The organism is Megasphaera sp. UBA4233 (assembly GCF_002395615.1).
Classification (GTDB): Bacteria; Bacillota; Negativicutes; order Veillonellales; family Megasphaeraceae; genus Megasphaera; species Megasphaera hexanoica.
Genome location: NZ_DGXL01000004.1, coordinates 1 through 43,418, shown reverse-complemented (window position 1 = coordinate 43,418; position 43,418 = coordinate 1). Strand labels below are relative to the sequence as shown.

Genomic DNA, 43,418 nt, shown 5'->3' with positions numbered 1-43,418 from the left:
GTTGGTGATGAGCTGGCAGATACCCCCGCAGAGGACGGCCTGTTCGCCGAAGAGGTCCGTTTCCGTTTCTTCCTGGAACGTCGTCTGGATGACGCCGGCCCGGGTGCCGCCGATGCCGCGGGCATAGGCCAGGGCGATGTCAAAAGCCTGACCGGAAGCGTCCTGTCCGACGGCAAAAACGTCGGGGACGCCGCTGCCTTCAACGAACTGGCGGCGTACGATATGGCCCGGGCCTTTGGGGGCTACCATGAAGACATCGACGTCGTCGGGCGGGATGATCTGCTTGAAGTGGATATTGAAGCCGTGGGCAAAGGCCAGGGCACTGCCCGGTCTGAGGTTATCCCGGATTTCGTTTTTATATACGTCGGCCTGTTTTTCATCGGGAATGAGGACCATGGTGATGTCCGCACCGGCGACGGCTTCGGCGACGGTCTGGACGGTAAGACCGGCTTTACGGGCTTTTTCTGCCGATTTGCTCCCTTTATAGAGGCCGATGGTGACATCGATCCCGCTGTCGCGGAGGTTGAGCGCATGGGCGTGGCCCTGGCTGCCGTAGCCGATGATAGCGACTTTCTTTCCTTCCATAGCTTCCCAATTGACATCCTGATCATAAAACACTTTTGCCATATTAATTTCCCCCTTAATGCTTTTTCTGATAAAGAATAAAAAAAATCCGTCCCTTATAAGGGACGGATTGTATATCCGCGTTACCACCCAAATTCTTCACTACGGCGAAGCTCCTCACAACGTACCAACATACGCGTTTCCAGTAACGTGGAAATACCGTTGATGCTTAATACATTCAGCATCACTCTTCAGGGAGGATTTTCGTCTGTCTTGTATTACCGGCTTGCACCAAGTGCCGGCTCTCTGTAAATACCAAGGGCAGAGTACTCGTTCCCGTCATCAGATTTAGTCTTTATGTGCTTGCTCCCTGAGGACTCCTGTCCCTTGAGAGAAGTTGTGAACATTGTAACGGAACTATTCCTGTTTGTCAATAGAAAATATAGCCCGGAGGAATAGAACAAAACGGCGGTTTCGAATAATTAAGGGTAAACAAAACATGTTTTATAAAAACGACGTTAAAAATTAGTATATTAATAAAATACATTATAAAAACAAAAACAAATTAATGGGTCTGCTTTTACATCCCCCGGAGTAAAGGGGCGGATATCAGGCAAATACCTTCCAAAGACCGATGAGTACCAGGGCCATGATGATGATGAAACTTATCACGCGGGTTTTGGAAAAGATTTTGGGATCATTGACCGTTCCTGGCGTCGGTTTGGGGGCTTCTACCTGCTGGGTGCCGCAGATCGGGCACATCCGTACGCCATCGCGCAGTTCAGTGCCGCATTTTTTACAAATCATATATGTCATCTCCTGAAATGTTGTTTTATATTTCCACCTGTATCATACCATGAGCGGAAGGGTCTTGCTAGTGTGCATTCCGGCATTTGTGATATAATGGAGCAAAAAGAAAAAGAGGGGGAACTGCTATGGGAATGAATGATACACCTTCTGGTGAACGCGTACATATTGGCTTTTTTGGCCGCCGCAATGCCGGTAAATCCAGTGTTGTCAACGCTGTGACCGGACAGAATCTGGCTATTGTGTCGGATACGAAGGGGACGACGACTGATCCGGTGTATAAGGCCATGGAACTTTTGCCGCTGGGACCGGTACTGATCATTGATACACCGGGGCTTGATGATACAGGGGCTTTGGGGGAACTGCGCGTGGCGCGGACACGGCAGGTGCTCAATAAAACGGATATAGCGGTCCTGGTCATCGATGCAGCAGAAGGAATGCAGCAGAGCGACAAAGAGACGCTGGACCTGATCCGGGAAAAACAACTTCCCTATATTATCGTTTATAATAAGAGTGATTTAACTACTGTACCCAATCAGATTCCCGATGATGTTTTATATGTCAGTGCCAGAAACAATACGGGCATTCATGAATTAAAAGAACGGATGGCCCGGCTGAAACCGCAGGATACGGGAGTTCCTATCGTGCGGGATATGGTACATCGGGGAGATTTTTTTGTACTCGTCGTACCTGTCGATTCGGCGGCTCCGAAAGGGCGGCTGATCCTGCCCCAGCAGCAGACTATACGGGATATACTCGATGCAGACGGGACGGCCATCGTCGTCAAGGAAACGGGGCTGAAAGATACCCTGTATCGTCTGGGCCAGAAGCCACAGATGGTCATTACCGACAGTCAGGCTTTTAAGCGGGTGTCAGCCGATACGCCGGATGACATTACGCTGACTTCTTTTTCCATTCTCATGGCACGCCACAAAGGCTTCCTGGATATTGCCATAGAAGGGGTGAGAGCCCTGAAACAACTCCAGGACGGCGATACGGTGCTTATTTCAGAAGGATGTACCCATCATAGGCAGTGTGACGATATCGGGACTGTCAAAATTCCCCGCTGGCTGCAGCAGTATACGGGGAAAAAGCTGGTCATTGAAACGTCTTCCGGACGGGATTTCCCTATGGATTTGACAAGATATGCCATGGTCATTCACTGCGGTGGATGCATGTTGAATGAACGGGAAGTGGCAGCACGGATGCAGCGGGCACAAAGACAGCATGTACCCATTACAAATTATGGGATTTTTATTGCCTGCATCCATGGGATACTGAAACGCAGCCTGGCACCATTTCCCGATTTACAGAAACGGGTCCCGTAGAGGAGAGAACGATGGAACGCTGGCTTATTTTGAAAATACAATCGGTTTTATTCCATAATCCCGCCGCAAGGGAAATCGCCGTCGGGATGGCCCGCTGGGGATTCTGGGCGTATATCCTCTATGGCCTTGTGCAATGGTTCCGCCCGGGAAATCTGCCGCAGCAGATCCGGCGCCGGCAATCAATGACAGAGGCCCTGTTTTCCGTGGGGATCAGTTCTTTCTTTTCCTTTCTCATATCGCTCATATGGCGGCGTCAGCGTCCCTTTGCCGCCCATGGTTCCGTAAGGCAGGCGGTCATACATAAAAATAACGCGTCCTTTCCCAGTAACCATACGATGAATGCAGCAGCTGCAGCACTGACGGTATTTCGTTATCAAAAGAGGTCAGGGACGGTGCTCCTGATATGGAGTATACTAATTGGCGCATCGCGGATTGCCTGCGGTGTACATTATGTGACAGATATTTTAGGCGGAATGATTCTGGGATATATGAGCAGCCGCATTGCCGGACGGAGCAGACTGGTTCGTCTGGTATCTTTTTTGGTGCCAGTGGTTTTGAAAATAGGCAGAAAAAGATAAAATAATTAGGGATGTATTGACGAATAAATTCGAAAATACGTTCAAATTAAAACGTAATTATTGATATTTAAAATAGCGTACTATAAACACGTAGTGGTATACAGCTGGCACATAATAATGTGCCAGCTTTTTATGAGCCCGAAAATGCGATATATAAGGCATTTGCGGACTTTATTAAAATTAGATTAAAAAATAAATAAAACACAATGATGTTATTTTTCTTGTAAAAATACATTATTTAGCATACAATAAATTTGTCAATAAGAGTACGGCAACGTACTTGAGGATACCGCTTATAAATCACAAGAGAGAGGAGAGTAACACATTATGGCAAAGAAAATTTTTAAAACAATGGACGGTAATGAAGCGGCTGCATACATAGCGTATGCCTTTACAGAAATCGCTTCTATTTTCCCAATCACACCGTCATCCCCTATGGCTGAACACGTAGATGAATGGGCAGCCCATGGTCGGAAGAACTTGTTCGGGACGACGGTCCAGGTACAGGAAATGCAGTCTGAAAAAGGGGCAGCCGGTGCAATGCATGGCGCATTGAATGCCGGTGCGCTGACGACGACCTTTACTTCGTCCCAGGGCATGATGATCATGCTTTCCAACATGTTCAAGATTTCCAGTGAACTTCTGCCTGGCGTATTCCACGTAGCATCCCGTACAGTAGCCACCAACGGGTATACGATTTTTGCCGGTCATGATGATGCCATGGCTATGCGTGGCACGGGCATCAGCATGATGTGTGAATCGAGCGTACAGGAAGTCATGGATCTGGCTGCCGTCGTCCATGCAACGGCTATTTCCTGCCGCATTCCTATCCTGAACTTCTTCGATGGATTCCGTACATCTCACGAAATTCAGAAGATAGAAGTCATCCCTTATGAAGAGCTCCGCCCGATGCTGGATATGGAAGCCGTCAAGGCGTTCCGTGCCCGTGGCATGAACCCGGATGATCCGGAAGCGATTTCTTTCTGCGAACCGGCAGAAACGTATATGCAGCATCGTGAATCGTTGAATAAATTCTATGACCGCGTACCGGATGTAGCCGAAAGCTATATGAAGAAAATCAGCGAAATCACCGGCCGGGAATATCACCTCTTCAACTATACAGGTGCACCGGATGCAGAATTCGTCCTGGTAGCTATGGGGTCTGGCGCACAGACCATTGAAGAAACGGTTAAGATGATGGTTGAAAAAGGCGAAAAAGTAGGCTGCATCAACGTCCACATGTTCCGTCCGTGGTCGGAAAAGCATTTCCTGTCCGTCCTGCCGAATACGGTCAAGAAGATTGCCGTCCTGGACCGCACGAAAGAAACCGGCGCCAACGGGGAACCGTTATACCACAGCGTCGCCGCTACTTTTGCCGCTGCTGACCGGTCGCCGAAGATTTATCATGGCCGTTATGGTATTGCTTCCAAGGAATTCCTGCCGGGCGATGTCGTAGCTGCCTTTGAAAACCTGAAAGCCTTTGAACCGAAGAATGATTTCACACTGAGCATCGTCGATGATGTGACCTATAAATCCCTGCCCCGTGTGGAAGGTGTCCATACAGGCGGTAAAGGCCTCAAAGCATGTAAGTTCTGGGGCTTCGGGTCTGACGGCACGGTCGGTGCCAATAAGAGCGCTATCAAGATTATTGGCGATAATACGGACATGTATGCCCAGGCATATTTTGCCTATGACTCCAAGAAATCAGGCGGTGTCACCGTATCGCATCTGCGCTTTGGTGATACGCCCATCAAGATGCCATATCTGATCAATAACGCCGATTTCATTGCCTGCCACCGCCAGTCGTACGTACATGGTTTTGACCTCCTGAGAGGCATTAAAAAAGGTGGTACGTTCCTGCTCAACACTGTCTGGAAACCAGAAGAACTGAGCGAAAAGCTGCCGGCAAGATTAAAACGGGATATTGCCCGCAATAATGTACAGTTCTACATTATCGATGCTGTAGGTATTGCCCAGAAGATTGGCCTCGGCGGCCGTATCAACATGATTATGCAGTCGGCCTTCTTCAAACTGTCCGAAGTCATTCCTGTAGACCTGGCTATTGATAAACTGAAAGAATCGGTCGTCAAATCTTATGGCAAGAAGGGCCAGAAAGTTGTCGATATGAATAATGCAGCAATCGATGAAGGACTGAAGAATATTGTGAAGATCGACGTACCGGCCGACTGGGCTGATGCACAGGACGAACCGGTTGACCTTTCGAAGCACACGAAATTCTTCCGCGAATTCTCTATTCCGGTCAATGCCCTGGAAGGCGACGACCTGCCAGTCAGTGCATACAACGGCATGGAAGACGGCAGATGGCCGACTGGTACATGCGCAGAAGAAAAACGCGGCGTAGCCATGTTCGTGCCGAGCTGGGATGCAGAAAAATGTATCGGTTGTAACCAGTGTTCCTTCGTCTGCCCGCACGCCGCTATTCGTCCGTTCCTCCTGACGCCGGATGAAGCCGTTAATGCACCGGAAGGTTATCAGGATAAAGAAATCAAAGTAGCTCCGGGATACAAATTCAACATTGTCGTATCGGTCATGGACTGCCTGGGCTGCGGCAGCTGTACTCATGTCTGCCCGAAGGAAGCCCTGACCATGAAACCGTTCGACGACGAAGAATACAAAGCTGCACTGTGGGATTATGTCATTGCCCTGCCGCAGAAGAAGAACCCCATGAAGAAAGATACGGTCATCGGCAGCCAGTTCGAACAGCCGCTGCTTGAATTTACCGGTGCCTGCGCTGGTTGTGCTGAAACGCCGTACTGTAAAGTCGTTACCCAGCTCTTCGGCGATCGCATGATGGTTGCCAATGCTCACGGCTGTTCCTCCGTATGGGGCGGCAGTGCTCCGGACTGCGGTTATACGAAGAATGCCCAGGGTCATGGCCCGGCATGGTCTACGTCCCTGTTCGAAGATAACGCCGAATATGGCTTTGGCATGATGCTGGCAGAACAGGCCGAACGCAAGCTCCTGGAAAAATATATGGACGACGCTATGGACGTTGCCAGCCCGCAGCTGCAGGAAGCATTCAAGGACTGGAAAGAACATAAACTGGAAGGCGAAGGCTCGCGGCAGCGTTCCGATGCTATCATCGCTCTGCTGGAACAGGAAAAAGAAGGCAAGCCGGCTCTGGAACAGGTATATGAAATGAAGAAGTTCCTCGTCAAACGTAGCCAGTGGATCTTCGGCGGCGACGGCTGGGCTTATGATATCGGCTATGGCGGCCTGGATCACGTACTGGCCCAGGGTCAGGATATCAACGTCCTCGTATTCGATACGGAAGTATATTCCAACACGGGCGGCCAGGCTTCCAAAGCAACGCCGACGGCAGCTGTTGCCCAGTTCGCAGCTTCCGGCAAGAAGACGAAGAAGAAAGACCTGGGCATGATGGAAGCCCAGTACGGATATATCTATGTAGCTCAGGTTGCTATGGGTGCTGATAAGAATCAGTTCCTGAAAGCCCTGAAAGAAGCAGAAGCCTATAAAGGTCCGTCTCTGATCATCGGCTATGCACCGTGCATCAACCATGGTCTGAAAGTAGGCCAGGGACAGAGCCAGCTGGAAGAAAAACGGGCTGTCGAAGCCGGATACTGGCATCTGTGGAGATACAATCCGGAACTCAAGAAACAGGGCAAGAATCCGTTCACGCTCGATTCGAAACCGCCGACAGCAAACTTCCGCGATTTCCTCATGGGCGAAACCCGGTTTGCTTCCTTGAAACGTACCTTCCCGGATACGGCAGAAGCTCTGTTTGAAAAGACGGAACAGGATGCCAAAGAACGGTATGAAGGCTATGTCCGCCTGACAAAGGCCTATGATGAAAAATAACACAGATATCATGGCGCCGTAAGGCATGATGATATACACACTCTTGTGTTTATGAGCACAGACACCCCTGGGGATTTCCCCAGGGGTGTTTGCTATCTGTATGGGATTGTTCCTTTCGGTCTATCCCTTGATCCGCTGGCGTTTGTTGCCTACGACGAGGTAGCGGCTGATACTGCGGTAGACCATGAAGGTAAAGAAGAAGAAGCCAAACAGGAATACCAGAGCGTAATCCAGTGTGAGTGGTTCATCCTGTACGTAGTACCAGGCACAGATGAGGGTCAGTATAAGGCTGCCGTACATAGATATGAGGACGCTTACCGTACGTTGTCCCCGGTCGCGCATGGAAAAGAAATCTTTGAAATGGATATAAAAACCGATAGTCGAGAATATAAGCGCTGCCGTGACGATGGCGATGGCAAGGACGCTCAGCTGGAAATAGAGTGAGACGAGAAGCAGTACCATGAGAAAGAGGGTACACAGGAAAATACCTTCCTGACGACGGATATCCTGTTTGTCCTCTTCTTCATAGGTACGGCTATCCCGGTTGCGATGACGTGCCATGGAATCACCTCCTTTGTATACCCTTTATTATAGCATATTTGCCGTGACGGGTTCTGCTTATTCGCGAAAGCGGTATCCTGCACCCCAGACGGTTTCGATATAGATGGGTTTGGCCGGGTCTGGTTCAATTTTTTCGCGGATGCGGTTGATGTGGACCATGACGGTCGCCGTATCGCCTTCGGCATCGAGACCCCAGACTTTTTCAAACAGGCGGTCCCGGCTGAAGACGAGACCTTTATTCTGGGCCAGGAATACGAGTAGCTCAAATTCCTTATTGGTCAGGGTGACTTCCCGGCCGCCGGCGAAGACGCGGTGTTTATCGACGTATATTTCCAGTTCTCCGGACCGGATGACGGCACCGTCGGCAGGAGAAGCTGACCGGGTCAGGCGTTCGTACCGCGTGATATGGGCTTTGACGCGGGCTACGAGCTCCGGCGGGCTGAAAGGCTTGCTGATATAGTCGTCGGCGCCGAGACCCAGTCCGCGGATTTTGTCGATGTCTTCCCGCTTGGCCGATACCATGAGGATAGGGACCTCTTTTTCGGCCCGGATGCGCTTGCAGATGTGGAAGCCGTCCATCCCGGGCAGCATGATGTCCAGCAGAATGAGATCGTATGTGCCGTGGAGGGCCCGGTCCAGGCCTTTTATGCCGTCGGTCTCGATGTCACTTTCGATGGCATTGGCTTCGAGGAAATCCTGTTCCAGTTCGGCGATTTCCTGATTGTCTTCAATGATGAGTATTTTTTTCATATTCTGACTCCTTAGCTGCTGCTGGCAGCGTAATGATGATGGACAGGCCACCGCCGGGCGTTTCCCCGGCAGAGATGGTGCCGTTCATGCCTTCGATGATCTGCCGTACGATAGCCAGCCCGAGGCCGCTGCCTTTTTTGACATCTGTCCGCGCCGCGTCGGTACGGTAGAAACTGTCGAACAGGCGGGGGAGGAATGGCGGTGCCACGCCAGGGCCATGGTCGGCAAAGACGAGGCGGACCTGATCAGGACCGTCTGTTACGGTTATTTCCATCGCTACTTTAGGCTTATCCTTGTATTTGATACTGTTTTCCAGGATATTTTCTACGACCCGTTGGAACTGGGCCCGGTCCAGTTGTACACAGGCTCTTCCAGTCGCCCGGCAGGTCAGGTCCAGTCCCCGTTCAGACAGGCGCTGCCTGTTTTCTCCGGTGTAGTCTTCCATATAGGACGAAAGGGAGACCGGGGTCAGGGAAAAGGACACCTGCCCCAGATCCAGCTTGGAGAACAGGAAGAGCTGTTCTACCAGTTTTTCCATGGTGCAGGCATTCTGGTATATCTGGGTGACGTAGCGTTGTTTCTTTTCTTCGGTCCGGGCAATTCCTTCGAGGATGCCGCTGGCGTATCCTTTGAGCAGGGTCAGAGGGGTCGATAAATCGTGGGAAATACCGGCGATGAGTTCTTTCCTGTTTTTTTCATAGCGCTGCTGGGCTTCACGGGCGCTTTTCAGCTGGCGGCGCATGTGGTCAAAAGCAAGGCAGGTCCGGCCCAGTTCATCGCGGAATGTGGATGTCATGTGATAGTCGAGATTGCCTTTTTCAATTTCTGCCGCTGCCTGACGCAGTGTTTCCAGGGGCTGCAGGATCTGACGGGAGAGCAGATGGGACAGGATGAGGCCGCAGGCGATGATAATCGCGCTGGCCGTGACGATGATGACAATGAGCAGTCCCTGCAGGACGCCTTTGGCCAGTCCGGCGCGGATGCCGCTTTTGGCGATAAATGGCATGGGTCCCGACGCGATGACCGTCGTCCCCGTGTGAAGCGCCGTATAGCGTAAGAAAAATCCGTCGCCATCCCAGATCATGGCCGTGTTCTGACCGCCTGATTTGCTCAGGACCCGTTCGGCCAGGCTGGTGGCATTGCTGCCGGGGGTGACGTACATGGTCCGTCCGTCCCGTATAATGGCCGTGGCGATGCCCAGATCTTCCAGTGTGCGGCAGTCTTCTTTCAGGTCTTTGAGTTTCAGCGGCCCCGGGTGTTCGGCTTTGACGCGCAGGGAGCTGACCGTGTACTGGATGGACAGGGCCGGTCCTTTTTCGGGCCAGAGCGTGGCCAGGTCGCTTTGCTGGGCCGAAAAGCGCAGGCCCTGGAACAGAAGCAGGCCCAGCAGGGTCAGGATGCAGACCGGCACGAGGACCATGGTGACGTTTGCCATGAGCAGTCGCCTTCTCAGGGGGATATCTTGTATATGCAGCATAAGCAGTATCCTTTCTCGTACATATTTTCTCACAGTATATATTGTCATTATATACTGTGTCGGCACAATCTGCCAGAGACCGGATGGGGTATGACAAAAAGGGACCTCCTGTGATGGCCCGGCCATCATAGGAGGTCTCTTTGCAGGTATCAGGCAATGCGGCTGGCCAGGATGTCTCCACTTACGGCATCTATAAGGATGTGGTAGTGGATGTCGCCATCGGAAGCACGGATCTGATAGACAGGATGGAACGCCGTGGCAGCCGGGGTGGCTGGTGCAGCCGGTGCAGTTGCTGCAGGCTGGACATCCGGTGCAGGCCGGGTGTCAGGGGCGGTGCCTTTACCAGTGGCACCGGCTGTGTCATCAGGCCGTGCAGTTCCCGGAGCCGGGGTTCTGTCTTTTTCCCGGTCCTGTTTTTTTTCCCGGTATTTTTTATCTTTCTTGTCCTTTTCTTTATGCCGGTCCTCTCCTTTTTCATGTTTGCTACCTTCAAGGTCTATGAGGGAGATGCGGGAGAAACTAAGGGAGCTTTCGTCTTTCCCGATAGCCTGGGCGGCCAGGGCGCGGGCTTTTTCTTCCGGGATGAGGGTCAGGTTCTGTGCCTGTGCCTGGGCTTCAATCATCTGGGAGATGGCCTGGATCTTCTTTTCTTTATAAGCCTGTTTTTGCTGATGATGATACCAGGCACCTCCACTGCCGGCGACGGTACAGATGACGATGGCGGTTACGGCGATTTTCGCGTTGCGGGCCGTGAAGATTTTCGATTTCCATGTATGCAGGTACGTATTCCATTTTTCTTGTGTCATGATGTATTCCTCCTCTGTTGTTTACTGACAAGGATAGTGTACAGGTAAAAGCTAAAATCCATCTAAACCGGGGCATAAGAGTTTCGAAAATTTCTCTGTACATCGGGCATTGTCTCTTTGTTGACATCGGCCCTTCTATATGGTACGCTGAACGAGGATAACTCATACTGGAAATAACGCCCTGACGGAATCTGTCCCGTGAGGGCATTTTTATTGGGAGGCAGGAATGATAAAAGCTGTAAAGAATTATGATGTCGTTATTATCGGGGCCGGGCCGGCCGGTATTTTTACGGCACTGGAACTGGCCGATAAAGGATATACGATCCTCATGGTAGAAAAAGGACAGGACATCCGCGACCGCATCGCTACGAGCGTCAATCCGCAGGCACTGGCCAAGGACAAGGTACGCAATGTCGTCTGTGGCTGGGGCGGTGCCGGGGCGTTCAGTGATGGGAAACTGACGCTTACCACGGAGTTTGGCGGCAATCTCGACGACTATATGTCCCAGGCAGAGCTGGCGGAAAAAATCAAATACGTCGATTCCGTATACTGCCGCTTCGGCGGTGCTGACCGCAAGGTATACGGTGATGAAAATCCCGAAGAAATCCGCCGCATCCAGCGTCGGGCTGCTGCAGCCGACCTGCGTTTCATCCCGGCCCGGATCCGTCATCTCGGGACGGATGTCAACGCCCAGATCCTGACAAATATGCGCGATTTCCTTGATGGTAAGGCGGATATCCTGTCCGATACGGCGGTGGAACACATCGTCGTTGAAGACGGCACAGTACGGGGCGTCATCATCGACGGCCAGCTCTACGGCTGCCAGTACCTCGTAGCCGCGCCGGGCCGGGAAGGGTCGGAATGGTTCGTCGGCGAAGTAGAACAGATGGGCCTGTCCCTGACATCCAATGCCGTCGATATCGGCGTCCGCGTCGAAATGCCGGCGGAAATCTTTGAACCCATCACGGATATCGTCTACGAATCGAAACTCATATATTTCAGCAAGTCCTTTGATGACCGCATCCGGACGTTCTGCATGAATCCCTATGGCTTTGTCGTCACGGAAAACAACGACGGCCTTTTGACGGTCAATGGCCACAGCTATGCTCACAAGCGCAGTGAAAACACGAATTTCGCCATTCTCGTTTCCAAGAAATTCACTGAACCGTTCCACGAACCGATCCGCTACGGCAAGTACATCGCCCGCCTGGCCAATATCCTTGGCGGCGGCGTCATCGTACAGCGTCTGGGCGATTTCCTCGACGGCCGCCGCTCGACGCCGGAACGGATCCGCCGCGGTCTCGTGCGGCCGACCATGCCCAGCGCGACACCGGGCGATTTGTCGCTGGTCCTGCCGTACCGCCATATGCTGGATATTAAGGAAATGTTCGAAGCCCTGGATAAGGTAGCGCCGGGAGCTAATTCCCGCCACACACTCTTGTACGGCGTGGAAGTGAAATTCTATTCTAACCGCCTGGAACTGAACAATAAACTGGAAACGAAGATTCCTAATTTCTTTGCCATCGGTGACGGGGCCGGTATCACGCGTGGCCTCGTACAGGCATCGGCAGCTGGTGTCACCGTAGGCCAGGAAATCCTGTCGCGCACGCGGCATCATTGACGCGGCGCCAGAGAGACGATACAATGAAAAGATAGAGATTTTGATCTATACCATACGAGGAGGATGTCATTCATGTTAGCATCGAAGTTATATTGCCCGACGCTGCGCGAAATCCCTGCAGAAGCAGAAATCGCCAGCCATCAGTATATGTTAAAAGCCGGTATGATCCGCAAGAACGGCGGCGGTTTGTATTCGTTCCTGCCCTTGGGACGGCGGGTTGAGCTGAAAATCGAAGCCATTGTCCGCGAAGAAATGGACGGAATCGGCGCACAGGAAATCATGATGCCCATCATGCAGCCGGCAGAAATCTGGCATGAATCGGGACGCTGGAACGCTTACGGCCCGGAAATGTTTAAGCTGGAAGACCGTCATGGCAATCATTTCTGTCTGGGACCGACCCACGAAGAACTGATTACGACGCTGGTCCGCAACGAATTGCGCTCGTACAAGCAGCTGCCGGTCACACTCTGGCAGATGCAGAATAAGTACCGCGATGAAATCCGTCCCCGCTTCGGCCTCATGCGCAGCCGTGAATTTGTCATGAAAGACGCCTATTCGTTTGACGTCGATGCCGAAGGACTGCACAAGAGCTATCAGGATGAATACGATGCCTACACGCGTATCTTTACCCGCTGTGGCCTGAACTTCAAGCCTGTCGAAGCCGACAGCGGACAAATCGGCGGCAGCCATACCCACGAATTCATGGCTCTGGCCGAAGCAGGGGAAGCGGAAGTCGTATCGTGCCCGAAGTGCGAATACGCGGCAGATATTGAAAAGGCTGAACCGGCAGCCCTTGCGATGGCAGCAGAAGACGCAAAGGATATGGAACTCATCGAAACGCCGGGCTGCTCTACCATTGAAGAATTGGCAGCCTTTATGAAGATTCCCGTAGAAAAGACTATCAAGGCTGTAGCCTTCACTATCGACGGCGAAAAGACGGTCCTCTGCATGGTCCGCGGCGATCACGAAGTCAACGATGTAGCCGTCCAGAACTTCGTTGGCGGTAATGCCATCGAACCTGCGACGGAAGACGAATTGAAGGCCCATGGCCTGCAGCCGGGCTATATGAGTCCTATCGGCGCTGATACACCCGATAATGAAACGTTCTTCGTCCTCGTCGATCCGACGGCTATGAATGTGCCTAACGGCGTCACCGGTGCCAATAAAGCCGGGTATCATTACCAGAATGTCAATCCGGACCGGGATTTCAAAAACGTCACGGTGGCCACTATCCGCATGATGGTCGAAGGCGATGCCTGCCCGCACTGCGGCGCGCCGGTTCACATCATGCGCGGCATCGAAGTCGGCCAGGTATTTGAATTGGGGACCAAGTATTCCGAATCCCTCCACGCTACCTTCCTCGACCAGGACGGCAAGGCCAAACCGTTCTACATGGGCTGCTACGGCATCGGCGTCACCCGCACCATTGCCGCTGCCATCGAACAGTTCCACGATGATAAAGGCATCATGTGGCCGGTAGCCATTGCTCCGTATGAAGTAGTCATCCTGCCGCTCAACATGAAAGATGAAGAACTGGCCGGTTACGCACAGGATTTGTACCAACAGTTTATGGCCGTTTCCTCTGACGTCGTTCTCGATGACCGCAAGGAACGGGCCGGTGTCAAATTCAACGACGCAGACCTCATCGGCTACCCTGTCCAGGTCGTCATCGGCAAAGATACGAAGAATAACGGCACGGTCGAAATCAAGGTCCGCCGGACAGGCGAAAAAGAAGTCGTAGCCAAGGAACAGGCCCTGACACGGGTACAGGAAATCCTTTCGGATCTGCGCAGCAAAAACATGTAAGAACTGCTGTTCCTGCGCTATTTCCTATGGCTCTGGCGGCAGGGATGGTGTATAATAAAGCGTAAGCTTATTTCCAATATACATCTGTTCAAAGGAGAGATACTCGTGATAGAACGTTATACAAAAGAAGAAATGGGTAAGATCTGGGCTGAATACAATGAATGGAATACTATGAAAGAAGTAGAAATCCTGGCCAGCGAAGCCCAGGCTGAACTGGGGAACGTCCCAAAGGAAGCGGCGAAGGAAATCCGCGAAAAAGCTGCTTTTACGGTAGAACGCATCCATGAAATCGAAGCCGAAACCCATCATGACATTGCCGCTTTTGTATCCACGTTGTCTGAAAATATCGGCGAAGCCGGCAAGTATGTCCATCTCGGCCTGACATCGACCGATGTCAAAGATACGGCACTGGGCTACATGCTCAAACAGGCATCGGATATCCTCATCAAGGACCTGGAAAACTTCCATGCCGTCCTGCGCCGCCGTGCCGTCGAATTCAAATACACTCCCTGTATCGGCCGTACTCATGGAATCCATGCCGAAGCGACTACGTTCGGCCTGAAATTATGCAACTGGATGGCTGAAATCGAACGGGATATCGACCGCATGAAACACGCCAAAAAGACCATCGCCGTCGGCAAGATTTCCGGCGCCGTCGGCACCTATGCCGATATCGACCCGTTCGTTGAAAAATACGTCTGCGAACACCTGGGCATCGAAGCTTCTCCGATTTCTTCCCAGACTTTGCAGCGTGACCGCCATGCTGAATACGTGACGACTCTGGCCGTCATCGCCAGCTCCATCGACAAGATGGCAACGGAAATCCGTCATCTCCAACGGACAGAAGTACGGGAAGCAGAAGAATATTTCAGCCCCAAACAGAAGGGCTCGTCCATCATGCCCCACAAGCGCAATCCCATTACGTGTGAACGCATGTGCGGCCTGGCCCGCGTCATCCGCGGCAATGCCCAGGCAGCCCTGGAAGATGTCGCTCTCTGGCATGAACGGGATATCTCCCATTCGTCCGTCGAACGGGTTATCCTGCCGGACAGCACCATTGCCCTGGACTACATGCTCCAGACCTTTACCCGCGTCATCGACCGTCTCCTCGTATATCCTGACAAGATGATGAAGGACCTCAACCTGACCGGCGGCCTTATCTACAGCCCGATCATCCTCAACACGCTCGTAGAAAAAGGCGCCGTCCGCGAACAGGCGTATCGCTGGGTACAGCGCAATGCCATGAAACGCTGGCTCGAGGGGGAAGATTTCCTGGAAAACCTGAAGAAAGACGAAGACGTAAAGAAATATATGACGGCAGAAGAAATCGAAGGCTGCTTCGACGTCAACAAGATGCTCCGCCATGTCGATACTATCTTCGCCCGCTTCGGCATCTGATCCAGCCGGCTATAGACGATACAATATAAGAAAGAGGGGAGCTGCAGCATGTTACAGATGCCGGCAGCTCCCCGTTTTTGTATAAAAAAGAGAGGCCGCCAGACGAACTGGTTTAACAGCCTGCGAACGGCAGTTTCTTCGTCAAACATCAAACATCAAACATCAAACTATCTATCCCGGAGGTGTACTATGTACTATTTTGACAATGCGGCTACGACGGTACAGAAGCCGCCGGCTGTTGCTGAGGCGGTGTACGAAGTGCTTCATAGCGGCCTGTATGGCAATCCGTCCCGTGGCGCCCACGGGTATTCCCTGCGGGCGTATGAACTGGTGCTGGAGGCCAAAGAGCAGGTAAAAAGCCTGTTTTCTGCCGGGCAGGATTATGAGGTGGCCTTTACGCACAACTCGACGACGGCGCTCAATCTGGTCCTCAAGGGACTGGTGCGTCCGGGAGACCACGTGCTGACGACGATGTGGGAACATAATGCCGTCCTGCGCCCGTTGTACCAGCTGGAGAAAGAAGGTGCCACCGTAGATTTTATCGGCAGTGATGCCCGCACGGGGCAGCTCCGTTATGAGGAACTGGAGCAGAAACTCCGGCTGGAAACGAAGCTGGTCGTATGCAATCATGCGTCCAATGTGACGGGAAATGTGCTGGATATATCCCGCATACGGGCTTTCTGTAAAGCCCATGGCCTGTTTCTCGTCATCGATGCATCCCAGTCGGCTGGCGTCGTTCCCATCGATGTGTCGGACGGGACGATAACGGCTATCTGCTTTACGGGTCATAAATCACTCTACGGACCGGGAGGAACGGGCGGTGTCTGCATCCGCCGCGATGCACCGGTCCGGCCGGTCCTGACCGGTGGCGATGGCGTCCATGCCTTTGACCACGACCAGCCCGGCGGTGTCCCTGCCATACTGGAAGCGGGGACGGCCAATGTCGCCGGCATTGCCGGCCTGAGTGCCGGCGTGTCCTATATACGGGAACACTGGCAGGAGCTGCAGCGGAAGCAGGCGGTTCTGAGTGACTATTTTCTCCAGGGACTACAGCAGATTCCGGATCTAGTACTCTATGGCGATGTTTCCGGTCCGCGCGTCCCCGTCTTTGCCGTCAATTTCCCCGGTGCTGAATCAACCGTCGTCAGTGATATACTCTGGGAGACCTATGGCATCGCTACGCGGCCGGGATTTCACTGTGCTCCCCTCCTGCATGAATCTTTGGGAACAAAAGAGCAGGGAGCCGTGCGCTTTTCCCTTTCATCCTTTACGACACGGGATGACCTGGACGCAGCCCTTGTCGCCCTGAAAAAGATAAGTGCCCTGCAAAGATGAACGAAATGCATAACAAATATGATATGTCTGTTTCGAATGGACGCTTGACTATTTAGAGTGGAAATAGTATCGTATAGTACAGGCGTGTGGTATACGTAACGTCCTCATTTCTTGGGAAAGAAAAGGGGAATATCTGTCCCGGTCCGCCACCGGGACATATTTTATTGGAGGCGTGAGTATCATGAACGAAACGATTGCATCAGCTCTCAGTAATGAGGAAGTAAAAGACATCCTGACCAAATTTGTTCAGACTAATACGGTCAACCCGCCGGGTAATGAAAAAGTTCTGGCTCAGTGGATTGCCGATGATTTCAAAAAAGCCGGCATTGAAGCCGAAGTGCGCGATATGGGCGACGGCCGGGCTAACGTCGTGGCGCGGATCAAAGGCAGCGGTGAACGGAAAGCCCTGCTTTTCGACGGCCATCTCGACACGGTTCCGCCGGGAAACTGGACAGAAGACCCCTGGGGGGCTGTCGTCAAAGACGGCAAACTCTATGGCTTGGGGGCATCGGACATGAAAGGCGGTCTGGCTGCGATGATGCATGTCGTTAAAGCCATCAAGAAATCGGGAGCCGCTCTTAAAGGGGACCTCGTATTTGCCGCTTCCATCGATGAAGAAACGGACAGTCTCGGCGCCTGGGACCTGCTGAAATCAGGTGGACTTGACGGCGTAGGTGCCATCGTCATCGGCGAACCGAATTACAACGAAATCACTATTTGTGAAAAAGGCGCTCTCTGGTTGAAAGTGACGACCCACGGGCAGACCTCCCACGGAGCGATGCCGGAAAAAGGCGTCAACGCCGTAATTCACATGAATAAATTCCTGGATAAACTGCTGCAGTACCAGTTCCAGTATACGGAAAGCCCTATCCTGGGGAAACCGACCATGAATATTGCCACGCTGCACGGTGGTTTTAAGACTAATGTCGTACCCGACCGCTGCGAACTGACCGTCGATATCCGCACGGTCCCCGGCCAGGTGCATAAGGATATCATCGCCGATTTCCAGCGCATGTGCGATGAAGTCAAACAAGAAATACCGGAATTTATGGCCGATATTGAAGTCCTGAGCGACCGGGCTGCCGTAGAAACTAAGGCCGGCGACGACTTCGTCCGCCTCTGCCGTGATGTGCAGCAGGACGTGACGGGCCGCAATCCCGAACCGAACGGCTTTATGTGCTATACAGACGCGGCCGTATTCCTGCCTCACACTCATATTCCTCTCATCGTGTACGGACCGGGGGAACAGCATATGGCACATCAGCCGGATGAATATATCCGCCTCGACCGCCTGTATGAATCGGTGCGGTTCTATGCCGAACTGGCAGAAAAATATCTGATCGACTAACGAATACTAAATCCGTGGGATAGGAGATGCCGTCGAGGGGAGTATGACGGCATCCCGGCAAGGGGGAGAATCATGGCAAACAGCAATGGTGGCTGGAAGCACCGCAATACGGTAGTTATCATTTTGTTTATTATATGGGTTACAGCCTATCTGGACCGCATGGTCATGGCTACGGCTATTCCTTACATTTCTGATGAATTCGGGCTGACACCGGTCGCTATGGGCGGCGTCATGAGTGCCTTTTTCGTAGGCTATGCGCTCTGTCAGATTCCCGGCGGCCTTCTGGCAGACCGCTTCGGCGCTCAGAAGGTAATGTTTTCCGGCATCGCTTGGTGGTCCGTATTTACGGCTATTACGGGCTTTGCCAATAATCTCGTCCACATGCTCCTGGTCCGCGTTGCCTTTGGCGTCGGTGAAGGAATTTTCCCGGCCGCGTCGTACCGGACGATTTCCAACTGGTTCCCGGCCAAAGACCGCGGCACGGCGACGGGGCTCATGATGTCGTCCAATGCCTTCGGGCCGGCACTGGCACCGCTGTTCGTCGTTGCTATCATGGCTGCCTGGGGCTGGCGCATGGTCTTTTATTCGCTGTTCATCCCGGGCATCATTATGTGCCTGCTGATTAAGTTCTTTATTCCCGACAATCCGGCTGACAGCAAGGGCATCAGCCAGGCCGAACTGGATGAACTCAAAGAAGACCATACGGAACAGACGGCACAGGCAAAAATCTCCTTCTGGCAGATTATCAAGGTACCGGCCGTATGGCGGACCTTCGTCAGCTTTTTCTTCTTTGATATCACTCTTTGGGGCTTCTTGTCCTGGCTGCCCAGCTATCTCGTCAAAGCCCGGGGTTTTGAAATGACCAAGATGGGCATCACAGCGTCCATGCCGTTCTTTGCCGGTACGGCTGGCGTCATCCTGTTCTGCTGGCTGTCGGACAAGTGTTTTACGCACAACCGGAAAATGCCGGTTATCATCACCCAGATTCCCGGCGCGATTTTCCTGTATCTGACCTTTGCCGTACCCGATGCGACTATGGCCATCATCTGTGAAACCCTGAGCGGCTTCTTCCTCTATGGGGCCTTTGGCGCCCTGATGGCACTGCCTATGAGTTCCATTTCCAGTGAAATCACCGGCCGGGCTATGGGATTTGTCAATATGGCCGGTCAGATTGCCGGCTTCCTTTCGCCAATCATCATCGGTTATCTCATCCAGCTCGCCGGAGGTAGTTTCGGCACCAGCTTTGCCTGCCTGGTCGGTGCCACCGTCGTGTCCGTTCTGGTGACCATGACTATTAAAGAAAACGCCAATACAAAAGAAACGCATACAGAAACGGCGGCGTAAATACGGGCCGCTTCCTGACAAAAGGGACTGTACATGAAAGCCTATGCTATCATGCACAGTTCCTTTTTTTAATTTCCTCCCAACACTGCATTGTCTCTTTTCTTTGCAGGGAGTATAATGAAAAGAAAGAAAAATAATTAGGGAAGCTAAAAAAAATGGAGGCGATACGATGGATACGAATCAGCTCGTCGTCTGTGGCGGCTGTAATGCCAAGATAGGGGCAGGTAATCTGGGGCCACTGCTCCAGGACCTTCCGCGCCGGGAGAGCCCGGATCTGCTTGTCGGGTTTGATGGGTCTGATGATGCGGCTGTCATCCGTCTGCGGGATGACCTGGCCCTCATCCAGACGGTGGATTTTTTCCCGCCTATGGTAACCGATCCTTACCTTTTTGGCCAGATTGGTGCGGCTAATGCACTGAGTGACGTTTATGCCATGGGCGGCCGGGTCCTTTCGGCTCTCAATATCGTCGCCTTTCCGGAAGAACAGGATTTCGCTATTCTCCGGGAGATTCTGCGTGGTGGGGCGGAAAAGGTTAAGGAAGCTGGCGGACTCCTGTCGGGGGGCCATTCCATTCACGACCGGACGGTGAAATACGGCCTGGCTGTGAATGGTACCGTCCATCCGGACCGCATCCTGCGCAACGATGCCTGTGTGGCCGGCGATCATCTCATTCTCACCAAGCCCCTGGGAGTCAGTATCCTGACCATTGGATACAGTGCCGGTGAAATCAGTAAAGAAGGTTTCCAGCAGGCCGTAGACAGTATGTGTACGCTCAATGCCTATGCCATGGATATCATCCGCGATGCCGCCGGTGTGCACGGCTGTACCGATGTGACGGGATTCGGCCTCTGCGGCCATCTTCATGAAATGCTTCACGGTGCCTGCTCGGCCCGCATCGATACGTCCCGTCTGCCGTACTTTGAGGAAGCCTACTGGGGAGCCGGACACTTCATCTTCACGGCAGGAGGACAGCGGAACCGCGATTTTCTGGAAGACAAGGTGGCCTTTGAACGACAGGACTTCGCCCTGGAAGAAATCGTCTTCGATCCCCAGACATCGGGAGGCCTGCTCGTATCCTGTGAGGCCGGTCAGGCGCCGATGTTGGTAGCGCGCCTTCAGGCCGGTCATATTCCGGCGTCGGATATCGGCGTCGTCACGGAAAAGAAGGAAAAAGAAATCTATATTGGATGAGGAGTGAAGGATATGTTTCAAGTAAATGCTCTGGGCAAAGCCTGCCCGCTGCCGGTCATTGAGACCCGCAAGGCACTGAAGGAACACGATGCCGTACAGACATTGGTCGATAACAGGATAGCTACAGAAAACCTGCAGAAAATGGCCCGTCAGCTGGGCTGTTCGTGCAGCGTAACCGAAGATGGCCCGGCCCATTATACGGTGGTCATCACGAAAGGAGAGGCGGCAGAAGCTGTTCCGGAACCGGTTGCGCAAACTACAGCTGTACGGGACGATTCATACATCGTCGTCATCAATTCTCCGACTATGGGGACGGGTGACGAAACGTTTGGCCGGACGCTGCTCAAAAATTTTATTTACACTCTGAAGGAACAAGATGTACTGCCCGATATGATGTTGTTCTACAACGGTGGTGTACCCCTGGTGACGGATACGTCGGAGTCTCTGGCTGATCTGCAGGAACTGGCTGCGGCCGGTGTGCAGATTTATGCCTGCGGAGCCTGCCTCAATTACTACGGTTTGACGGAGAAAGTGGCCGTTGGGGAGATTACCAATCTCTACCGTATCATTGAAATCCTGCGTACGGCCAACCGCGTCGTACGACCATGACGGAACGGTATGGTCTGATCCTGTTCCCCGAAACGCGGGAGGCCATGACAGCAGAAAAGGAAGGAAGGGCTCACGGCCTTTCCGTTCGCATCGTACCGACGCCGGGAAAACTAGTTGCCTCGTGCGGCTTTTCTCTGCGCTATGACCTGACCGGGGAAGACGAGTTATACCAGTTCCTGCAGCATCTCTCCGTCCGCACCGACGGCTGGTACCACGCCAGCCGTCAGGGGCTCCGCACGGACTACGAGAGATGGAAATGAAAGTAAAAAAATTTTCTTATGGATCTTCCTGTTATGGAATTGATGGATATATCGTTACAAAATAAATATTTATGCAAAAATGAACGGCGTTAAAGGTTTTATTTTAACGCCGTTCTGCATAAACTTTAATCAAATTTTAATGTAATTCTAATTTTATTTTAATGAACTCATTTTTCCGGAGTAAATTTCGTCGTGACAATATGACGGACGAAAATAGCAATTGTCGCAATGAATGCGGCAAATCCAATGCCGTTTGCGATTGTTTCAAAGTCTTTGCCGACCAGTGCCAGCGGATTTTCACTGCCACCAGACGTAACAGATACGACGATGATCAGGGCAATAATGACGCCTACGAGGCTTTCACCGACGATAAGGCCCGATGCAAAGAGGACGCCACGGTGATTGCAGGCTTCCACATCTTCTTCTTCATGACCAGGGCTGCGGAGCGCTGCACGCTGGTGCAGATAACGGTGGATGAACCAGCCCATGACAGAGCCGATGACCAGCGGAATTTCCAAAGTCGGCGGCAGATAAATACCCATGCCGATAGCCAGAGGTGGCAGGGCCAGGGATTTCGTATGACTCTTCAGGAGCATATCGACAATAATGGCAGCGATACCTACGACAATGCCAAACAAAATGTAATTCCAATCGAGGCTGGCGCTGAAAATGCCCTGTGCAATCGTTGTCATCAGCGTTGCCTGGGGAGCGGCGAGGGCCTGGGACGGGTCCATGCCGGCACGGGGAAGGGCTCCCGTGAATCCATAAGCCTGATAGAGCAGATTCAGTACAGGCGCGATGGCGAAGGCACCGATGACAGAACCGAGAATCAGGGCTACCTGCTGTTTCCAAGGCGTGGCGCCGACGATATAACCGGTTTTGAGGTCCTGCAAGTTATCGTTGGAAATAGCGGCGATACTGACGATGACGGCTGTGATAAAGATGGCCAGTGCCGTAGCGAACTGAGTACCTTCTGGCGTGGCAAAGACGCCGAAGGATGAACCGATACCGAGGACAACCAGTGAAGAAACGATGATGCCCAGGATACCTATGCCAGAAATCGGGCTGGCTGATGTACCGATGAGACCTGCCATATAGCCGCAGGCTGCGGCAACAAAGAATCCCATGAGCATGGCGACCAGGATACCAACGACGATGTAAATAATGGTAACTGTCGTCGGGAGACCGGCGGCGCTGACGAACGAGTAGAATGTCACGAACAGTCCGGCCAGGATTACGAGGAATACAATGCCGACCGATTTGGGCGACATGTCGATATCCGTATGATGAAGGATCTGTTTTTCTTCCGTGTCATTGGCCCGGATAGCGTTGATGGACATTTTGATACCGTCAACGACCGGTTTGGCCAGACGAATCAGTGTCCAGATAGCAGCGATACCGATACAGCCGGCGCCGATGAAACGTACTTTCTGGGCCCAGATAGCCTGGGCAAAGGCGGCAGCACTTTGACCTTCTGCCGGAGAGATGACCGATGTCAGGTAGGGGACGAAGATGACCCAGGCCAGCAGTGTCCCCGTCAAAATAGCGATGCCACTGGCGATACCGATAAGGTAGCCGGCGCCGAGAAGCGCCATGGAAAAGCCCATGGGGAGCTGGGTGACCGCCTTGCCAATCTGTATCCAGTGACTGAATTCAGAAGAAGCAATGTGCAGTCCGTTGGCACAGAAACTGAAGATACCGGCCATGCCAGTACCGAGAACGATATCTTTCATCCCTGTTTCTTTTTTGCTCGTATCTTCGCCGGCAGCTTCTTCGCGGCGGATTTCACTGCCTACTTTCAGGATTTCTGCTGCCGCCCGGCCTTCCGGATAGGGAAGGTCACTGTTGACGACCATGGCGCGCCGCAGTGGTATAGTAAATAATACCCCTAATGAACCGCCGCATGCGCAGAGCAATAACGTTTGCCAGAATGGAAATCCCTGCCAGTATCCCAGCATGAGCAGACCAGGAAGAATAAAGATAATAGCTGATAAAGTGCCCGCGGCAGATGCCTGCGTCTGTACCATGTTATTTTCCAGAATATTGGAGTTTTTGAACATGCGCAGGATCGCCATGGAGATGACTGCCGCCGGAATAGATGACGAAAATGTCAGACCGACTTTGAGCCCCAGATAGACATTGGATGCCGTAAAGATAACGGTAATCAGCATGCCCAGGAACATGCCCCGGAATGTTAATTCCGGTAATGTGGGGTACGTGGCAGTCAGATTAGATTGACGTTTCATAATCAGACCTCCCGCATAAAAAATAAATAATTGGCCGTATAACAGCTAGCTTGTTTCACTATAGCATATTTTTTTTGAACTGTCATTCAAATCATAATGATTTAAAATATAACAAGAAACGGTTATATTATCTTTACTTATAGATAATTATGCAAGGAGAGAATGATAGCCGAGGTGTTTCTTTTGTATAAACGTGTTATAATACTCGCGTATGGATATTTCTAGACATAAGGAGGAATTTCCAATGGAAAATGAAAAGATTATTGAAGGCGTTTTGCAGGAATTTGCAGGCCTTGCCCGGCATCCCCGCAAATCAGGTCATGAAAAAGAAGTCAGTGACTATATTGCTGCCCGGCTTCGTCAACTCGGTGCTTCCGTTGTTCAGGATGAAGTCAACAACATCATTGCCGATGTACCGGCGACAAAAGGATATGAAGATGTGCCGCTGACGATTATACAAGGCCATATGGATATGGTCTGTGTGGCTAAACCAGGACGCGCGTATGATCCGCTGAAAGATCCTATTACCATCAAACGGGATGGCAAGACGCTTTCTGCTGATGGGACGAGCCTGGGTGCTGATGACGGTATGGCTATTGCCATTTCTATGTTCCTCATTCAGCAGGATTTTGCCCATGGTCCGCTGCGCCTGATCTTTACAGTAGATGAAGAAGTAGGTATGACCGGTGCCACCCATCTGGATTCCCAATATGTTCAGGATGCCCATTATGTCATTAACTGTGACTCTGAATCTGTCGATGTTATCTGTGTGGCTTCTGCCGGCAGTGTTCATACCTATTTCAGCCGTCCTGTTTCCTGGCAGGAAGCAGAAGGGACAGCTGCTCTGAAGATAACGGCATCGGGCTTTATCGGAGGTCATTCGGGTGAAACAATCAATCAGGGAAAGAGCAATGCTATAAAAGCGCTGGCTCTCGTCCTGCAGCGTCTCCATCAGGCGGGTATTTCCTATACACTGGCTTCCTATGACGGCGGCGATGCGGCTAATGCCATTCCGTCCCTTGCCCAGGCTGTCATTGTTCTTTCTGATGCAGATGCAGATAAGGCATGCCAGCTTACTGCCGAAGGAGAAGCGGCACATAAAGCCGTATATGGGGCTGTAGAAACGACGTTATCCCTGAAAGCAGAAAAAACAGATGTACCGGAAAAAACTATTTCTAAAGCAGACAGCCGTGCTATCGTACAGATCCTTAATCTGCTTCACTTCGGCGTCTTCGCTATGAATCAGCATTTGCCGAAACTGCCGGACCTGTCTTCTAATATTGGTACGATTCATATCGGTGCTGATTCGGTGGACATCCAGTATTTCCCCCGTTCCTCTTCCGATGCCCGCCTGCAGGAAATGCTGTTGTCCCTGCCGGTATTTGCAGAAGTGACGGGATTTACTTTCAAAGCGTCTGCACCGGCTCCGGCCTGGTCAGAAAACACGCACAGTGTCCTGACTCCGGCCATGACTGCCGTTTATGAAAAAGAACTGGGCCGTACACCCCGCATCGAAGCGATGCATGGCGGTCTGGAAACGGGGTATTTCTTTGCCATGAACCCGGATCTGGACATTGTTTCGGTCGGACCGACGACATTTGCTATCCACAGTGCGGACGAATCAGTTGATCTGGAAACCGTTGCGGAAGTTACGCGTGTCATAGCCGGTACGCTGACGGCTCTTAAAAAATAATCTGGCATCAATCTGGCATTTAATTATGTACCAGATGCAGGAACGCCTGTCAGTGCCTTTATTTGGGCATTGACAGGCGTTTTAGTCTGAAATGGGAGTCATGGTTGTTTAAAATGTGATCCCTATGGATTGCTTATACGTTTAACGGGACGTATACTATACATGTAAACACTTATTGCATAACACAATACAAGCGCTGTCCAGTCCGGTAAGGACCGGATATATGTGTTTATGAACTGACGGGAGACAATCGGCTGATTGTCTCCCGTCGGCTGTTAAAAGAGATATTTTGTATCGTAACTCAGGTCCATATACTGGGCCAGCGTTTCATCGTCAAAACCATATTCTTCTGGTTTATTGAACCAGTGTGCGACACGCAGCCGCAGTTTCTTTTCCGGTGGCAGGGGTTCCTTATATTCGATGCGCAGCTGACGGGCAGCTTCAGAGCGGTCTTCTACACGCACGAATAATCCCTGGTCAAAGGTGAGTTCATATACCTTTTTAAAGGCATGGGGAATCTGGAATCCGAAAGGAACGAAATATTTCTGGATAAATCCATTGGCGATGAGAATAGAACCAGAGTAGGGAATGGCCAGCTCCAGGTCGTAGCGCAGATCACCGGCAGGGGAGTGGAACGGTACCGGTTCGATGCCATCTATAGACGGGGCAGGCCGGCCATTATTATTTGTGAATAATTTGTGCAGAGCCAGGTGTTTGTCTTCGGTGAAACCAAAAATGCAGGCATATCCCCGGAGACACGATTCATCGTAAATGACCGGATGCAGACCGTACTTTTCTATGTTAAAGAATTCATCGACGTGTTCTACAGCGACGATACTGAATTTATATTCGGCAAAATCAAATCCGTCAAAAAATTGGGATCTCATAAGGCAGCTCCTGTCTTTGGGGAACGGGATTTTATGTATACATCTAATATGTATTATATTATGTATTATATAAGGGGCGACAAAGGAAATAAAGTACTACTCCTTGAATACGGGCTTATTATCACGAAAAGCAGCAATGCGGGCTAATGATTCTACACGATAGCCGAGTGCTTCCAGCCGGCCGCGTCCGGGCTGGAATGATTTTTCAATGACAATGCCGATGCCTGCAGGGATAGCGCCGGCCTGTCTGACTAATTCGGTCAGGCCGACTGCTGCGGCGCCACTAGCCAGAAAGTCATCGATAATCAGTACGCGTTCGCCGGCATGCAGGTATGATTTGCTGAGGCTGGCTGTATAGGTTTCTTCTTTTGTATACGAATAGATAGACGCTGTGTATACAGCATCCTGCATGAGAAGAGATTTTTTCTTGCGGGCAAAGACGACGGGAATATTTCCCATTGCGACGGCTGTCGCCAGTGCAATTGCGATACCGGATGATTCGATAGTCACGATCCGGTCAATCGGGCAGTCGGCGAACCGGCGGGCAAATTCCTGTCCCATTTTCATTACCAGTGATGGGTCAATCTGCTGATTGAGAAAATTATCCACCTTTAAAATACGGTTGTCGATAATCGTACCATCCTGCAAGATGCGTTTTTTCAATTCTTCCATGAGGGGGCCTCCTAATAGTTATTATAACCAGTCTAATACGATTTGTGAGGGAAGTCAACGCCTGATTTCAGAGGGTCAGGCCTGTCAGAATCACGGATTTGACGCTGTTTTACTGCAATTTTCCGTTTACTTATGAAAGCAAAACGGGTATACTAAAGTTGTGTCACTAATGCTTATATGTCTTTTAAGGAGGTTCATTGAATGCAATCCATTCGACGTTTATATGTTACCAAAAAAGGTCCTTTTGCCCAGGATGCACAGAGGATGCTCAATGATTTGAAGAAAAACTTGCTTATTTCGGGTCTGACCGATGTCAAGATTTTCAATCGTTATGACGTAGGTGGTTTGGATGATGCAGCCTTTGAAGCAGCCAAGAATATGATTTTTTCGGAACCGCCTGTCGATGCAGTATACGATGAATTGCCGGCCGGTAAAGACGATACGGTACTGGCAATCGAATATCTGCCGGGGCAGTATGACCAGCGTGCCGATTCGGCGATGCAATGCCTGCAGATGCTCACTATGAACAGTGACAGTGCTGTCCGCACGGCACAGGTCATTGTTTTATCGGGCACCCTTTCCGCTGATGATATTGCCGCTATTAAGCATTATTGTATCAATCCGGTAGAAGCCAGGGAAGCGTCGCTGGATCAGGTAACGGACCTTTCCATGGCATGGGAAAAACCGGCTGACGTTCCGACTATCGATGGCTTCGATACGATGGATGATGCAGCACTCCGGGAATTATCTGCCCATATGGGTCTGGCTATGAGCTTTGATGATCTGAAATTTGTGCAGACTTATTTCCGCGATGAAGAAAAACGTAACCCGACGATTACAGAAATCCGGGTTATCGATACGTATTGGTCTGACCATTGCCGCCATACGACGTTTATGACGGAATTGACCGACATTTCCTTTGAAGACGGCACATATACAGCTCCTATCCAGAGAGCCTACGAAGCATATAAAACGACGCGTGATGCATTAAAACGCAATAAACCACAGACGCTGATGGATATGGCAACCATTGCCGTAAAGGAATTAAAAGCAGCTGGCAAATTACAGAATCTGGATGCCTCTGAAGAAATCAATGCCTGCACCATCATCATTCCTGTCGATGTGGATGGCAAAGAAGAAGAATGGCTTCTCCTCTTTAAAAATGAAACACATAACCACCCGACGGAAATCGAACCGTTCGGCGGTGCTGCTACCTGCCTGGGCGGCTGTATCCGCGATCCTCTGAGCGGCCGGTCTTATGTATATCAGGCTATGCGTGTTACCGGTGCAGGTGATCCACGGCAATCCATTAAAGATACACTGCCAGGGAAACTTCCGCAGCGTACGCTGACGACAGGCGCTGCTAAAGGATATAGCTCCTATGGCAACCAGATTGGCCTGGCGACAGGGGAAGTAAAAGAATATTATCACCAGGGATTTATTGCAAAACGCATGGAAATCGGTGCTGTTCTGGGGGCGGCTCCGCGGGCCAACGTTATCCGGGAAGAACCGGTTCCCGGAGACATAATCATCCTGCTGGGCGGCAAGACCGGCCGTGATGGCATGGGCGGCGCAACTGGTTCTTCCAAAAAGCATACAGTAGAATCCTTGGAAACGTGTGGCGCCGAAGTCCAGAAAGGGAACGCCCTGACGGAACGGAAAATCCAGCGCCTGTTCCGCCGCCATGAAGTGACAGTCCTCATCAAACGGTGCAATGATTTTGGCGCCGGCGGTGTATCCGTCGCCATTGGCGAACTGACCGATGGCCTGGATATTAATCTCGATAAAGTCCCGAAGAAGTATGAAGGTCTGGATGGAACGGAACTGGCTATTTCTGAATCGCAGGAACGGATGGCCGTCGTAGTGGCTCCGGAACATGTAGAAGAATTCATGAAATACGCGGCGGAAGAAAATCTGGAAGCGACGATTGTTGCCGTCGCTACCGATACGAAACGACTGGTCATGCACTGGCGCGACCAGAATGTCGTCAATATCACCCGGGCATTCCTCGATACTAATGGCGTAACGCAGAAGCGGAATGCCATTGTCACTGCTCCGGAAGAAAAAGATTTCTTTACGGCAGCTCCTGTAAGTGATGTCAAAGATGCATTCCTCAAGACGATGGCAACGCTGAATGTCGCGTCAGAACAGGGACTGGCAGAACGCTTTGACAGCACTATCGGATCGCGGACGGTACTCATGCCCTTTGGCGGAAAGTATCAGAAGACGCCCGTAGAAGGCATGGTCGCCAAGATTCCTGTCCCGGGAAGTAAAACGACGACTGCCAGCATTTTCACGCACGGCTATGATCCGGACCTGGCCGTATGGAGTCCGTTCCACGGCGCATTGTATGCCGTACTCCAATCGGTAGCGAAATTGGTTGCTCTCGGCGGTGACCGTCGTCAGGCTTATCTGACGATGCAGGAATTTTTCCAGAGCCTCGGCACCAATGAAAAAGCCTGGGGCCAGCCGGTCAGCGCGCTCCTCGGGGCATATGTGGCACAGAAAGAGCTGCAGATTGCTGCCATCGGCGGCAAAGACAGCATGAGTGGCACCTTTGAAAATCTGACGGTTCCTCCTACGCTCGTATCCTTTGCTATCGTACCGGAAAAGACCAATCATATTATTTCTCCGGAATTCAAACAGGCTGGCGATATGGTTCTGCTCTTTGATCTGCCAAGGGATGCCGAAGATATGCCTGATTTTGATGTGTTCCGCCGTCATTGTGATTTCCTCCATCAGGCTGTTCTCGATGGCAAGGTCCGGGCTATGCATGCCGTAGGCCAGGGCGGGGCTGCTGCGGCGCTGGTACAAATGGCATTTGGCAATCGCATTGGCTTTACCGTTGATGACCAGTTCCCCGTACAGGAACTCTTCAATCTCCGGTATGGAGCTATTCTTGTTGAAACTGATGAAGCTACTGCGCGCATTTGGGAAAAAGAAGATCACGTGTGCCGCGTTGGCGTAACGAAAGAAGCTGCCGACATTACGGCAGCAGGTACCGCCATAGCCCTGACAGATTTGCAGAAGGCATGGGAAGAACCGCTCAGCAAAGTATTCCCGATTAAGAGTGAAAGTTCTTCCGATGATCCTACACTGCCTCTCTTCACGACCTATGGTCCCAAACGCAGTGAATCTTTTGGCAAACCGCATGTGTTCATCCCGGTCTGCCCTGGAACGAACTGTGAATACGATTCTGCCGCTGCCTTTGAACGGGCTGGCGCGACGGCAGAAATCATGGTACTGCGTAATGAAACGCCACAGGATCTGGCGGAATCGATCGACGAAATGGCAAGACGCATTGCCCATGCGCAGATTATCATGTTCCCCGGTGGCTTCAGTGCTGGCGATGAACCAGAAGGTTCTGGCAAGTTTATTGCTACTTTATTCCGAAGTCCGGCGTTGAAAGAATCACTGAACGATTTGCTCTATAAACGGGATGGCCTGGCATTGGGTGTCTGCAACGGATTCCAGGCGCTGATTAAACTGGGGCTCCTGCCTTATGGCCGGATCCAGCCTCTGCGTCCGGACAGCCCGACGCTGACATACAATACAATTGGCCGCCATCTGTCGCGGATGGTCAATACGAAGGTCGTTTCTGTCATGAGTCCCTGGTTCAGCAACATGAAAGCCGGCGATGTCCATACTATCGCTATTTCCCACGGGGAAGGCCGTTTTGTAGCGACACCCCGGCAGATCAGGGAACTGGCTGCGAAAGGACAGATTGCGACACAGTATGTAGATCTTAGTGGCAATGCATCCAATGACAGCGAATATAATCCTAACCAGTCCATTATGGCTGTCGAAGGGATTACCAGTCCCGATGGCCGCGTGCTCGGTAAGATGGCTCATACTGAACGGTTCAGCGGTCCCGATATTTTTGAAAATATTTCTGGCAATAAGCTGCAGCCTCTCTTTGCAGCCGGTGTTGCATATTTTGAATAATTGAAGAAAAAGGATGTCCCGTGAAAAGATCTTCTTTTGTGGGACATCCTTTTTACTTGCTATGGCGGAAAATCTGTGATACAATAATAAAGCTTGATTACTTCAAGCTACCCTTGCCCTTTTGAAATGAAGGGCCATAGTCCAGAAGAGGAGGTGATTTCGTGAATAAGTACGAAGTCATGTTTATCGCAAAGCCGCTGGAAGACGCAGAAGTAGATCCGATTGCTGAATTTGTTTCCAATCTGATCAAGAAAAATGGCGGCAATGTCGAAAAGGTTGATCGTTGGGGCAAACGCCACCTGGCATATCCTGTCAAAAAACAGGCTGACGGTAACTACGTACTGATTAACTTTGAAGCTGATCCTGAAGTTATCAAAGAAATCGACCGTGTTATGAAGATCCAGGACGACATCCTGAAGCACTTGATCGTCAAGATTGACGAATAACCGGAGGCGCAAAGGTATGAATTCAGTACAGTTGTTAGGCAATTTGGCTCGTGACCCCGAAATCCGTTTTACGAAGACTGGCAAGGCTGTTGCTATGTTTACCGTAGCCTGCACGACCACGTATATTCCATACGGAGCTACGGAACCACGGGAATTCACTGATTTTGTTCCTTGTGTTGCTTGGGGTAATTTGGCAGAAACCTGTGGTAACAACCTGGCTAAAGGCAGTCGTGTCTTTGTGGAAGGCCGTTTTAACACGCGTTCGTACGAAACGCAGGACGGCCAGAAACGGTACAGGACGGAAGTCGTAGCTAATTTTGTGGCACAGACGATGGGAACGGAACGCCAGAATGGTACGGCGTCCTCTTCATATACCGGTGCTGCGCAGCCGAGCGCGCCGCAGCCTAAACCGGCTGCTCCGGGGACCGGCTTTGACAGCATGGGCTCCAGCACATCGGATGAAGAAATCCCATTCTAATAGTCAAACACATCCCTTAATTATGTTTTAAAGGGAGGATATATAATGAGAAGAGATCGCTCGAGAAAACCGAGAAGAAAAGTATGCAGCTTCTGTGTCGATCATGCTGAACAGATTGATTACAAAGACGTTGCAAAGCTCCGCCGTTTTACGACCGAACGTGGCAAAATCCTGCCGCGCCGTATCTCCGGCGTTTGCGCTAAACACCAGCGTAAACTGACGGTTGCTATCAAACGGGCCAGAGCTATCGCTCTGCTTCCGTACACAGCAGACTAATCGGATATCAAAAAGAGGATGCAGCAAAATGTGCTTTACAGCCATTTTGTTACATCCTCTTTTTTGTTTAACCTTTGTGAGGAAGCAGATGGACCAGTGGCAGACTGGAAGGAGGCGCAGATGGGACACAGACATTTAGGAAAGAAGGTAAAATTTCCAGATCCAACGGGAAATCAGGGCCTTTGTCACCATCCATGTTTGTCGTGAGGGTGCCATCGATCAGCGTGATTTTCAGATGAGTCGTCGTAGACAGATTCATGTATTCTGAACTCAGGGGCGAGCCGGCAAGAAATTCCGGTATGGCTTTAATCATATCGAGATAGCTGCAATCCTTGAAGACGCCGACCCAGAGTTTACCATCATCGACCTGAGCAGCCGGTGCGAGATTTCGGAAGCTTCCGACGGAATTAGTCAGCATGATGACGATGAGTGGAGAGCGATGGATATAAACGCCGTTATCGTTTTCTATCTTAAACAGGTATGTTTCATGATTTTGCAGGGCTTTCAGGCCCGTCAGAAAATAGGCAAGAGGGCCAAGCCGTGTTTTTTGCTCAATCGATACGTGACTGACGGCTTCAGGCATAAAACCGGCAGCAATGGTGTTGACGAAATAGCGGTCATTGGCCCGGGCGATATCTACGCGCTGGATATGGGCGTTTTTAAGACCGGCAATGGCTGCTTCCGGATGCAGGGGCATAGAAAGAGCCCGCCCCAGGTCGTTGACCGTGCCCAACGGGATGAAGCCAAACGTTATACTGCTCCGTCCGGCAAGGGCCAGCCCGTTGACGGTTTCGTTCAATGTACCGTCGCCACCCATGCAGAAAACGGCATCAAATCCGGTAAGGGAGGCTTCACGGGCCCAGTCAGTCGCATCTCCCGGACCGGTCGTGATGCGCATTTCTACATCGTCATACATCGTATCCAGCTGGTTTTTTAATGGTTCTTTAAAATACTTGGCCCGTTCACGGCCGGCTGTCGGATTGACAATTAACAAGCACCGACTCACGGTGATTCCTCCTTTTACGGCAGGACAGACAGAGCTGTCGCAGAAAGTTACATATACATTATTATAGACACAAAACAGATTTTCGGGAAGAGCAGGGACTGCTTTTTTTAGAGTGTATTTTATCTGTTCTATACAAAAAGCAGGCTGGTTTTACTGACCCGTGTGAAGGAATGTGATATGATAATCGTATATACAAGGAAAGGGCGTGTTAATATGGCAATGACATGGGACGGACAGATATATCCCTATCCCTCGCGGAGAGAAGTCGTCTATGCCCGCCGCGGAATGGTCTGTACATCGCAGACCTTGGCGGCGCAGGCCGGGCTGGATATGCTGAAGTTGGGAGGCAATGCCGTCGATGCGGCACTGGCTACGGCGATAGCACTGACTGTACTGGAACCAACCAGTAATGGCCTGGGCAGTGATGCCTTTGCACTGATATGGATGAAGGGAAAGTTATACGGTCTCAATGGCAGTGGTTGGTCGCCACGTACACTGACCTGGGAAACGCTGCATGAAAAAGGACTGTCGGAAATTCCCCTTCGCGGCTGGACTCCCGTTATGGTACCGGGGGCGCCGGCAGCATGGGCGGAAATACACAGCCGTTTTGGAAGACTTCCCTTTGAAGAACTATTTAAACCGGCTATTTCTTATGCAGAGGATGGCTATTCTGTCATGCCCAATCTGGCGGTCATGCTGAAAGAAGGTTATGAAAGCTTTGCTCCGTACCGTCATGAACCGGCTTTTAAGGGCTTGTTCGATACCTTTTATGCTGGTGATGTCATTGCCGGTGCGGGAGATATCCTGCGCCTGCCTCAGCAGGCACGGTCCCTGCGCCTCCTGGCCAGGAGCCGGTGCCGGGATCTTTATGAAGGGGAAATCGCTACAGCCATCGATGATTGGTCGAAAAAGACGGGCGGATATCTTCGCAAAGAGGATTTGATGGATTACCGGCCTCAGTGGGTCCAGCCAATCCATACGAATTACAGAGGCTATGATGTCTGGGAAATTCCGCCCAATGGCCATGGACTGGTCGTACTCATGGCTCTGAATATTGCCAGTGGTTTTTCCTTTGCAGAGCGGGATACGGTTGAAACGTTCCACCGCCAGATTGAATCGATGAAACTGGCTTTTGCCGACGGGCGTGAATACATAGCCGATCCCCGTTTTATGAACACGTCTGTAGAAGACTGGCTTTCTGAATCCTATGCAGTCCGGAGGCGGGCAGAAATCGGGGATATGGCACTGATGCCCAGGCCAGTCAGTCCCAATAATGGCGGGACGGTCTATCTCTGTTCGGCTGATGGAGAAGGCAACATGGTATCGTATATCCAAAGTAATTATACGGGGTTTGGTTCGGGCATCGTCATTCCGGGATATGGAGTGGCCCTCAGTGACAGGGGCAATAATTTCAGCATGGACCCACGGAGCGACAATTGTGCCGGTCCGCGAAAAAAATCCTACCACACAATCATTCCCGGTTTTCTGTCACGGGACGGGCAGGCTGTAGGACCGTTTGGTGTCATGGGAGCGTTCATGCAGCCCCAGGGACAGTTCCAGGTACTGATGAATACGATAGATTTCCATCTTAATCCTCAGGCGGCACTTGATGCGCCACGCTGGCAGTGGGTAGGCGGTAAACGCATCGAAGTGGAAGCGGCCGTTCCGGCGGCGGTTGTTGAAGGGCTGCGCCGTAAAGGCCATGAGGTAATAGTAAATGCTGATCCTATTCCCTATGGACGGGGGCAGATTATCTGGCGCAATGAACAGGGAGTTCTTTCCGGTGCGACAGAACCCCGGGCAGATGGTGCTGTTGCGGCATGGTAAAGGTATAAATAGAAGGCAGTGATAAGGTAAAAGCTATTCTTTTTTAGCACATTGCAATGCCAACTTAGAATTGACATTTTACAATTGCAATTCTATAATGAGAGTATACAGGACGTATATACACAATAGGTCTTATATACAAACAGGAACTTGCCATAACCTGTCAGCTAAGGAGTGGTTATCCTGGGTGTATGGTATATTTTGAACTACAAGAGGGAGGTTTCATTTTCATGATTAATGCAATGATTATCGATGAAAAAGACAACGTTGCTGTCGTCATCGAACCGGTAAAGAAAGGCGATACGGTTTCTTACGTTGACAAAAACAAGAAGACCGTTTCCTTTACTGCCGTAGAAGATGTCCAGATTTATCACAAAATCGCCATCAAAGATATTCCGGCCGATGCACCAGTCGTTAAATATGGTGAACATATTGGTCATGCTGCCCGTGATATCAAACAAGGCGAACACGTACACGAACACAATGTTAAATCCGTTCGTGAAAATTTGGGCTAAGAGGAGGAAATCATAATGAAATTTTGGGGTTATAAACGTCCGGATGGACGCGTAGGTGTCCGTAATCATGTATTAATTCTGCCGGCCAGTGTCTGTGCTTCTGATACGACCCGTATCATTGCCTCCCAGGTCAATGGCGCCGTTACCTTCAACAATCAGAACGGCTGTTCCCAGGTACCGCCTGACCAGCAGCTTACCATGGATGTAGAAGCCGGTTATGCTGCTAATCCAAACGTCTATGGTACGGTCGTCGTTTCTCTGGGCTGCGAAAACTGTCAGATGGACCTGGTAGTCAAAGCTATCCAGGAACGGACGAACAAGCCGCTCAAACAGGTCATTATCCAGGAAGAAGGCGGCACGCTGAAAGCTATTGACAAAGCGGTCCGCTATGCCAAGGAAATGGTACAGGAAGCCAGCATGCTGCGCCGTGAAGAATGCGACATGAGCAAACTCATCGTCGGTACCGAATGCGGTGGTTCCGACCCGACATCTGGCCTGGCTGCCAACCCGACCATCGGTGAACTGAGCGACCGTCTCGTTGACCTCGGTGCTACGTCTATCCTGAGCGAAACGACGGAATTCATCGGTGCAGAACACATCCTCGCCCGCCGTGGTAAAGATGAAAAAGTAAAAGAACAGATCCTCGGTATCGTACACCGTTATGAACATGCCCTGCAGCTCGTCGGCGAAGAAGTCCGCGAAGGCAATCCGAGCCCGGGCAATAAAGCCGGTGGTCTGACGACGCTGGAAGAAAAATCGCTGGGATGCATCCATAAGGGCGGCCATCGCACGATTCAGGCTGTATATGACTATGGCAAACAGGTCGATACGACAGGCCTGGTCATCATGGATACTCCGGGGAACGACCCGTCTTCTGTAGCCGGCATGGTAGCAGGCGGCTGCCAGGTAGTTGTATTTTCTACGGGCCGTGGCACGCCGACAGGCAATCCAATCGTACCGGTCATCAAAATCACGGGCAATAAACTGACATTCCAGAATATGGAAGACAATATCGATTACGATGCCAGCCCGGTTATCTATGGCAAAAAGACCATGGGTGAACAGGGCGATGAACTCCTGGCTATGACCATGGAAGTCGTCAACGGCAAGCAGTCTAAAGCAGAATCTCTGGGCTATACGGAAATGGCTATTGCCCGTGTCTGCAATTACGTTTAATCATTGCGGCATACAGGCGCAGCGGTACAGACGCTACGCCTGTGCGCTATGTCATCATATTTTATATTCCAAGAGGAGTTTTGTCGCATGAGCAAATTCAAAGAACGTTTAAAGAATGGTGAAAAGCTCTTTGGGCCTTTTATCAACATGAATTACCCTGCTGTCGTAGAAGTAGCCGGTATGGCTGGTTTTGACTTCTGCATCATCGATAATGAACACGGTGAAATCCCGGTAGAAGGAACGCTGGATATGATCCGCGCCTGCAAACTTGCTGGCATCCCATCCATTGTCCGCGTCTATGAAGGAAACCCGGAACTCATTGATAAGGCCCTGGATCTCGGTGCCGATGGTGTACAGATTCCGAATATTGGATCCAAAGAAGCTGCTGAAATCGCTGTCAGCGCCGCTAAATTTGCGCCAGAAGGAAGCCGTGGATGCAACCGGTATGTTCGTGCTGGCAAATATGGCTCTATTGATAAAGCTGATTTCTTTGGCAAGGCAAATGATGAAACGGCTGTCATTCTCCAGGTTGAAGGTCAGGACGGTGTACAGGCTCTGCCAGATATCCTGAAAGTCAAAGGCTTTGATGTATTGTTTGTCGGACCCTATGATTTATCTGCTTCCCTGGGAATCCCGGGACAGGTCAATCATCCGAAAGTCATTGCCCAGATGGAAGAAATCATGCGTCAGGCTAAAGAAGTCGGCGTAGCTGTCGGTTTCTTCTGCGATGATGTGGCAACGGCTGTAGAATGGAAAAACCGTGGCGTTCAGTACGTTTCCTTCTCTTCTGATATTGGACAGCTCTACGAACGCTTTAAAGAAGCAGCTGATGGATTTGCCAAAGGCTGATTATAGAAACGGTAAGGCAAAGAAAGGCACTGGCGTGTGCTTTTCTTTGTCCCTGCCTTTGTGAAATTTAGCACATTAAAGGAGTCGATTCACCTATGATGACAGGTAAGGAATATAAAGAAAGCTTGCGGAAACGTAATATCGTCGTATATCTTCAGGGCAAACAGATTCCGGCTAAAGAATTGCCGGACCATCCCTTCATCCGTGGCCATGTTAATTCCGCTTCCGTAACGTATGACCTGGCCTTTGACCCGGCATATGAAAACCTGATGACGGCGACATCCCACCTGACGGGCAAAAAAATCAACCGCTTCACCCATATTCACCAGAGTGTGGAAGATCTGGTCAAAAAAGTCAAAATGCTGCGCATGCTCTCCCTCAAAACGGGGACCTGCTATCAGCGCTGTGTCGGCTTTGATGCCATGAATGCCACCTACGGCACGACCTTTGAAATGGACCAGAAATATGGGACCCATTATCATGAACGGTTCAAGAAGTTCCTCGAATACATCCAGGATACGGACTTCATGGTATCCGGTGCCATGACCGATCCGAAAGGCGACCGCAGCAAACGGCCGAGCCAGCAGAGTGACCCTGATTTGTTCGTCCACGTCGTGGAAAAGAATGACAAGGGTATCGTCATCCGCGGCGCCAAGGCCCATATGACGGGGATGGTCAACAGCCATGAAATGCTGATTATGCCGACCATGAGCCTGAAACCGGAAGACAAAGATTACGCTGTCTGCTGTGCGCTGCCAGTCGATGCACCGGGGGTACTGCACATCTTCGGCCGCCAGAGCAATGATGGCCGTAAACTGGAAGGAGATATCGATCAGGGCAATGCCAAGTACGGTATCGTCGGCGGCGAATGCCTGACGGTCCTGAATGACGTCTTCGTACCGTGGGAACGGGTCTTCATGTGCGGGGAAACGGATTTTGCCGGCATGCTGGTAACGCGGTTTGCCAGCTACCACCGCCAGAACTACGGCGGCTGTAAGGGCGGCGTATCGGATATCGTCATCGGTGCAGCGGCAGCTATGGCCGATATGAACGGCTATGCCAAAGCCAGCCACATCAAATCGAAGATTAACGAAATGATCCACCTGACAGAAACGCTGTATGCGTGCTCCATCGCATGCTCAGCCGAAGGGGTACAGCTGCCGAGCGGCCAGTATTTCGTCAACATGCTGCTGGCAAACGTAAGCAAGCACAACGTCACGCGGTATATCTATGAAATCGACCGGCTGGCCCAGGATATTGCCGGCGGGTTCATTGCCACACTTCCGAGTCAGGCAGACCTGGAAAGCCCGGAAATAGGTAAATACGTAGAAAAATACTTCAAGGGCGTCGATGGCGTATCGACGGCAGACCGCATGCGGGTAGCCCGTCTGATCGAAGTGATGACAGGTGGCACGGCACTGGTAGAAAGCATGCATGGCGCTGGCAGCCCGCAGGCCCAGGAAGTTATGTACTCCAAACTGGCCAATCTGGAAGCGAAAAAGAAAGCAGCTCTCAAGATTGCCGGCGTTAAAGTAGAAGACTGAGGCGCGTATGATTGTCGGTGTTAAGTTCTGTGGTAATTGCAATCCTTTCATCGAAACGCCAACACTGCTTAAAAGGCTGATAGCGGCGGCCCCGGACTTAGAATTCCGCATTATCAGCCGTACGCTGCCGCATTGGGATGTTACCCTCCTTTTGAACGCCTGCCCGGCAGGCTGTCTGAAAGAGAAAGAATATAGGAATCCTGTCGTTGTCAGCGGATTGTCAGTGGAGCATTGGGATGTAGATGAAGGAGAATTGGTGCAGAAAGTTATTGCGGCCATCCGTTGTAAATTACCGGCAATGTAACAGGCAGAGTATGTTTGCATATAGTGCAAAAATATACAAAAAAATAGTATAAAGAAAATATCAAATCCCTGAACTTTACTTCATAAGTAAAGTTCAGGGATTTGTTTTGTCAAGTGATATAATCCATGTTGATAAAAAGTCGATACAAAAAATGCATGGATGGGTACGGGGCATTGCTTATTTATAAAGATTGAAAAAATATAAATTCTAAGTATTGACGCTATAGGGAGAAAAACGTATAATATACATGTAATCAATTCGCATATACGTTATGATTCTTATATATGAATAATGACATGTATGCAGAGATGAGATGCAGACGAAAGTTTTTATTTAAAAATGGGATACTAGTGTTACTAAAAAGAATCCCATGGACAGACGTTGTAGATAACACGATGCAACACAAAACAATCCGGCGTTTTTAGTATTGATAGGAAAGCGGGGTGAATCCGGATCTGGTTTCGATGTTCTTTATTTATGTATTATAAGATTGTGAAATAGAGAACGCAGGATGTAGCATTTGTGATGCAGGTGACTATCGACCCCGTATTAAACGGGCTCACTATAGAAAGTATGAATCTTAGTGGAGGTGGCTGTTTTGTCTAACGAATTAGCTATTGAAAAATCGTGTATGAGAAAGTGCTCAAGCCGGCTCTTGCCGTACTTGCTCTTTATGTTCCTGCTTTGCTATATTGACCGTACAAACTTAGGCTTTGCTGGTATCCAGATGTCTCCGGAATTAGGTCTGACGGCTTCTACGTTTGGTTTTGGTGCTGGCCTGTTCTTTATTGGTTATTTTATTTTCGAAGTTCCGTCCAACCTGTGCCTGGCCAAGTTCGGCGCCCGCCGCTGGATTGCCCGTATCATGGTTACCTGGGGTGCCGTAGCGGCTCTTATGTGCATGATTAACGGTACGACGAGCTTCCTCGTCATGCGTTTCTTACTCGGTGCATCTGAAGCTGGCTTCTATCCTGGCGTTACGTATTTCATCGGGGAATGGTTCCCTAACAAATATCGTGCAGCAGCGCTCTCCCGTTTTAATCTGGCTCAGCCTGTTGCTCTCGTCGTCGGTTCTCTCGTTTCCGGGTTCCTTATCAGTTCTCTCGATGGCGTCATGGGCTGGTCCGGCTGGCGCTGGTTGTTCCTCGTCGAAGGGATCCCGACTATATTCTTCGGCTTTGTAACTCTCTACTATCTGACAGATAAACCGGCTGATGCTACATGGCTTACGGAAGAAGAACGCAATTGGCTCACAAACCGTATGGCTGAAGAAGCTGCGGCCATTAAAGGTGCTAACGCCGACTACTCTATTATGAAAGCTCTTACGCACCCGGCTGTTCTGGTCCTCGGGATTGCTTACTTCCTTGCTATCTGTGAAGGTGTATACGGCATTAACATGTGGATTCCTCAGATGCTTAAATCCTGGTCCAATATGTCTTCCATGGAAATTGGCTTTATCGGTGCACTTCCGTTCGTATGTGCATTCATTTCCGTTATTATCTTTGGTCATAGTTCCCAGGTTCGTCAGGAACGTAAATGGCATCTGACTGTAGCTCTCGGCATGGCTACTGTTGCTCTGTGCGCAAGTATGTTTGTTACAGGAACTATTCCTACCATGATTTGTGTCTGCGTAGGTGCTGCTGGTATGTTCGCAGCTATTCCGCTGTTCTGGACGATTCCGGCCCAGTTCCTTACTGGTACGGCTGCTGCAACGGGTATCGCCGTTATCAACTCTATCGGCAACCTCGGCGGTTTCTTCGGACCGACGGCTGTTGGTATGGTTAAAGATGCGACAGGCGATTTCCATTATGGCCTGCTGCTCCTCGGTGTCTGCGTATTCATAGGCCTTGTCCTGTGCCATATCATGAACAATATCTATGGCAAGAAAGTTGACTACAGCAAGATTGAAAAATAATAGTTTCATAAAATAGTTACTTTTTAGAAAATAATGAAGAGACTGCTAAAATGAGATTAAAAAACTCAGCAGTCTCTTTTTTTTGCAAAGAAGAAAACTATACATTTTTATATATTTATACTATATAGTGCATAACGAAAAACAAAGCCTTTGCTTGAAAATACAAATCATCTGCATTATAGCAACTCGTATTAGCGGTAAATACAGAGAAGTGTGGCATCACTTAATTATGATACGAAAAAATCATAGAAAACACAATTGCATTGCTTATTTATAAAGATTGATAAAATATAAATTTTAACTCTTGACGATGTGTTGTTAAATCCGTATAATATCCCTGTACTTGATTCGCATATACGACATATTGCTTATATATGAATTATTCCTTACATGATAAAAGGAATAAGTGATGTGCTGATACATGTGAAATTTTTCATAAAGTTAACAATAAGGGATACTAGTGTTATCAGCTTTATGATGTCGTGAAAATGGTTATGCGTAAAATTTGTAGATAACATGATGCAGTCAGATTGGTATCTTTAAAAGGGGTGAATTTGGATTTTAAGCATTATATTCTTCACATACAATCATAATTAATGTGAAATATAAAAGGTACCAGTTTTGTTTTTTGTACTGCAGCGTGTATATCGAACCCGTCAGAGGACGGGCTCAATATAAAAGGTAAAGAATTTAGTGGAGGTGGCTGTTTTGGCTTATTCAGCTTCAGTGGAAAAATCCTGTATGGATAAGTGTTCCCGCAGATTATTACCGTATCTGCTCTTTATGTTTTTACTTTGCTACATCGACCGTACGAACTTAGGGTTCGCCGGCATCCAGATGTCCCCGGAACTGGGACTGACAGCTTCGACATTCGGTTTTGGTGCAGGTCTGTTCTTTATTGGTTATTTCATTTTCGAAGTTCCGTCTAACCTGTGTCTGGCAAAATTTGGTGCCCGCCGCTGGATTGCCCGTATCATGGTAACCTGGGGTGCCGTAGCAACACTCATGTGTATGATCAACGGCACGACGAGCTTCCTCGTCATGCGGTTCCTGCTCGGCGCATCGGAAGCCGGCTTCTATCCTGGCGTTATTTATTTCATCGGCGAATGGTTCCCGAACAAATATCGTGCAAAGGCTCTGTCCCGGTTCAACATGGCCCAGCCTTGCGCATTGATTCTGGGCTCCATCATTTCGGGCTATCTGATCAGTGCCCTTGATGGTGCTATGGGATATTCAGGCTGGCGCTGGCTGTTCTTCGTCGAAGGTATTCCTACGGTTCTCTTCGGTTTCGTAACGCTGTATTATCTGACGGACAAACCGTCTGATGCAGAATGGCTGACAGATGAAGAACGGGAATGGCTGACGAATGAAATGGCAACAGAAGCAGCTGCCATCAAAGGGGCAAACGAAGATTATTCTATCATGAAAGCCCTCACCCATCCGTCCGTACTGTTCCTGGGTGTAGCCTACTTCCTGGTAGTCTGTGAAGGCACGTACGGTATCAACATGTGGATTCCGCAGATGCTCAAACAGTGGTCCAACATGAGCACGACAGAAATCGGCTTCATCGGAGCCCTGCCGTTCCTGTGCGCACTGATTTCGGTATACATCTTCGGATGGAGCTCGCAGAAACATCAGGAAAGCAAATGGCATCTGAACGTAGCCGTACTGATGGCATCGATTTCGCTGATTGCCGCAATGTTCGTTGAAGGCACGGTGGCAACGATGGTCTGCCTGTGCATCGGCGCAGCCGGCATTTTCGCCTGCACACCGCTGTTCTGGACGATTCCGGCCCAGTTCCTCACCGGCACAGCTGCTGCAACGGGTATCGCCGTTATCAACTCCATTGGTAACCTCGGCGGCTTCTTCGGCCCGACGGCTGTCGGCATGGTAAAAGATGCGACAGGCGACTTCCGTTATGGCCTGCTGCTCCTGGGTGTATCCGTACTGATTGGCGGTATCATGTGCTTCTACATGAACAACCGTTACCAGGGCAAAGTAAACTTTGATAAAGC

The 43,418-nt window shown here is 50.6% G+C and carries 35 protein-coding genes and 1 other annotated feature; of the genes, 25 read left to right on the top strand and 10 right to left on the bottom strand.

Annotated elements, in window-relative coordinates:
* A partial coding sequence (ilvC, locus tag B2U90_RS00690) for a ketol-acid reductoisomerase (RefSeq protein WP_292016842.1) occupies positions 1-645 on the bottom strand: 645 nt, incomplete at its 3' end.
* A 37-nt stretch (positions 646-682) separates the two neighbouring features.
* Positions 683-916, bottom strand: a binding site (T-box leader).
* A 257-nt stretch (positions 917-1,173) separates the two neighbouring features.
* On the bottom strand, positions 1,174-1,371 hold the full coding sequence (locus tag B2U90_RS00685; protein ID WP_059076327.1) for a zinc-ribbon domain-containing protein: 198 nt from the start codon (positions 1,369-1,371) through the stop codon (positions 1,174-1,176).
* A gap of 128 nt (positions 1,372-1,499) precedes the next feature.
* Here B2U90_RS00685 and hydF point away from each other — a divergent pair, with 128 nt between their 5' ends.
* The 3 genes from hydF (at position 1,500) to nifJ (ending at position 7,117) form a co-directional block, all read left to right on the top strand.
* On the top strand, positions 1,500-2,699 hold the full coding sequence (gene hydF / locus B2U90_RS00680; RefSeq protein WP_292016841.1) for a [FeFe] hydrogenase H-cluster maturation GTPase HydF: 1,200 nt from the start codon (positions 1,500-1,502) through the stop codon (positions 2,697-2,699).
* Between the two features lie 11 nt (positions 2,700-2,710).
* Entirely contained in the window at positions 2,711-3,277 is a 567-nt protein-coding gene (locus B2U90_RS00675; RefSeq protein WP_059076329.1) for a phosphatase PAP2 family protein, read from the top strand.
* Positions 3,278-3,604: 327 nt separating this feature from the next.
* Positions 3,605-7,117, top strand: coding sequence for a pyruvate:ferredoxin (flavodoxin) oxidoreductase (nifJ, locus tag B2U90_RS00670; protein ID WP_170087054.1), 3,513 nt, complete (start codon positions 3,605-3,607; stop codon positions 7,115-7,117).
* Between the two features lie 120 nt (positions 7,118-7,237).
* Here nifJ and B2U90_RS00665 read toward each other — a convergent pair whose 3' ends face one another.
* The 4 genes from B2U90_RS00665 to B2U90_RS00650 form a co-directional block, all read right to left on the bottom strand.
* Complete coding sequence (locus B2U90_RS00665) at positions 7,238-7,678, bottom strand: hypothetical protein (RefSeq protein ID WP_118023098.1); 441 nt, start codon at positions 7,676-7,678, stop codon at positions 7,238-7,240.
* 57 nt (positions 7,679-7,735) lie between these two features.
* Positions 7,736-8,428, bottom strand: coding sequence for a response regulator transcription factor (locus B2U90_RS00660; RefSeq protein WP_170087053.1), 693 nt, complete (start codon positions 8,426-8,428; stop codon positions 7,736-7,738).
* Complete coding sequence (locus B2U90_RS00655) at positions 8,406-9,863, bottom strand: sensor histidine kinase (protein WP_292016840.1); 1,458 nt, start codon at positions 9,861-9,863, stop codon at positions 8,406-8,408. Before B2U90_RS00655 ends, B2U90_RS00660 begins: the two co-directional genes overlap by 23 nt.
* A gap of 191 nt (positions 9,864-10,054) precedes the next feature.
* A complete protein-coding gene (locus B2U90_RS00650; RefSeq protein WP_292016839.1) occupies positions 10,055-10,711 on the bottom strand; it encodes a PepSY domain-containing protein in 657 nt (218 codons plus the stop codon).
* A 226-nt stretch (positions 10,712-10,937) separates the two neighbouring features.
* Here B2U90_RS00650 and B2U90_RS00645 point away from each other — a divergent pair, with 226 nt between their 5' ends.
* From B2U90_RS00645 to B2U90_RS00605, 9 genes are all read left to right on the top strand, one after another.
* A complete protein-coding gene (locus tag B2U90_RS00645) occupies positions 10,938-12,332 on the top strand; it encodes an NAD(P)/FAD-dependent oxidoreductase (protein WP_170087050.1) in 1,395 nt (464 codons plus the stop codon).
* A gap of 72 nt (positions 12,333-12,404) precedes the next feature.
* On the top strand, positions 12,405-14,138 hold the full coding sequence (locus B2U90_RS00640; protein WP_113855260.1) for a proline--tRNA ligase: 1,734 nt from the start codon (positions 12,405-12,407) through the stop codon (positions 14,136-14,138).
* A 105-nt stretch (positions 14,139-14,243) separates the two neighbouring features.
* Entirely contained in the window at positions 14,244-15,536 is a 1,293-nt protein-coding gene (gene purB / locus B2U90_RS00635) for an adenylosuccinate lyase (protein ID WP_059076334.1), read from the top strand.
* A gap of 189 nt (positions 15,537-15,725) precedes the next feature.
* A complete protein-coding gene (locus B2U90_RS00630; RefSeq protein WP_113855261.1) occupies positions 15,726-16,871 on the top strand; it encodes an aminotransferase class V-fold PLP-dependent enzyme in 1,146 nt (381 codons plus the stop codon).
* A gap of 181 nt (positions 16,872-17,052) precedes the next feature.
* The gene (locus B2U90_RS00625) at positions 17,053-18,219 is read left to right on the top strand and encodes a M20 family metallopeptidase (protein WP_059076336.1); all 1,167 of its coding nucleotides are present in this window, start codon (positions 17,053-17,055) and stop codon (positions 18,217-18,219) included.
* 72 nt (positions 18,220-18,291) lie between these two features.
* Positions 18,292-19,563: an MFS transporter gene (locus B2U90_RS00620; protein ID WP_292016838.1), complete on the top strand. Its 1,272-nt coding sequence runs from the start codon at positions 18,292-18,294 to the stop codon at positions 19,561-19,563.
* Positions 19,564-19,732: 169 nt separating this feature from the next.
* Complete coding sequence (gene selD, locus B2U90_RS00615; protein WP_113855263.1) at positions 19,733-20,755, top strand: selenide, water dikinase SelD; 1,023 nt, start codon at positions 19,733-19,735, stop codon at positions 20,753-20,755.
* 12 nt (positions 20,756-20,767) lie between these two features.
* Positions 20,768-21,364, top strand: coding sequence for a sulfurtransferase-like selenium metabolism protein YedF (gene yedF / locus B2U90_RS00610; protein WP_059076339.1), 597 nt, complete (start codon positions 20,768-20,770; stop codon positions 21,362-21,364).
* On the top strand, positions 21,361-21,624 hold the full coding sequence (locus B2U90_RS00605; protein ID WP_059076340.1) for a DUF3343 domain-containing protein: 264 nt from the start codon (positions 21,361-21,363) through the stop codon (positions 21,622-21,624). Before yedF ends, B2U90_RS00605 begins: the two co-directional genes overlap by 4 nt.
* A gap of 167 nt (positions 21,625-21,791) precedes the next feature.
* Here B2U90_RS00605 and B2U90_RS00600 read toward each other — a convergent pair whose 3' ends face one another.
* Complete coding sequence (locus tag B2U90_RS00600) at positions 21,792-23,870, bottom strand: OPT family oligopeptide transporter (RefSeq protein WP_292016837.1); 2,079 nt, start codon at positions 23,868-23,870, stop codon at positions 21,792-21,794.
* Between the two features lie 244 nt (positions 23,871-24,114).
* Between B2U90_RS00600 and pepD the strand changes: the two genes are divergently transcribed.
* Positions 24,115-25,563 carry a beta-Ala-His dipeptidase gene (pepD, locus tag B2U90_RS00595; protein WP_292016836.1) on the top strand — a complete coding sequence of 483 codons (1,449 nt, stop codon included), beginning with the start codon at positions 24,115-24,117 and terminating at the stop codon, positions 25,561-25,563.
* A 275-nt stretch (positions 25,564-25,838) separates the two neighbouring features.
* Here the strand turns inward: pepD and B2U90_RS00590 are convergent, their stop codons facing one another.
* On the bottom strand, positions 25,839-26,450 hold the full coding sequence (locus B2U90_RS00590) for a hypothetical protein (protein ID WP_059076343.1): 612 nt from the start codon (positions 26,448-26,450) through the stop codon (positions 25,839-25,841).
* 96 nt (positions 26,451-26,546) lie between these two features.
* Positions 26,547-27,122 carry a xanthine phosphoribosyltransferase gene (locus B2U90_RS00585; protein WP_059076344.1) on the bottom strand — a complete coding sequence of 192 codons (576 nt, stop codon included), beginning with the start codon at positions 27,120-27,122 and terminating at the stop codon, positions 26,547-26,549.
* A 201-nt stretch (positions 27,123-27,323) separates the two neighbouring features.
* Here B2U90_RS00585 and B2U90_RS00580 point away from each other — a divergent pair, with 201 nt between their 5' ends.
* The 4 genes from B2U90_RS00580 (at position 27,324) to rpsR (ending at position 32,267) form a co-directional block, all read left to right on the top strand.
* The gene (locus tag B2U90_RS00580) at positions 27,324-31,067 is read left to right on the top strand and encodes a phosphoribosylformylglycinamidine synthase (protein WP_292016835.1); all 3,744 of its coding nucleotides are present in this window, start codon (positions 27,324-27,326) and stop codon (positions 31,065-31,067) included.
* A 161-nt stretch (positions 31,068-31,228) separates the two neighbouring features.
* Positions 31,229-31,513, top strand: coding sequence for a 30S ribosomal protein S6 (gene rpsF / locus B2U90_RS00575; protein WP_059076346.1), 285 nt, complete (start codon positions 31,229-31,231; stop codon positions 31,511-31,513).
* Positions 31,514-31,529: 16 nt separating this feature from the next.
* The gene (locus B2U90_RS00570; protein WP_059076347.1) at positions 31,530-31,991 is read left to right on the top strand and encodes a single-stranded DNA-binding protein; all 462 of its coding nucleotides are present in this window, start codon (positions 31,530-31,532) and stop codon (positions 31,989-31,991) included.
* Between the two features lie 45 nt (positions 31,992-32,036).
* Positions 32,037-32,267: a 30S ribosomal protein S18 gene (rpsR, locus tag B2U90_RS00565; protein WP_059076348.1), complete on the top strand. Its 231-nt coding sequence runs from the start codon at positions 32,037-32,039 to the stop codon at positions 32,265-32,267.
* A 67-nt stretch (positions 32,268-32,334) separates the two neighbouring features.
* Here the strand turns inward: rpsR and B2U90_RS00560 are convergent, their stop codons facing one another.
* Complete coding sequence (locus B2U90_RS00560; protein WP_059076349.1) at positions 32,335-33,273, bottom strand: diacylglycerol/lipid kinase family protein; 939 nt, start codon at positions 33,271-33,273, stop codon at positions 32,335-32,337.
* A 213-nt stretch (positions 33,274-33,486) separates the two neighbouring features.
* Between B2U90_RS00560 and B2U90_RS00555 the strand changes: the two genes are divergently transcribed.
* From B2U90_RS00555 to B2U90_RS00520, 8 genes are all read left to right on the top strand, one after another.
* Positions 33,487-35,100, top strand: coding sequence for a gamma-glutamyltransferase family protein (locus B2U90_RS00555; protein WP_234995356.1), 1,614 nt, complete (start codon positions 33,487-33,489; stop codon positions 35,098-35,100).
* A gap of 230 nt (positions 35,101-35,330) precedes the next feature.
* Positions 35,331-35,615 (top strand): UxaA family hydrolase, encoded by a 285-nt coding sequence (locus B2U90_RS00550; RefSeq protein ID WP_059076350.1) that lies wholly within the window; start codon positions 35,331-35,333, stop codon positions 35,613-35,615.
* A 15-nt stretch (positions 35,616-35,630) separates the two neighbouring features.
* A complete protein-coding gene (locus B2U90_RS00545) occupies positions 35,631-36,791 on the top strand; it encodes a UxaA family hydrolase (protein ID WP_059076351.1) in 1,161 nt (386 codons plus the stop codon).
* Between the two features lie 87 nt (positions 36,792-36,878).
* On the top strand, positions 36,879-37,640 hold the full coding sequence (locus B2U90_RS00540) for an HpcH/HpaI aldolase family protein (protein WP_059076352.1): 762 nt from the start codon (positions 36,879-36,881) through the stop codon (positions 37,638-37,640).
* Positions 37,641-37,735: 95 nt separating this feature from the next.
* Positions 37,736-39,184, top strand: a complete 1,449-nt coding sequence (locus tag B2U90_RS00535) for a 4-hydroxyphenylacetate 3-hydroxylase family protein (RefSeq protein ID WP_059076353.1) — start codon at positions 37,736-37,738, stop codon at positions 39,182-39,184.
* Between the two features lie 7 nt (positions 39,185-39,191).
* Positions 39,192-39,488, top strand: coding sequence for a hypothetical protein (locus tag B2U90_RS00530; protein WP_059076354.1), 297 nt, complete (start codon positions 39,192-39,194; stop codon positions 39,486-39,488).
* 598 nt (positions 39,489-40,086) lie between these two features.
* The gene (locus tag B2U90_RS00525; protein ID WP_083237088.1) at positions 40,087-41,403 is read left to right on the top strand and encodes an MFS transporter; all 1,317 of its coding nucleotides are present in this window, start codon (positions 40,087-40,089) and stop codon (positions 41,401-41,403) included.
* A gap of 708 nt (positions 41,404-42,111) precedes the next feature.
* Positions 42,112-43,418 (top strand): MFS transporter (locus tag B2U90_RS00520; RefSeq protein ID WP_292016834.1); only part of this gene is annotated, 1,307 nt, incomplete at its 3' end.

Excerpts from the sequence above, each read along its gene's own strand:
- B2U90_RS00685 (WP_059076327.1), bottom strand. The coding sequence starts at position 1,371 with ATGATTTGTAAAAAATGCGGCACTGAACTGCGCGATGGCGTACGGATG.
- hydF (WP_292016841.1), top strand. The coding sequence starts at position 1,500 with ATGGGAATGAATGATACACCTTCTGGTGAACGCGTACATATTGGCTTT.
- B2U90_RS00675 (WP_059076329.1), top strand. The coding sequence starts at position 2,711 with ATGGAACGCTGGCTTATTTTGAAAATACAATCGGTTTTATTCCATAAT.
- nifJ (WP_170087054.1), top strand. The coding sequence starts at position 3,605 with ATGGCAAAGAAAATTTTTAAAACAATGGACGGTAATGAAGCGGCTGCA.
- B2U90_RS00665 (WP_118023098.1), bottom strand. The coding sequence starts at position 7,678 with ATGGCACGTCATCGCAACCGGGATAGCCGTACCTATGAAGAAGAGGAC.
- B2U90_RS00660 (WP_170087053.1), bottom strand. The coding sequence starts at position 8,428 with ATGAAAAAAATACTCATCATTGAAGACAATCAGGAAATCGCCGAACTG.
- B2U90_RS00655 (WP_292016840.1), bottom strand. The coding sequence starts at position 9,863 with ATGGCAAACGTCACCATGGTCCTCGTGCCGGTCTGCATCCTGACCCTG.
- B2U90_RS00650 (WP_292016839.1), bottom strand. The coding sequence starts at position 10,711 with ATGACACAAGAAAAATGGAATACGTACCTGCATACATGGAAATCGAAA.
- B2U90_RS00645 (WP_170087050.1), top strand. The coding sequence starts at position 10,938 with ATGATAAAAGCTGTAAAGAATTATGATGTCGTTATTATCGGGGCCGGG.
- B2U90_RS00640 (WP_113855260.1), top strand. The coding sequence starts at position 12,405 with ATGTTAGCATCGAAGTTATATTGCCCGACGCTGCGCGAAATCCCTGCA.
- B2U90_RS00630 (WP_113855261.1), top strand. The coding sequence starts at position 15,726 with ATGTACTATTTTGACAATGCGGCTACGACGGTACAGAAGCCGCCGGCT.
- B2U90_RS00625 (WP_059076336.1), top strand. The coding sequence starts at position 17,053 with ATGAACGAAACGATTGCATCAGCTCTCAGTAATGAGGAAGTAAAAGAC.
- B2U90_RS00620 (WP_292016838.1), top strand. The coding sequence starts at position 18,292 with ATGGCAAACAGCAATGGTGGCTGGAAGCACCGCAATACGGTAGTTATC.
- selD (WP_113855263.1), top strand. The coding sequence starts at position 19,733 with ATGGATACGAATCAGCTCGTCGTCTGTGGCGGCTGTAATGCCAAGATA.
- yedF (WP_059076339.1), top strand. The coding sequence starts at position 20,768 with ATGTTTCAAGTAAATGCTCTGGGCAAAGCCTGCCCGCTGCCGGTCATT.
- B2U90_RS00605 (WP_059076340.1), top strand. The coding sequence starts at position 21,361 with ATGACGGAACGGTATGGTCTGATCCTGTTCCCCGAAACGCGGGAGGCC.
- B2U90_RS00600 (WP_292016837.1), bottom strand. The coding sequence starts at position 23,870 with ATGAAACGTCAATCTAATCTGACTGCCACGTACCCCACATTACCGGAA.
- pepD (WP_292016836.1), top strand. The coding sequence starts at position 24,115 with ATGGAAAATGAAAAGATTATTGAAGGCGTTTTGCAGGAATTTGCAGGC.
- B2U90_RS00590 (WP_059076343.1), bottom strand. The coding sequence starts at position 26,450 with ATGAGATCCCAATTTTTTGACGGATTTGATTTTGCCGAATATAAATTC.
- B2U90_RS00585 (WP_059076344.1), bottom strand. The coding sequence starts at position 27,122 with ATGGAAGAATTGAAAAAACGCATCTTGCAGGATGGTACGATTATCGAC.
- B2U90_RS00580 (WP_292016835.1), top strand. The coding sequence starts at position 27,324 with ATGCAATCCATTCGACGTTTATATGTTACCAAAAAAGGTCCTTTTGCC.
- B2U90_RS00570 (WP_059076347.1), top strand. The coding sequence starts at position 31,530 with ATGAATTCAGTACAGTTGTTAGGCAATTTGGCTCGTGACCCCGAAATC.
- rpsR (WP_059076348.1), top strand. The coding sequence starts at position 32,037 with ATGAGAAGAGATCGCTCGAGAAAACCGAGAAGAAAAGTATGCAGCTTC.
- B2U90_RS00555 (WP_234995356.1), top strand. The coding sequence starts at position 33,487 with ATGGCAATGACATGGGACGGACAGATATATCCCTATCCCTCGCGGAGA.
- B2U90_RS00550 (WP_059076350.1), top strand. The coding sequence starts at position 35,331 with ATGATTAATGCAATGATTATCGATGAAAAAGACAACGTTGCTGTCGTC.
- B2U90_RS00545 (WP_059076351.1), top strand. The coding sequence starts at position 35,631 with ATGAAATTTTGGGGTTATAAACGTCCGGATGGACGCGTAGGTGTCCGT.
- B2U90_RS00540 (WP_059076352.1), top strand. The coding sequence starts at position 36,879 with ATGAGCAAATTCAAAGAACGTTTAAAGAATGGTGAAAAGCTCTTTGGG.
- B2U90_RS00535 (WP_059076353.1), top strand. The coding sequence starts at position 37,736 with ATGATGACAGGTAAGGAATATAAAGAAAGCTTGCGGAAACGTAATATC.
- B2U90_RS00530 (WP_059076354.1), top strand. The coding sequence starts at position 39,192 with ATGATTGTCGGTGTTAAGTTCTGTGGTAATTGCAATCCTTTCATCGAA.